This window comes from Streptomyces melanosporofaciens (assembly GCF_900105695.1).
Classification (GTDB): Bacteria; Actinomycetota; Actinomycetes; order Streptomycetales; family Streptomycetaceae; genus Streptomyces; species Streptomyces antimycoticus.
In genome coordinates this window covers 3,371,766-3,428,612 of the sequence record NZ_FNST01000002.1, presented here as the reverse complement: position 1 = coordinate 3,428,612, position 56,847 = coordinate 3,371,766, and the positions used below count along the sequence as shown (strand labels likewise).

At 71.9% G+C, this 56,847-nt stretch carries 50 protein-coding genes and 1 tRNA gene (1 of these 51 cut by a window edge); 20 read left to right on the top strand and 31 right to left on the bottom strand.

The features are described from left to right. Window positions 1-347, bottom strand: the 5' portion of a protein-coding gene (locus tag BLV72_RS17235; RefSeq protein ID WP_093470393.1) for a hypothetical protein. The gene continues 343 nt to the left of window position 1, outside the view; the window shows 347 of its 690 coding nt (coding positions 1-347); its start codon is at window positions 345-347; the stop codon falls past the left edge of the window. Between the two features lie 545 nt (window positions 348-892). Here BLV72_RS17235 and BLV72_RS17230 point away from each other — a divergent pair. Then, entirely contained in the window at window positions 893-3,346 is a 2,454-nt protein-coding gene (locus BLV72_RS17230) for an SdrD B-like domain-containing protein (protein ID WP_093470392.1), read from the top strand. Between the two features lie 93 nt (window positions 3,347-3,439). Here BLV72_RS17230 and BLV72_RS17225 read toward each other — a convergent pair whose 3' ends face one another. Next, window positions 3,440-4,411, bottom strand: coding sequence for a pirin family protein (locus tag BLV72_RS17225; RefSeq protein WP_093463289.1), 972 nt, complete (start codon window positions 4,409-4,411; stop codon window positions 3,440-3,442). Between the two features lie 110 nt (window positions 4,412-4,521). Continuing rightward, window positions 4,522-5,019 (bottom strand): SseB family protein, encoded by a 498-nt coding sequence (locus BLV72_RS17220; protein ID WP_093463288.1) that lies wholly within the window; start codon window positions 5,017-5,019, stop codon window positions 4,522-4,524. 138 nt (window positions 5,020-5,157) lie between these two features. Between BLV72_RS17220 and BLV72_RS17215 the strand changes: the two genes are divergently transcribed. After that, window positions 5,158-6,984: an acyl-CoA dehydrogenase gene (locus BLV72_RS17215; RefSeq protein ID WP_093463286.1), complete on the top strand. Its 1,827-nt coding sequence runs from the start codon at window positions 5,158-5,160 to the stop codon at window positions 6,982-6,984. 96 nt (window positions 6,985-7,080) lie between these two features. Here the strand turns inward: BLV72_RS17215 and BLV72_RS17210 are convergent, their stop codons facing one another. Then, on the bottom strand, window positions 7,081-7,449 hold the full coding sequence (locus BLV72_RS17210; protein ID WP_093463285.1) for a hypothetical protein: 369 nt from the start codon (window positions 7,447-7,449) through the stop codon (window positions 7,081-7,083). Window positions 7,450-7,466: 17 nt separating this feature from the next. After that, entirely contained in the window at window positions 7,467-8,153 is a 687-nt protein-coding gene (locus BLV72_RS17205; RefSeq protein WP_093463283.1) for a TNT domain-containing protein, read from the bottom strand. A gap of 253 nt (window positions 8,154-8,406) precedes the next feature. Between BLV72_RS17205 and BLV72_RS17200 the strand changes: the two genes are divergently transcribed. The 5 genes from BLV72_RS17200 to BLV72_RS17180 all read left to right on the top strand — a co-directional run bounded on the left by BLV72_RS17200 (window position 8,407) and on the right by BLV72_RS17180 (window position 14,786). Continuing rightward, the gene (locus BLV72_RS17200) at window positions 8,407-9,699 is read left to right on the top strand and encodes a M18 family aminopeptidase (RefSeq protein ID WP_093463281.1); all 1,293 of its coding nucleotides are present in this window, start codon (window positions 8,407-8,409) and stop codon (window positions 9,697-9,699) included. Window position 9,700: 1 nt separating this feature from the next. Then, window positions 9,701-11,656, top strand: coding sequence for an AfsR/SARP family transcriptional regulator (locus BLV72_RS17195; RefSeq protein ID WP_093463280.1), 1,956 nt, complete (start codon window positions 9,701-9,703; stop codon window positions 11,654-11,656). A 132-nt stretch (window positions 11,657-11,788) separates the two neighbouring features. Further along, on the top strand, window positions 11,789-12,484 hold the full coding sequence (locus BLV72_RS17190) for a DUF4232 domain-containing protein (RefSeq protein ID WP_093463278.1): 696 nt from the start codon (window positions 11,789-11,791) through the stop codon (window positions 12,482-12,484). A 370-nt stretch (window positions 12,485-12,854) separates the two neighbouring features. After that, window positions 12,855-13,844, top strand: a complete 990-nt coding sequence (locus tag BLV72_RS17185) for an NlpC/P60 family protein (protein WP_093463277.1) — start codon at window positions 12,855-12,857, stop codon at window positions 13,842-13,844. Window positions 13,845-14,033: 189 nt separating this feature from the next. Then, window positions 14,034-14,786, top strand: a complete 753-nt coding sequence (locus tag BLV72_RS17180; RefSeq protein WP_244320796.1) for a helix-turn-helix domain-containing protein — start codon at window positions 14,034-14,036, stop codon at window positions 14,784-14,786. A 14-nt stretch (window positions 14,787-14,800) separates the two neighbouring features. On the opposite strand, the gene BLV72_RS17175 is transcribed toward BLV72_RS17180, so the two are convergent. Continuing rightward, complete coding sequence (locus BLV72_RS17175; protein WP_093463274.1) at window positions 14,801-16,615, bottom strand: NHL domain-containing thioredoxin family protein; 1,815 nt, start codon at window positions 16,613-16,615, stop codon at window positions 14,801-14,803. 244 nt (window positions 16,616-16,859) lie between these two features. On the opposite strand from BLV72_RS17175, the gene BLV72_RS17170 reads away from it, so the two are divergent. Continuing rightward, entirely contained in the window at window positions 16,860-17,684 is an 825-nt protein-coding gene (locus tag BLV72_RS17170) for a maleylpyruvate isomerase family mycothiol-dependent enzyme (RefSeq protein WP_093463273.1), read from the top strand. A gap of 166 nt (window positions 17,685-17,850) precedes the next feature. Here the strand turns inward: BLV72_RS17170 and BLV72_RS17165 are convergent, their stop codons facing one another. The 5 genes from BLV72_RS17165 to pdhA (BLV72_RS17145) all read right to left on the bottom strand — a co-directional run bounded on the left by BLV72_RS17165 (window position 17,851) and on the right by pdhA (BLV72_RS17145) (window position 23,492). Next, window positions 17,851-19,146 carry an MFS transporter gene (locus BLV72_RS17165; RefSeq protein WP_093463271.1) on the bottom strand — a complete coding sequence of 432 codons (1,296 nt, stop codon included), beginning with the start codon at window positions 19,144-19,146 and terminating at the stop codon, window positions 17,851-17,853. After that, window positions 19,143-19,802 (bottom strand): GntR family transcriptional regulator, encoded by a 660-nt coding sequence (locus tag BLV72_RS17160; RefSeq protein WP_093470391.1) that lies wholly within the window; start codon window positions 19,800-19,802, stop codon window positions 19,143-19,145. The genes BLV72_RS17165 and BLV72_RS17160 overlap by 4 nt, the downstream gene beginning before the upstream one ends. Before the next feature lie 82 nt (window positions 19,803-19,884). Beyond that, the gene (locus tag BLV72_RS17155) at window positions 19,885-21,321 is read right to left on the bottom strand and encodes a dihydrolipoamide acetyltransferase family protein (RefSeq protein ID WP_093463270.1); all 1,437 of its coding nucleotides are present in this window, start codon (window positions 21,319-21,321) and stop codon (window positions 19,885-19,887) included. A 22-nt stretch (window positions 21,322-21,343) separates the two neighbouring features. Next, window positions 21,344-22,324, bottom strand: coding sequence for an alpha-ketoacid dehydrogenase subunit beta (locus tag BLV72_RS17150; protein ID WP_093463268.1), 981 nt, complete (start codon window positions 22,322-22,324; stop codon window positions 21,344-21,346). Between the two features lies 1 nt (window position 22,325). Beyond that, a complete protein-coding gene (gene pdhA, locus BLV72_RS17145; RefSeq protein WP_093463267.1) occupies window positions 22,326-23,492 on the bottom strand; it encodes a pyruvate dehydrogenase (acetyl-transferring) E1 component subunit alpha in 1,167 nt (388 codons plus the stop codon). 322 nt (window positions 23,493-23,814) lie between these two features. Between pdhA (BLV72_RS17145) and BLV72_RS17140 the strand changes: the two genes are divergently transcribed. Continuing rightward, window positions 23,815-24,483, top strand: coding sequence for a response regulator (locus tag BLV72_RS17140; protein WP_093463265.1), 669 nt, complete (start codon window positions 23,815-23,817; stop codon window positions 24,481-24,483). A 292-nt stretch (window positions 24,484-24,775) separates the two neighbouring features. After that, window positions 24,776-25,813 (top strand): phosphotransferase, encoded by a 1,038-nt coding sequence (locus BLV72_RS17135; RefSeq protein WP_093463264.1) that lies wholly within the window; start codon window positions 24,776-24,778, stop codon window positions 25,811-25,813. A gap of 41 nt (window positions 25,814-25,854) precedes the next feature. Here BLV72_RS17135 and BLV72_RS17130 read toward each other — a convergent pair whose 3' ends face one another. Further along, a complete protein-coding gene (locus BLV72_RS17130) occupies window positions 25,855-27,429 on the bottom strand; it encodes a protein kinase domain-containing protein (RefSeq protein ID WP_093463262.1) in 1,575 nt (524 codons plus the stop codon). A 311-nt stretch (window positions 27,430-27,740) separates the two neighbouring features. On the opposite strand from BLV72_RS17130, the gene BLV72_RS17125 reads away from it, so the two are divergent. Continuing rightward, window positions 27,741-29,387 (top strand): protein kinase domain-containing protein, encoded by a 1,647-nt coding sequence (locus BLV72_RS17125; protein ID WP_093463261.1) that lies wholly within the window; start codon window positions 27,741-27,743, stop codon window positions 29,385-29,387. Window positions 29,388-29,502: 115 nt separating this feature from the next. Here the strand turns inward: BLV72_RS17125 and BLV72_RS17120 are convergent, their stop codons facing one another. The 9 genes from BLV72_RS17120 to pdhA (BLV72_RS17080) all read right to left on the bottom strand — a co-directional run bounded on the left by BLV72_RS17120 (window position 29,503) and on the right by pdhA (BLV72_RS17080) (window position 39,411). Then, window positions 29,503-30,069, bottom strand: a complete 567-nt coding sequence (locus BLV72_RS17120; protein WP_093463259.1) for a bacterial proteasome activator family protein — start codon at window positions 30,067-30,069, stop codon at window positions 29,503-29,505. A 63-nt stretch (window positions 30,070-30,132) separates the two neighbouring features. Then, window positions 30,133-30,681 (bottom strand): hypothetical protein, encoded by a 549-nt coding sequence (locus BLV72_RS47955; RefSeq protein WP_167746266.1) that lies wholly within the window; start codon window positions 30,679-30,681, stop codon window positions 30,133-30,135. Window positions 30,682-30,980: 299 nt separating this feature from the next. After that, complete coding sequence (locus tag BLV72_RS17110) at window positions 30,981-31,958, bottom strand: NAD(P)H-quinone oxidoreductase (protein ID WP_093463256.1); 978 nt, start codon at window positions 31,956-31,958, stop codon at window positions 30,981-30,983. Window positions 31,959-31,968: 10 nt separating this feature from the next. Continuing rightward, complete coding sequence (locus BLV72_RS17105; RefSeq protein WP_093463255.1) at window positions 31,969-33,024, bottom strand: potassium channel family protein; 1,056 nt, start codon at window positions 33,022-33,024, stop codon at window positions 31,969-31,971. Beyond that, a complete protein-coding gene (locus tag BLV72_RS17100; protein WP_425288522.1) occupies window positions 33,005-34,747 on the bottom strand; it encodes a molybdopterin molybdotransferase MoeA in 1,743 nt (580 codons plus the stop codon). Before BLV72_RS17100 ends, BLV72_RS17105 begins: the two co-directional genes overlap by 20 nt. Before the next feature lie 329 nt (window positions 34,748-35,076). Then, complete coding sequence (locus tag BLV72_RS17095) at window positions 35,077-35,841, bottom strand: DUF6457 domain-containing protein (RefSeq protein WP_244321407.1); 765 nt, start codon at window positions 35,839-35,841, stop codon at window positions 35,077-35,079. Window positions 35,842-35,933: 92 nt separating this feature from the next. Then, window positions 35,934-37,220, bottom strand: coding sequence for a dihydrolipoamide acetyltransferase family protein (locus BLV72_RS17090; RefSeq protein WP_093463252.1), 1,287 nt, complete (start codon window positions 37,218-37,220; stop codon window positions 35,934-35,936). Further along, on the bottom strand, window positions 37,220-38,269 hold the full coding sequence (locus BLV72_RS17085; RefSeq protein ID WP_093463250.1) for an alpha-ketoacid dehydrogenase subunit beta: 1,050 nt from the start codon (window positions 38,267-38,269) through the stop codon (window positions 37,220-37,222). Before BLV72_RS17085 ends, BLV72_RS17090 begins: the two co-directional genes overlap by 1 nt. Next, window positions 38,269-39,411, bottom strand: a complete 1,143-nt coding sequence (gene pdhA, locus BLV72_RS17080) for a pyruvate dehydrogenase (acetyl-transferring) E1 component subunit alpha (RefSeq protein WP_093463249.1) — start codon at window positions 39,409-39,411, stop codon at window positions 38,269-38,271. Before pdhA (BLV72_RS17080) ends, BLV72_RS17085 begins: the two co-directional genes overlap by 1 nt. A gap of 183 nt (window positions 39,412-39,594) precedes the next feature. On the opposite strand from pdhA (BLV72_RS17080), the gene BLV72_RS17075 reads away from it, so the two are divergent. Continuing rightward, window positions 39,595-40,083, top strand: coding sequence for an Lrp/AsnC family transcriptional regulator (locus BLV72_RS17075; protein WP_093463247.1), 489 nt, complete (start codon window positions 39,595-39,597; stop codon window positions 40,081-40,083). A gap of 15 nt (window positions 40,084-40,098) precedes the next feature. Here BLV72_RS17075 and BLV72_RS17070 read toward each other — a convergent pair whose 3' ends face one another. Together BLV72_RS17070 and BLV72_RS17065 are read right to left on the bottom strand one after the other, a co-directional pair. Next, window positions 40,099-40,692: a TetR/AcrR family transcriptional regulator gene (locus BLV72_RS17070; protein WP_093463246.1), complete on the bottom strand. Its 594-nt coding sequence runs from the start codon at window positions 40,690-40,692 to the stop codon at window positions 40,099-40,101. Between the two features lie 2 nt (window positions 40,693-40,694). Then, entirely contained in the window at window positions 40,695-42,212 is a 1,518-nt protein-coding gene (locus BLV72_RS17065; protein ID WP_093463244.1) for a 3-hydroxyacyl-CoA dehydrogenase, read from the bottom strand. A 129-nt stretch (window positions 42,213-42,341) separates the two neighbouring features. On the opposite strand from BLV72_RS17065, the gene paaN reads away from it, so the two are divergent. Beyond that, window positions 42,342-44,066: a phenylacetic acid degradation protein PaaN gene (paaN, locus tag BLV72_RS17060; protein WP_093463243.1), complete on the top strand. Its 1,725-nt coding sequence runs from the start codon at window positions 42,342-42,344 to the stop codon at window positions 44,064-44,066. Between the two features lie 142 nt (window positions 44,067-44,208). On the opposite strand, the gene BLV72_RS17055 is transcribed toward paaN, so the two are convergent. The 3 genes from BLV72_RS17055 to BLV72_RS17045 are packed head-to-tail and all read right to left on the bottom strand — an operon-like array spanning window position 44,209 to window position 46,938. Continuing rightward, window positions 44,209-44,970, bottom strand: coding sequence for a TrmH family RNA methyltransferase (locus BLV72_RS17055; protein WP_093463242.1), 762 nt, complete (start codon window positions 44,968-44,970; stop codon window positions 44,209-44,211). Then, on the bottom strand, window positions 44,960-46,207 hold the full coding sequence (locus tag BLV72_RS17050) for an HTTM domain-containing protein (protein ID WP_093463240.1): 1,248 nt from the start codon (window positions 46,205-46,207) through the stop codon (window positions 44,960-44,962). The genes BLV72_RS17055 and BLV72_RS17050 overlap by 11 nt, the downstream gene beginning before the upstream one ends. Continuing rightward, window positions 46,204-46,938: a DUF5819 family protein gene (locus tag BLV72_RS17045; RefSeq protein ID WP_093463239.1), complete on the bottom strand. Its 735-nt coding sequence runs from the start codon at window positions 46,936-46,938 to the stop codon at window positions 46,204-46,206. The genes BLV72_RS17050 and BLV72_RS17045 overlap by 4 nt, the downstream gene beginning before the upstream one ends. A 223-nt stretch (window positions 46,939-47,161) precedes the next feature. Here BLV72_RS17045 and paaA point away from each other — a divergent pair, with 223 nt between their 5' ends. The 6 genes from paaA (at window position 47,162) to BLV72_RS17015 (ending at window position 51,988) form a co-directional block, all read left to right on the top strand. After that, a complete protein-coding gene (gene paaA, locus BLV72_RS17040) occupies window positions 47,162-48,112 on the top strand; it encodes a 1,2-phenylacetyl-CoA epoxidase subunit PaaA (protein ID WP_093463237.1) in 951 nt (316 codons plus the stop codon). Further along, window positions 48,109-48,405 carry a 1,2-phenylacetyl-CoA epoxidase subunit PaaB gene (paaB, locus tag BLV72_RS17035; RefSeq protein WP_046088802.1) on the top strand — a complete coding sequence of 99 codons (297 nt, stop codon included), beginning with the start codon at window positions 48,109-48,111 and terminating at the stop codon, window positions 48,403-48,405. Before paaA ends, paaB begins: the two co-directional genes overlap by 4 nt. After that, a complete protein-coding gene (gene paaC / locus BLV72_RS17030) occupies window positions 48,402-49,103 on the top strand; it encodes a 1,2-phenylacetyl-CoA epoxidase subunit PaaC (protein WP_093463236.1) in 702 nt (233 codons plus the stop codon). The genes paaB and paaC overlap by 4 nt, the downstream gene beginning before the upstream one ends. Beyond that, complete coding sequence (paaD, locus tag BLV72_RS17025) at window positions 49,097-49,636, top strand: 1,2-phenylacetyl-CoA epoxidase subunit PaaD (RefSeq protein ID WP_093463234.1); 540 nt, start codon at window positions 49,097-49,099, stop codon at window positions 49,634-49,636. The genes paaC and paaD overlap by 7 nt, the downstream gene beginning before the upstream one ends. Then, complete coding sequence (locus tag BLV72_RS17020; RefSeq protein WP_093463233.1) at window positions 49,636-50,745, top strand: 2Fe-2S iron-sulfur cluster-binding protein; 1,110 nt, start codon at window positions 49,636-49,638, stop codon at window positions 50,743-50,745. Before paaD ends, BLV72_RS17020 begins: the two co-directional genes overlap by 1 nt. Before the next feature lie 94 nt (window positions 50,746-50,839). Further along, complete coding sequence (locus BLV72_RS17015) at window positions 50,840-51,988, top strand: acyl-CoA dehydrogenase family protein (protein ID WP_093463231.1); 1,149 nt, start codon at window positions 50,840-50,842, stop codon at window positions 51,986-51,988. A 31-nt stretch (window positions 51,989-52,019) separates the two neighbouring features. Here the strand turns inward: BLV72_RS17015 and BLV72_RS17010 are convergent, their stop codons facing one another. From BLV72_RS17010 to BLV72_RS16995, 4 genes are all read right to left on the bottom strand, one after another. After that, on the bottom strand, window positions 52,020-52,373 hold the full coding sequence (locus BLV72_RS17010) for a rhodanese-like domain-containing protein (protein ID WP_093463230.1): 354 nt from the start codon (window positions 52,371-52,373) through the stop codon (window positions 52,020-52,022). A gap of 43 nt (window positions 52,374-52,416) precedes the next feature. Then, the gene (locus BLV72_RS17005) at window positions 52,417-53,397 is read right to left on the bottom strand and encodes a hypothetical protein (RefSeq protein ID WP_093470389.1); all 981 of its coding nucleotides are present in this window, start codon (window positions 53,395-53,397) and stop codon (window positions 52,417-52,419) included. A 97-nt stretch (window positions 53,398-53,494) separates the two neighbouring features. Beyond that, window positions 53,495-55,012 (bottom strand): DUF2252 domain-containing protein, encoded by a 1,518-nt coding sequence (locus BLV72_RS17000; RefSeq protein WP_244320792.1) that lies wholly within the window; start codon window positions 55,010-55,012, stop codon window positions 53,495-53,497. A 203-nt stretch (window positions 55,013-55,215) separates the two neighbouring features. Continuing rightward, on the bottom strand, window positions 55,216-55,593 hold the full coding sequence (locus tag BLV72_RS16995; protein WP_093463228.1) for a winged helix-turn-helix transcriptional regulator: 378 nt from the start codon (window positions 55,591-55,593) through the stop codon (window positions 55,216-55,218). 115 nt (window positions 55,594-55,708) lie between these two features. Between BLV72_RS16995 and BLV72_RS16990 the strand changes: the two genes are divergently transcribed. Further along, complete coding sequence (locus BLV72_RS16990) at window positions 55,709-56,362, top strand: FMN-dependent NADH-azoreductase (protein WP_093463227.1); 654 nt, start codon at window positions 55,709-55,711, stop codon at window positions 56,360-56,362. A gap of 188 nt (window positions 56,363-56,550) precedes the next feature. On the opposite strand, the gene BLV72_RS16985 is transcribed toward BLV72_RS16990, so the two are convergent. Continuing rightward, window positions 56,551-56,637 (bottom strand) — tRNA-Leu (locus tag BLV72_RS16985). Window positions 56,638-56,847: the final 210 nt, after the last annotated feature.

Genomic DNA, 56,847 nt, shown 5'->3' with positions numbered 1-56,847 from the left:
AGCGGACGGCTGTACCAGCCCGACTCCGGCGGCCGTGCCGGGGCCTTGGCCGGGGCCTTCCCCATCGGGTGGACGAACACGGTGGTGGCCGTCCACCGGATCAGCCCGTCGCTGGACGTATCGCGCCCGGTGCCGTGCATCGCGCCGTAACCGACCTTGCGGCGGTAGTCGATGGATCCGGTGAAGGTCAGCCCACCGGCGGTGCCCGGCACGTCGATCGTCACGGCGCGCCCGCCCGCCTGGTAGTTGAGGAACCGGGTGACCGCCAGACGGCTCGCCTGATCCGAGGTCAACGCCTTCGGACCGGCAGGGGCGGAGCCGCTGTCGACGACCAGGAACGTGGCCACCGCGACGGCCACACCGCCGATCACGGCCACCACCCAGCGTGGCCGCAGCCAGCGGCGCCGGCCGGCCGCGCACCGCGAGAGAACATGTCTGATTTTCGGACTCCGTGCACGGCGCATTGCTAACACGTTCCGCTTATTCATTCCCTACTCTGCCCCCGATCTTGGCGTCCACCCGCTACAGTATCGCTGCTGGTGGGGCGGTTAAGGATCACTATTCGGACTCTTGTGCTGTTCCGTGGGGGAAGTCGAGGACGAGTGCGACTGGCCTCGGAAAGGTACTCCCGAGTCCCCGAATTCGCTCCATCCGCCAGGACGACCAAGAACGACCGGGCCCACCGAAACAGCGGTGGGCCCTTTTCATGGCCGATGCGTCACCCGGGACCGAAAAGCCGATGCACGGCCGGCAACGGGTGGTCGGTTCACATCACGAGGGGAGAGTGATGGCTGTGCGAAGAGTGTGTAGAAGGTTACGCCGGACAGCCGGAAAGCGTACGGGGCCACTGGCACGAGTGGGCCTCTGCACTTTCGTACTGTTGGGCAGCGCCATGGGCGCGACGGCCGGGACGGCCACCGCTTCGACTGGCGACGGAACCCTGACGGTTCAGGTACTGCGGGATTTCTTCGGCACCGGCGTGATCAACGCGGCCATGGATGTGCCGCAGCGGGGCATGAAGGTTCGGGTGACCGACCCTGCCGGCCATCGGGTCAGCGGCACCACGGATGCCACCGGAAAGGTGGTGGTCTCGAAGTCGACCGAACTGACCGGCGGCCAGTACCGCGTCGATGTCACCATCCCGGCGCCGTACAACAAGCATCTTCAGGCGGCGCCGGCCTCGACGGCGGAAAACCACTTCGACAGCTTCACGACATTTGTGAACGTGTCGGACGGCAAGGACGACTCGGTGATTACCGGGGTCTGGAATCCGGCCGACTACACGCTGCCGGACACACGGTATTTCGTACCGATCCAGAACACCGCCGACGCGCGGGACACCCGGGCACTGGTGGCGTTCGGGACGGACAAACGAGGTACGTGTCCTGGTGAGACGGCGTGCCCGACCGCGCTCAACACGCAGGACCAGGTAGGCACGACGTTCGCGCTGGCCTATGACAAGCACCGGAAGCGGGTGTTCCAGGGCGCGTTCGCCCGGCGGTACACCCCGTACGGGCCGGAGGGCGGTGACGCGATCTACACCACGCCGACCGACGGTGGGGCGCCGACCCTGTTCGCGAAGGTGCCGGGCGCCGCGGTGACGCCGCACGATGCCTCCAACATGAACAAGGACGCCGGGTTCACCGATGCACCGGGCAAGGAGAGCATCGGCGGCCTGGCCCTGTCCGAGGACGGCTCGACGCTGTACGCGGTGAACCTGCAGACCCGGGCACTGGTCAGCTTCGACGCCACCGGTACCACCGCCTCCGCGCCAAAGGCGACGGTGCGCATTCCGGACCCGGGCTGCGCGAGCCCCGGAGACTGGCGGCCGTTCGGTCTTCAGGTCCACGACAACAAGCTCTACGTCGGTGGTGTGTGCAGCGCGGAGAGCACACAGAAGCGCGAAGACCTGAAAGCCGTCGTCCACACCTACGACGGCGAAAAGTTCGACACCGTACTGACCCAGCCCCTCACCGCCAAGCGCGGCTCGGTCTTCGGTTCCGACGACGTCGCCCAGGCCACCCACTGGAATCCGTGGAACACCTCCCTGGCCACGTGGGACGAACGGAAGGTGGGCAACGTCTTCATCGATCCGCAGCCGGAGCTCGCCTCCCTCGCCTTCACCCGCGACGGTTCGATGGTCCTGGGTTTCCGCGACCGGTTCATGGACGTCGTGAGCTGGGGTGGACTGGACCCGAGGCCGAACGACAACACCCCGGAAAACGGCATGGCCGGCGGCGACATCAACATGGCCTGTGCCACTCCCACCGGTGGATACGCGTGGGAAGGCACCGGAAACTGCCCCAACCACGCCACCCCCGCCACCAACGGCGGCCAGCCCAACGATGTCGTCGAATACTTCCCGGGCGACTTCTTCCGCGGCGCGCACCTGGAAACCGCGCTGGGGTCGGTGGCCTACATTCCGCAGCAGCAGTGGGTCGTCAGCACGGAGTTCGACCCGACCGTCAACGTCGCCACCTCCGGGACCGGTTACCACGACGTCGCGACCGGTCTGGGCCCGGGCAACGCTCCGACCGCCAACGCGTACCAGTTCGTCAGTCAGGAACAGAGCGGGTTCGGTAAGGCCGGTGGGCTCGGCGATATCGCCTACGAGGCGGCGAACGCGCCGATCCAGATCGGTAACCGGGTGTGGTTCGACGGCGACCACAATGGGATCCAGGATCCCGAGGGTCCGCGCGAAGTGCCGCTGCCGGACGCGACGATCAACCTGTTGGACGCCGACGGCAAGCAGGTCGCCACGACCAAGACCGATGCCGCCGGCGAGTACTACTTCGGTGGCGTCGGCGCCCCGTACGAGCTCAAGCCGGGTGCGAAGTACACGGTGCAGTTCGATGTGTGCACCGCGGACACCAGCGAGGTGCCGACTGAGCCGCCGGCCACCAAGCTGCGGTTCACGCTCCCGCGGGCCGGTGACAACCGGGCACATGACTCGAATGTGACCCCGCCGAAGACCGGGCGGCTGTGTAACGGAGACGCACCTGTCACGGCGCCGGACAAGCCGGGAGAGGTCGATCACACGATCGACGCCGGCGTGCACATCCCCAAGAAACCGCCGACTCCTACGCCGACGCCGACGCCCACTCCGTCGTCGGAGCCGCCCACCTCTGAGCCGCCCAACGAGCCAGGCCCCCAGTCTGGCGGAGGCTCCGGGACAGGCGGAGGCTCGGGGACTGGCGGAGGCTCGGGGACTGGCGGAGGCGGTGGTTCGCTGGCCAACACGGGTACGTCCGGCCTGCTGAAGATCATCTCCCTCAGTGCCCTGCTGGCCGGTGCGGGCGCGGCAGCCGCATTCGTGACCCGGAAGCGTCGCGCCGGGCAACACTGAGACAACACGGAAAGACGGGTGATCCGCCCGTAAGCGCTGACGAGCCCCGTCCATATCCGGACGGGGCTCGTTCGCGTGTGGTCCCGGCGAGCCCTACAGGCCGCCCTCGGACATCCCGTGCACGGCCGGGACCGTGCCGAGACGCCCCTTCTGGAAGTCCTCGAACGCCTGCTGGAGCTCCTTGCGGGTGTTCATGACGAACGGGCCGTAGTGGGCCATCGGCTCGCGGATGGGCTGTCCGCCCAGGAGGACGACTTCGAGCTCCGGGGTGTGGGAGTCCTGCTTCTCGTCCGCGCGGACGGTCAGCGAGCCGCCGTCGCCGAAGACCGCCGTCTGACCCACCCGAACCGGGCGGCGCTCGGTGCCGGCGGTGCCGCGGCCCGCGAGGACGTACGCGAGGCCGTTGAAGTCCTCCCGCCACGGCAGGGTGATCTCCGCACCCGGGGCCAGGGTGGCGTGGATCATCGTGATCGGGGTGTGGGTGATACCGGGCCCCTGGTGGCCGTCCAGCTCACCGGCGATGACCCGCAGCAGCGCGCCGCCGTCCGGGGTCGTCAGAAGCTGTACGTTGCCGCCGCGGATGTCCTGGTAGCGCGGCGCCATCATCTTGTCCTTGGCCGGGAGGTTCACCCACAGCTGCAGACCGTGGAAGAGCCCGCCCGACATGACCAGCGACTCCGGCGGCGCCTCTATGTGGAGCAGACCCGAGCCGGCCGTCATCCACTGGGTGTCGCCGTTGGTGATCGTGCCGCCACCGCCCTGCGAGTCCTGGTGGTCGAAGATCCCGTCGATGATGTACGTGACGGTCTCGAAGCCGCGGTGGGGATGCCAGGGCGTTCCCTTGGGCTCGCCCGGCGCGTAATCCACCTCGCCCATCTGGTCCATCATGATGAACGGGTCGAGGTGCTGGTAGTCGATGCCCGCGAAGGCCCGGCGCACCGGGAATCCCTCGCCCTCGAAACCGCTGGGTGCGGTGGTGACGGCGAGCACGGGGCGCTGTCGTGCCTCGGCGGGTGCCGCGACGCGCGGCAGGGTCAGCGGGTTCTCTACGGTCACTGCGGGCATGACGGCCTCCTCGGTCGTTCACGATTCAACTTAATTGAATGGTGAACGACTCGCAAGAGGGCCTTTATTTCCACCCGAGCGCCCCGCGAGGCGAACGGCGATATCTGGACCTATCCGTACATACGCCTCATCGCGAAGTCCACCATCTGCTCCACCGCCTTCGCGTCGAAGACGATCCGGTGCTCGCCCTCCATGTCGAGGACGAAGCCGTAGCCGGTGGGCAGCAGGTCGATCACCTCGGCGCCGGTGATCACGAAGTACTTGGACTCCTTGCCCGCATACCGCCGCAGCTCCTTGAGCGAGGTGAACATGGGGATCACCGGCTGCTGGGTGTTGTGCAGCGCCAGGAAGCCGGGATTGTCACCGCGCGGGCAGTAGACCTTCGAGCCCGCGAAGATCTGCTGGAAGTCCTCGGCCGGCATCGAACCGGTGGTGAAGGCGCGCACCGCGTCGGCGAGCGACGGCGGCGAGGGCTCCGGGTAGAGCGGCTGCTGGCCGTAGCCCGCACCCGCCTGCGTGTGATGTGACGCATGCGGCTGCTGTTGCGGCGGAGGTGGCGGAGCGGCATAACCCTGCCCTGCGCTCGCGTTCTGGTCGTAGCCGTACATGCGAAGAAGCGTACTGAGTCACAGTTACCCGGTTAAGGGTTGCCCTTTATTACCCACGGGTAGCATCATGGCGACAGCTGATCTGATACGCGTCAACGCAGAGGTCCTGGCCTCCCGATCCCTTACGGAGCCGTCGCCATGGGGCACTACAAGTCGAATCTCCGCGACATCGAGTTCAACCTCTTCGAGGTGCTCGGGCGGGACACGGTGTACGGCACCGGACCGTTCGCGGAGATGGACGTCGAGACCGCCAAGAGCGTGCTCGCGGAGATATCCCGGCTCTCCGAGCATGAGCTGGCCGAAAGCTACACCGACTCCGACCGGAACCCGCCCGTCTTCGACCCCAAGACCCACACGGCGCCGCTTCCCGAGTCGTTCAAGAAGAGCTACCGGGCCTACATGGAGGCCGAGTGGTGGCGGCTGGGCGTCCCGGAGGAGCTGGGCGGCACGGTCTGCCCCCGCTCGCTGCTGTGGGGCTCGGCCGAGACCATCCTCGGCTCCAACACCCCGATCTGGATGTACGCCTCGGGCCCGTCCTTCGCGGGGGTGCTGCACGACGAGGGCACCGAGGAGCAGCTGAAGATCGCCCAGCTGATGGTGGACAAGCAGTGGGGCTCCACCATGGTGCTGACCGAGCCGGATGCCGGCTCCGACGTCGGCGCGGGCCGCACCAAGGCCGCCCAGCAGGAGGACGGAAGCTGGCACATCGAGGGTGTGAAGCGGTTCATCACCTCCGGCGAGCACGACCTCTCCGACAACATCATCCACTTCGTGCTGGCCCGGCCCGAGGGCGCGGGGCCCGGCACCAAGGGGCTGTCGCTGTTCATCGTCCCCAAGTACGACTTCGACTGGGAGACCGGCGAGCTCGGCGAGCGCAACGGCGTCTACGCCACCAATGTCGAGCACAAGATGGGTCTGCGGGTCTCCAACACCTGTGAGCTGACCTTCGGCGCCGACCACCCGGCCAAGGGCTGGCTGCTGGGCGACAAGCACGACGGCATCCGCCAGATGTTCAAGATCATCGAGTTCGCCCGGATGATGGTCGGCACGAAGGCCATGGCCACCCTCTCCACCGGCTACCTCAACGCCCTGGAGTACGCCAAGGAGCGGGTGCAGGGCCCGGACCTGGCGGCCTTCACCGACAAGACCGCCCCGCGCGTCACCATCACCCACCACCCGGATGTGCGTCGCTCGCTGATGACGCAGAAGGCGTACGCGGAGGGCCTGCGCGCACTGGTCCTCTACACCGCCTCCGTCCAGGACGAGATCCTGGTCAAGGAGGCCGCGGGCGAGGACGCCTCCGCCCTGAGCCGCCTCAACGACCTGTTGCTCCCCATCGTCAAGGGCTACGGCTCGGAGAAGGCGTACGAGCAGCTGGCGCAGTCCCTGCAGACCATCGGCGGCTCCGGCTACCTCCAGGAGTACCCGCTGGAGCAGTACATCCGGGACGCCAAGATCGACACGCTCTACGAGGGCACCACCGCCATCCAGGGCCAGGACTACTTCTTCCGCAAGATCGTCCGGGACCAGGGCCAGGCCCTGACCGTCGTCTCGGAGGAGATCAAGAAGTTCCTGGCCGAGGCCGCCGGGGGCGAGGAGCTGGAAGCCGCCCGCGACCAGCTGGCCCAGGCCGCGGTGGACCTGGAGGCGATCGTCGGCGCGATGCTCACCGACCTGGCCGCCACCGAGCAGGACGTCAGCTCGATCTACAAGGTCGGTCTCAACTCCACCCGGCTGCTGCTGGCCTCCGGCGACGTGATCATCGGCTATCTGCTCCTCAAGGGCGCGGCCGTCGCCGCCGAGAAGGTGGGCACCGCCTCCACGAAGGACCGGTCCTTCTACGCGGGCAAGATCGCCGCGGCGAAGTTCTTCGCCCACGAGGTGCTGCCGGGCGTCTCGGTGCAGCGCTCGCTGGCCGAGTCGGTCGACAAGGGGCTCATGGACCTGGACGAGTCCGCGTTCTAAGGGCTCTCTTCCCTCGTCCAGGGGGCCGGCCGTCCCATCCTCCAGCGGGGCGGCCGGCCCCCTGGCCTGTGCCCGCGGGCGTCTGGTCGGTGCCCGTCACCGCTCCTCGTCGTCGGGCGGCCGCTCCCGCAGGGCCCGTTCGACCTCCTCCCGGGCCCACCGCCGGAGCTCCTCGCCCTGTGCGAGGAGCTCGTCGACCGACTCGCCCCCGCCCTCCGGCGGGCGCGGGCGGGCCCTCAGCTTCTCCAGCAGATCCCGGCACGCCTCGTCCTCGGTGGCGAACCGGCTGGTGTCCCGGTCCAGGGAGCGCTCCCTCAGCCCGGTCTCCCAGCCACCGTCCGGTGCCGGGCGCAGGTAGTAGTAGGCGTCCGGCTGGACCGGGATGTCCTGCACTCCCGGGATGTCGTACAGCGCGTCCGGCACCTGCTCGTCGCGCAGGGTTGAGACGAGTTCCGTTCTGTCCACCGGTTCAGGATCCGCCCTCAGTTGAGTGCGCGCAGATTACCCGCCGCGACCAACTGGGGGATCGAAGGACCGGTCAGATACTGCAGCCCGAAGCCGGGTTGTCCGAACCAGGGCCGGATGGGACCGGCCTCGACCAGGAAGGGCTCGGTGACCTCATAGAGGTGATAGCCGTTCGGATACGCCGGGTCGATGGTGTTGAGGTTGCTGGGCGGCAGCGCGCGCTCCGCGTAGGGCGTGCCCGCCGGGGCGAGGAAGTGGCCGAAACCGCTCCCGAAGAGATCGACCTTCTGACCGACCTTCAGCCTGATCGTGGTGTGCAGCGGCGTTCCGTTGAGCAGCACCCAGCCGTCGGGGTACGGGAACCACCAGCCGCTGGTCTGCTCGTTCCAGTAGCAGTCGAGGAACGCGGAGGAGGTGGGGAAGTGGTCGAGCCGTTCGTAGCCTTCGAGCATCCGCCCGATCGCGCCGTACCGGGGGAGCTGCGCGGGGCCGAGCCGCCAGTCACCCTGGTAGTAGCGCTCGCGCGGCGGGTTGGGTGCGATGCTGGTCCCCCCGATGCGGTCCCTGCTCGGACAGGGAGGGTGGCCCTTGCCCTCACCGTCCCCGCCGTTCCCCGGACGCGGGCCGGGCGAGGGCGCGGCTGCCGGCTCCGGGGCGGCCACGGGTGACAGCCCCGCGGCGAAATCCGTGACGGGCTTGGCCATGGCAGGTCCGCCTGCGCACAGCAGTAGCAGCGACCCCAGAACGACAAGCAGGTGGCGAAGAACGCGCATCCGGTATCCCCTTGAGTTACGACTCAGTGCGGCGTTGCTCGGTACACGGGGAATATCGACCGATTCTCCCGAATTCTCGCCTTACCTGACGTGCTTTCATCAGATTGGATCAACGTGGCCCCACAGATGGATGCCACGACCCGCACCAGGGCGAGCCGCCCCCCGGCGAATCTATGCTGAGCACATGAGCGCACAACCCGGCATCGACCGCGGCCACACCGATGACCTGATGTCCTTCCTCCGCGCCAGCCCATCGCCGTACCACGCTGTGGCGAGCGCCGCTGAGCGGCTGGAGAAGGCCGGGTTCCAGCGGATCGAGGAGACGGCGTCCTGGGACGGCGCGGCCGGTGGTCGGTTCGTACTGCGGGGCGGTGCGATCATCGCCTGGTACGTACCGGAGGGGGCGGACCCCGCCACTCCGTACCGCATTGTCGGCGCTCATACCGACTCTCCCAATTTGCGAGTCAAGCCCATTCCCGACACCGGTGCGCACGGCTGGAGACAGATCGCCGTCGAGGTCTACGGCGGGGTGCTGCTCAACACCTGGCTCGACCGCGACCTCGGGCTCTCCGGCCGGATCTCCCTCCGGGACGGCTCACACCAACTCGTCACCATCGACCGGCCGCTGCTGAGAGTGCCCCAGCTCGCCGTCCACCTCGACCGGTCCGTCAACACCGAGGGCCTCAAGCTGGACAAGCAGCGCCATATGACGCCCATCTGGGGGCTCGGCGGCGTCGAGGAGGGCGACCTGATCCGCTTCGTCGCCGAGGAGACCGGTGTCGCGGCCGAGGAGATCGCCGGCTGGGACCTGATGACGCACAGCGTCGAGCCGCCCGCCTACCTCGGCCGGGACCGCGAGCTGCTCGCCGGTCCCCGGATGGACAACCTTGTCTCCGTGCACGCCGGTACGGCCGCGCTCATCGCCGCCGCCTCCCGTCAGGACCTGCCGTACATCCCCGTACTGGCCGCCTTCGACCACGAGGAGAACGGCAGCCAGTCCGACACCGGCGCCGACGGCCCGCTGCTCGGCACGGTGCTGGAGCGCTCGGTCTTCGCCCGTGGCGGCGCGTACGAGGACCGGGCCCGCGCCTTCGCGGGCACCGTCTGCCTGTCCTCCGACACCGGCCACGCCGTCCACCCCAACTACGCCGAGCGCCATGAGCCGGGCCACCACCCACGGCCCAACGGCGGCCCGATCCTGAAGGTGAACGTCAACCAGAGATACGCCACCGACGGCGCCGGGCGGGCCGTCTTCGCCGCCGCCTGCGAGCGCGCCGGGGTGCCCTGGCAGAGCTTCGTCTCCCATAACTCGATGCCGTGCGGCACCACGATCGGGCCGATCACCGCCGCCCGGCACGGCATCGCCACCGTCGACATCGGCATCGCGATCCTGTCCATGCACTCGGCACGGGAACTGTGCGGAGCGCAGGACCCGCGGCTGCTGGCCAAGGCACTGCATGCCTTTCTGGAGGGCTGAGTTGGACTTCTCCGTGCTGGGACCGGTGACCGTCACCGCGGGACCGCCGGCAGCGCCCGTCGAGCTACCGCTGGGGCCCGCCAAACGGCGCAGCGTGCTCGCGATGCTGCTGCTGCGGCCCAACGCGACGGTGTCCGTGGAGCAGTTGATAACCAGCCTGTGGGAGGACGAGCCGCCAGCCCACGCCCGGACCGTCATCCAGGGCCATGTCTCCCGGCTCCGCGCCGCGCTGGCCGAGGGCGGCGCCGAGGAGCACGGCGTCGAGCTGGCCACCCACAGCTCCGCCTATCTGCTGCGCATACCCGAGTCCCTGATCGACACCCAGCGCTTCGACCAGCTGACCGCCCAGGCCAGCCCGGAGTCCGCCCCCGGTGAGGCCGTCCGGCTGCTCCGCCAGGCGCTCGGCCTGTGGCGCGGCCCGGCGCTCACCGGGACCGTGGCCAGCCCGCCGTTCGCGGCCGCCGCGCACGCCCTGGAGGAGCGCCGGCTGAGCGCCGTGGAGGCCCTGGCCCGGGCGCACAAGGCGCTGGGCGAGCATGAGGAGGCGGTGCGCGCCCTGCACCCCGCCGCCGTCGCCAACCCGCTGCGCGAGGGGCTGATCGCCGCCCTGATGCTGGCGCTGTACCGCTCCGGGCGGCAGTCCGACGCGATCGCCTGGTTCCACCGCACCCGGCAGCTGCTCGACGACGACCTGGGGGTCGACCCGGGCCAGCGGCTGACCGCCGCGTACCAGGAGATCCTGCGCGCGGCCCCCGAGGCGGACGGGCCGCAGGCCGGCGCCCAGAGCGCCGCGGCGCCGGGCCCCTCCGGGCAGCCGGTGGCCTCGACCCCGTCGCATCCGCAGTCCGTGGCCGCCGCATCGGCCGCCGCGCCCGTACCCGAGCTGCTCCCCCGGCCCCCGGCGGGCTTCCACGGCCGGGGCGCGGAGCTGGCCGAGCTGACCCGGCTGACCCAGGGCGGCGCCGAACCGGCCCAGGGCGGCTCCGGCTACCCCCAGGAGGGCGGGATCGCGCTGCTCACCGGGCCCGCCGGGGTCGGCAAGACCGGCCTGGCGGTCCACTGGGGCCATGCTCAGGCCGCCGCCTTCCCCGACGGACGGCTCTTCGCGGATCTGCGCGGCTTCAGCGGCGGCGAGGCGACGGTGCCCGCCGAGGTGCTGCGCGAATTCCTGCTCGCCCTGGGCACCCCGGCCGAGCAGATCCCCACCTCGACCGAGGCGGCGTCCGCGCTGTACCGCTCGCTGGCGGCCCGCCGCCGACTGCTGGTGGTGCTGGACAACGCGGGCAGCTCCGCCCAGGTGCGTCCGCTGCTGCCCGGTGGGCCCCACTGCGCCACGCTGGTCACCAGCCGCAGCAGGCTGGACGGGCTGATCGCCACCGACGCCGCCCGCCCCGTACGACTGCACGCCCTCGGCACCGAGGACGGGGCGGCCCTGCTGGGCGCGCTGCTGGGCCCCGCCCGGGTCGCCGAGGACCCGGAGGCCGCACGGGAGCTGGTGGCCCTGTGCGACGGGCTGCCGCTGGCGCTGCGCGCCGCCTCCGCCCAGCTGATGGCCCGGCCCCGCTGGCGGCTGGCCCGGCTGGCCACCGCGCTGCGCGACGAGCGCCGCCGGCTCGCGCTGCTGTCGGCGGAGGACACCGGGGTGGCCGCCGCGCTGCGCAACTCCGTGGCCCGGCTCTCGGCGGACGACGCACAGCTGCTGCGGGCCCTGGGCACCGGTTTCGCGCGGGAGGTCAACACCGCCGAGGCGGCCGCGCTGTCGGGGGCGGACCCCGAGCTGATCCAGGACTCCCTGGAGCGGCTGGCGGAGATGCATCTGCTGGACGAGGAGGCCACCAACCGCTACGTCATGAGCGACCTGGTGAAGCTCTTCGCCCAGGGCGACGGGAGCGGACGCGGCGAGACCCCCGGCGAGGGGTCCGGCGGGGGCTCCGGCGAACCGTCACAGGGGGCCTGAGCAGGAGTGAACAGCGGGGCGTTAGCGGGACGTTAGCGGGCGGCAGCCGTTCACCAGCCGAACGGCAGCGGGTCCGGACAGGCTTATGCCGTACCGGAAAACGCCCGAACGCCCGCTGAGGGGAGACCCGCCATGCCGCTCACCACCGCCCGCCTCGCCCACCGCGCCGGCACCCTGCGCTCGGTCGCGGCCGGCCTGACCGTCGTCGCCGCGGGCATCACCCTCGCGGCGTGCGGCACCGCCGACGCGTCGGGCGTGAAGACGGCCGGCAAGGCCGAGAGCATGGCCTCGGCCGTCCCCACCGCCAACGAGGAAGGCCTCCAGGGCGGCGCCCAGCAGGCCGCGCGGGAGACGGTGGCGGGCGGGGCCGACGCCGGGGCCCAGGGCGGTCTGCGGGCCGACAGCGGCGTCGAGGGCGAGACCGGCGTCTGCCGGCTCGACACGATGTCGGTGAGCGTCACCTCCGTCCCCCGGCCGGCCAACCATCTGCTGCTGGAGATCACCAATCAGTCCGGGGTGACCTGCCGTCTCATCGGCTCCCCCGTGGTGCGGTTCGACGACGGGCGGGCGGCCGTGCCACAGGACGAGAACACCCAGCCGCAGGCGGTCGTCACGCTGCCGCCCGGCGAGAGCGGTTACGCGGGCCTGACCACCTCCGCGGCGGGCGCCCCGGCCGCCGACGGCCGCAAGGCCACCGGGTTGACCGTCTCCCTCCCCGGCGAGGACGGCCGCCGCGCCGTCGACCTCCCCGGCGACTCGGTGGAGGTCGAGGACGGGACGGCGGTCGGCTACTGGCAGAGCGACGCGTCCGACGCCCTCCTCTGGTGACCGCCCGGCGCTCCCACCGGTGACCGCGTGACCTTCCCTCCGGTGACCGCTCGATTCCGAGCCACTTAGCTGGACAGGTAGCCGCCTCCCCCCGGCTACCTGCCCCGGACGGCCCCCGCCTCGGCGGGGGCCGTCTCGTCATGTCCCACGGCACCGTCCTCCGTGTCCCGCTCCTGGCTCTTCCGCTAGGCGTCTTGGCAGGTCATCAGGGGCGCGCCCGGATGGGACGTCCCAAAGGACGGCTCGGCCCCGGAAAGGCCCCGCCCCGCGGCCCACAGTGGTTCCCGTCGCCGCGGCGAACGGCCCGGCGGCCTCGACCGAGCCGTGCCGACGCCCGCCGTCGGCGCTCTCACCAAGGGGGAATCCAGACATGACGCACTCCATCAGCGGCGGCCGACGCCGGATCTTCCTGCGCAGGGTGGTCCCCGCGATCGCCGCGGCGGGCATCGGCGCCATCGGACTCGTGGGCTGCTCGGGCTCGGGCGACACCGCGGGCCATGACGCCAAGCCGGCGAAGGCCGGAAAGGTCGCCGAGAAGGGCGTGACGAGCCGCGACACCACCTCGGCCCGGGGCGGGGCCGCCGCGCTCGAGCTGAAGACGACCACGGGGGAGTTCGGCACCAAGGCCGCGGCCACCGCCGACTTCCCCACCTGGGGCACCCGCTGGGTGGTCCACCAGAGCGCCGACACCGGCTCCCCGTCCGTCGGCATGCTCAACAAGGACGCCCCGGGCCAGGACCGCATCACCGCCGACTACCAGGTCGACACCGGCAAGAAGGTCTGCGAGGACGGGGCCTGCTCCACCTACATGGCCCATATCACCGGGCCGGTCAGCGGCTTTGTGACCGTCGTCGCGGTGGACATCCCGCAGGACTCGCTGCCCGGGGTCCCGGTGCAGAACGGCGGTGGCCAGCCGCCGAAGCCGCCGCAGACCGGCGGCACCCGCGCCGAGGCGCTGCAGCGGGCCGCCACCTGGCTGACCGCCAACAACGGCGGCCGGGTGCCCTACAGCCAGGCCCAGGTCTGGAAGGACGGCTACCGCCAGGACTGCTCGGGCTATGTCTCCATGGCGCTGGGTCTGCGGGCGCCCGGCACCAACACCGTGGGGCTCGCCGGCTCGGGCATCACCAAGCCGATCGCCCTGAACGATCTGCGGCCCGGGGATCTGCTGATCGACGCCTCCGGGAACAACAACACCCGCCATGTCGTGATGTTCGAGAAGTGGAACGACGCCGCCCACACCTCGTACACCTCCTACGAGCAGCGCGGCGACTTCGGGACGGATCACACGACCCGTCGCTACGGACTGGAGCCGGGCAGCGAGTACAAGCCCTACCGGCCGCTGAAGTTCACGGACTGACGCGTTCCTCACCCGGTTCCTGTAACGAGCGGCACGTCCACCTCGGGGGTGTGGACGTGCCGCTCGGCATGTTCATGATCCCGTGCTGCAATGGTGTACGTGCCAGCGCATCCGAATCGCCCAGAGAACCCGCGACGCAAGCCGCTTGCCCCGCTTCCCGAGGAACTCTCCGGCCCGGTACGGGAATTCGTGACCGCACTGCGCCGGATGCACGGCGAACTGGGACTCAGCCTGAAGGAACTGGAGGGGCGGCTGCCCGCCAGCCGGTCCTCCCTCTCCCGCTATCTGCGCGGCCAGAGCCTTCCCGACGAGCGGCTCCTGGTCCAGTGGGGCAAGCTCTCCTTCACCGCCGAGGACCGGCTGCCCGAACTGGTGACCCTGCTGCACCGGGCCACCGAGGCCGAGGCCGCCGTGCAGGCCGCCGAGGGGACCGGGCCGGAGCCCGGCGCGTCCGCGCCGCCCCCGGGACAGCCTCCGGAGGACCGGCCGTCCCGGCGCCGGCTGCGGCTCACGCTCGCGGCGGTGGGCGCCGTCGTCATCATCGCCGGGGGCACCGCCGGGATCATCGCCCTCCGGTCGTCCGACGACGGCGGGTCCCCGGGCGGCGCGGCGGGCTCCTCCCCCCTGGGCGACGCCCGGATCACCGTCTACAACGCCGAGAAGGACTGCCGGCACCAGCGGGTCCGCGCCTGCTCCCTGGGCCTGGCCGAGGATCCGTACGTGGCCTACCGCCCGTCGAACATCGTGGGCCGGGCCTGGCACGGCGACGTACTGCGCGCCGACTGCCGCATCGCCAACGGCGTCACGGTGACCGACGAGGCGGGCGGGCACAGCAGCATGTGGTTCCGCGTCTTACAGGACGGCAAGCGGATGTGGGTGCCGGGCATCCGCATCCGCCAGGACCAGGTGCAGTACTCCACGCTGCCCAACTGCCCCGACTGACCGCCGGTCGGGGCTCAGCCGTCCATCCCGGCGAGCACCAGCGGCAGCCGGGTGGCGCCGCCCTCGGTGATCCGCACCGGAACGCCCCAGTCCTGCTGGTGCACATGGCAGGCCGGGTACTCGTTGCTCGGGTCGTCGTCACAGGAGGCGGCCATGGCCGAGACGTGCAGCACGCCCTCGGTCACGCCCTCCGCGAGGACGAGCTCACGGTTCAGATCCGTGCCCGCGCCGTCTCCTTCGGCCAGCAGCCCGGGCGGGGTGGAGCTGACCAGCAGCCGGGTGGAGGGGCCGTAGCGGGTGTCCAGCTTCTGCCCCTCGGGCGCCTGGAAGACCACGTCCAGCCGGAGCGTCCCCGGGGCGATGTCGGTCGCGGCGCGCTGGGTGCGGTGGGCCACCGCGTCGACCCTTACGGCCTCCTCCGGCAGCCGCAGCCGGGTCAGCCGGTGCCGGGCGGACTCCACCACGACGATGTCCCCGTCGGCCAGGACCGCGCCGGAGGGCTCGCGCAGATCCGTGGCGAGCGTGGAGACCTCGCCGGTGGCCGGGTCGAAGCGGCGCAGCGCGTGGTTGTAGGTGTCCGAGATGGCCACCGAGCCGTCGGGCAGCGCGGTGACGCCCAGCGGATGCTGGAGCAGCGCCTGTTCGGCGGCGCCGTCCCGGTGGCCGAAGTCGAAGAGCCCGGTGCCGACGGCCGTACGGACGGCGAAGCCGTCGCCGTCGCGCTCGACGTACCGCACCGCGGACGTCTCGGAGTCCGCGATCCACAGCCGGTCCTCGGTGGCGGCGAGCCCGGAGGGCTGGGCGAACCACGCCTCCTCGGCGGGGCCGTCGACCAGACCCTCGTTGGTGGTCCCGGCGGCGGCCCGTACGGCCCGGGCCTGCGGGTCGTAGGTCCATAGCTGGTGGACGCCCGCCATGGCGATCCACAGCCGGCCGGCGAACCAGGCGACGTCCCAGGGGGAGGACAGGTCCACGTCCCGGGCGGGCCCCTCGGTGGGCGACCCCTGCCACCACTGGCGGCCGGTCCCGGCGAGCGTGGTGACCTCGCCGGTGGCCGGGTCGAAGCGGCGCAGCGCATGGTTCACGGTGTCGGCGACGGCCACGGCGCCGTCGGGGAGCAGGGCGAGCCCCTGGGGCTCGCTGAAGCGGGCCCGCTCGCCCGTGCCATCCGTAAGGCCGCGCTCGCCGGCGCCGATCCGCCGCACCACGCTCTCGCCGTCCGCCGCGAGCTCCACCAGCTGATGGCGGGTGGTGTCCGAGACGAGGAAGGTGCCGCCGGGCAGCAGCAGCGCCTTACCGGGGAAGCGCAGCTCGGTGGGGACCGGCTCCGGGGGCACGTACGGCCCGTCGCCGCGCCGCAGGGTGCCCTTGGCGGCGTGCTCGGCCTCGAGCTGTCCCACGAGGGTCTCCAGGGCGTGCGCATGGCCCTCGCCCGCGTGCTGGGCGACCACATAGCCCTCGGGGTCGATGACGACGAGGGTGGGCCAGGCCCGTACCGCGTACTGCTTCCAGGTGGCCAGCTCGGGGTCGTCGAGGACCGGGTGGTGCACCTCGTAGCGCTCGACCGCGTCCACGACCGCCTGGTGCTCCGCCTCGTGGACGAACTTCGGCGAGTGCACCCCGACGATCACCACGGTGTCGCGGTGCTTCTCCTCCAGCTCGCGCAGCTCGTCCAGGACATGCAGGCAGTTCACACAGCAGAAGGTCCAGAAGTCGAGGATGACAATGCGCCCTCGAAGGTCGGTGAGGGTGAGGTCGTTGTCGCCGGTATTGAGCCAGCCGCCCCGGCCGATCAGTTCGGGGGCGCGGACGCGTGCACGTGGAGCCATATCCCCATGAAACAGCAGCCCCACCCGTGTCATTCCCCCGCCCCCCGACGGCTTTCGACCGATGTGCCGGGGTCTGTCCGGAGTTAGGGCGGAGGCGGGCGCACACTACCATCGCGAGCAGGCCGCCAGCCGCCGATCCGGGCCTACGATCAGAGCCGAAAGCACTGCCCGTGCACTCGTGGGCAGCGTAACTTGAACGCACACACCAGCACCCAGCCCGCGCACCAACCGCCCGAGGGGTCCCGTGACCGTCCATCCCAGCCTTCAGACCTCCATCGACGCCTGGACGCACTCCATCGACGCGATATCGGAGTTGGTGAATCCGCTCGCGGAGCGCGAGTGGAACCTCGCCACCGAGTGCCCGGGATGGTCGGTGCGGGACGTCGTCTCGCATGTGATCGGACTCGAATGCGAGATGCTCGGCGATCCCCGCCCCATCCACTCACTGCCGCGCGACCTCTTCCACGTCACCAACGAGCTGTCGCGGTACATGGAGGTCCAGGTCGACGTCCGGCGCTGTCACACCGCGCCCGAGATGACCTCGGAGCTGGAGTACACCGTCATCCGGCGGGGCCGCCAGCTCCGGAACGAGAAGCGCGCCGCGGACGCCATGGTGCGCTGGCCCGGCGGCTCCGAGGTGACGCTGGGGGAGGCGCTGATGAGGCGGGTCTTCGACGTGTGGGTGCATGAGCAGGATCTGCGCCGGGCCCTGAACAAGCCCGGCAATCTGGACTCGCCGGGCGCCGCGATCACCCGTGATCTGCTGCTGTCGGCGCTGCCGAAGGTGGTCGCCAAGGACGCGGGCGCGGCGCCCCAGTCGGCCGTCGTCTTCGATGTGAACGGCCCGATGGAGTTCATGCGGACGGTGCGGGTCGACGCGGACGGCCGGGGCAGCATCGACGGCAGCGTCTCGCTCGGGCCGACGGCCACGTTCTCCCTGGACTGGGAGACCTACGTGCGGCTGGCGTGTGGGCGGGTGCGGCCCGAGGCGGTCTCGGAGCGGCTGAAGATCGAGGGCGACCAGCAGCTGGCCGAGGCGATCCTCGGGCACTTCGCGATCACGCCGTAGGGCTGCCGGGGCGCACAGCGCCCGGGACCACGCCGTAGCGCCGCCCGCGGGGTCAGCCGTACAACCCCTGGGATCGCGCCGTAAGCCCCCTGGGGATCACGCCGTGAGCCGCCTCCAGGAGCACGCCGTGACGCCCCTGGGGGTCACGCCGGTACGTGCACCGCGGTCACGCCGGTACGTGCACGGCCTCGACACGGCTCGCGACCACGCGCTCGCGCTCCCGGCGGCGCGCCCGTCCGCGCAGCCGCAGGATCTGGCTGATGCCGAGCGCCTGCAGCACGAACACCGAGGCGAACGCGATCCGGTAGTTCTGGCCGGTCAGGTCCAGCAGCACGCCGACGGCCAGCAGGGTGGTCATCGAGGCCGTGAAGCCGCCCATGTTGACGATTCCCGACGCGGTGCCGATCCGCTCGGGCGGATTGGCGGGCCGGGCGAAGTCGAAGCCGATCATCGACGCGGGCCCGCAGGCGCCGAGCACCACGCACAGGACCACCAGCAGCCACATGGGCGCGTGGGCGGACGGCCAGACCAGCACGGTGCCCCACAGCAGCGCGGTGGCACCGACCGTGCCGAGGGCCAGCGGGGCGCGGGCGGCGTGGTGCCGGGCGATGACCTGCCCGTAGACCAGGCCGACCGCCATGTTGGAGAGCACCACGAGGGTCAGCAGCTGACCCGCGGTCGCCCGGGACAGCCCCTCCGCCTCGACCAGGAACGGCATCCCCCACAGCAGCAGGAAGACCATCGCCGGGAACTGGGTGGTGAAGTGCACCCACATGCCGAGCCGGGTGCCGGGCTCGCGCCAGGCGTCCGCGATCTGCCGGCGGACGTAGTCGGCGCCCAGGTGCGTGGCGGGCGCGGGCTCGAAGCCCTTGGGGTGGTCCTTGAGGAAGAACAGCACCAGGACGAAGACGGCCAGGCCGCCGAGCGCACTGCCCGCGAAGGTCGTGGTCCAGCCGACGCCGTGCAGCGACCGGGCGATCACCAGCGTGGAGACCAGGTTGCCCGCCATGCCGAAGAGCGCGGCGATCTGGGCGATGAGCGGCCCGCGGCGGGCCGGGAACCAGCGCGAGCCGAGCCGCAGCACGCTGATGAAGGTCATCGCGTCACCGCAGCCGAGCAGCGCCCGGGAGCCCAGCGCCATCGCGTAGGAGTGGGAGAACGCGAAGCCGAACTGCCCCAGGGTGAAGAGCACCACCCCGAGCATGAGCACCTTACGGGTGCCGAGACGGTCGACCATGAGCCCGACCGGTATCTGCATCCCGGCGTAGACCAGCACCTGGAGAATGGAGAAGGTCGACAGCGCCGAGGCGTTGATGTGGAAGCGCTCGGCGGCGTCGATACCGGCGACGCCGAGGCTGGTGCGATAGGTGATGGCGACGAAGTAGACGGCGACGCCCAGACCCCACACGGCGACGGCACGACGGCCGCCGGGCGGATCCCCGGGCAACTGGGCCGAGGTCATCGCGCCTCACCCCGGGCGAGGTAGTTCACCCAGCTGATGTGGCGCTGCACCAGCCCGGACGCGAAGCCGGCGTCACCGGCACGCAGGGCCCGGAGGATCTCCGTGTGCTCGGTGATGTTCTTGGCGATGCGGCCGGGCTCGGCGTGCATGGTGGCCACGCCCATCCGGAGCTGGCGGTCCCTCAACTGGTCGTAGAGCTGCGCCAGGATGGCGTTTCCCGCCGCCCTGACGATCGCCGCGTGGAAGCAGCGGTCGGCGGCCGCGAAGGCGGCCAGATCCCCGGCCGCCGCGTGCACCTTCTGCTCCTCCAGCAACTCCTCGAGCCGCCCCAGCAGCTGCTCCCCGGCCGGGACGACCTTGGCGACCGCGTGCTGCTCCACCAGCAGCCGGGTCTCGACCACATCCGCGATCTCCTGGGAGGAGACGGGCAGCACCAGGGCGCCCTTCTTCGGATAGAGCTTGAGAAGCCCCTCGGCCTCCAGGCGCAGCAGCGCCTCCCGGACGGGTGTGCGGGAGACCCCGACGGCCTCCGCGAGCTCGCCCTCGCTCAGCAGCGTGCCGCCCTCGTAGCGGCGGTCGAGGACGGCTTGTTTGACGTGGTGGTAGACGCGTTCTGCGGCAGGCGGCGGCTTGGTGGCCGTATCGGCGGGACTCATGATGCGCACATCATAGATACAAGATGCATGCGCACTCATCCCCCGTCCGCGATGCGGACGGGGGATGGGGTCTGCCGCTACCTCACGCCCAGGTGATCAGGCGCTTCGGGCGTTCCAGGACGGCCGCGACATCCGCGAGCACCTTGGAGCCCAGCTCGCCGTCGACCAGCCGGTGGTCGAAGGAGAGCGCGAGCGTGGTCACCTGGCGGGGCTTGACCTCGCCCTTGTGGACCCACGGCTGGAGCTTGACGGCGCCGAAGGCGAGGATCGCGGACTCACCGGGGTTGAGGATCGGCGTGCCCGCGTCGATGCCGAAGACGCCGACGTTGGTGATGGTGACCGTGCCACCGGACATCGCGGCCGGGGTGGTCTTGCCCTCACGGGCGGTGGTGACCAGCTCACCCAGGGCGGATGCCAGTTCGGGCAGGGTCTTGGCGTGGGCGTCCTTGATGTTGGGGACGATCAGCCCGCGCGGCGTGGCCGCCGCGATGCCCAGATTGACGTAGTCCTTGTAGACGATCTCCTGGTTGTCCTCGTCCCAGGTGGCGTTGACGTCCGGGTTGCGCCGGATGGCCACCAGCAGGGCCTTGGCGACCAGCAGCAGCGGGTTGACCCGCAGCCCGGCCATCGCCGGGTCCTGCTTGAGGTCGGCGACGAGCTTCATCGTCCGGGTCACGTCGACCGTCACGAACTCGGTCACATGCGGGGCGGTGAAGGCGCTGTTGACCATCGCCTGCGCGGTGGCCTTCCGTACGCCCTTCACGGGCACCCGGCGCTCCCGGCCCTCCACGGCCCTGGACGGGGCCGTCACGGGCGTCTCCCGGGCCGTCTGGACGGCCTCGGCGGCCGCGTGGACGTCCTCGCGGGTGATGATCCCGTCCGGCCCGCTCGGGGTGACCGCCTCCAGGTCGATGCCCAGGTCCTTGGCCAGCTTGCGGACCGGGGGCTTGGCCAGCGGCCGGGCCGTCCGGCCGCTGCCGTTCAGCTCGGGCGCGGGTGAGGGCGAGGGCACGGCCTCGGGGGGCGCGGGCGCCGGGGCGGGCTCCTGGGGCGCGGGCGCCCCGGCGGAGGGGGCGGGCGCGGAGCGCTGGGAGCCCGGCAGCGGCTTGCGCGGACGGCGCTTGGTGGAGGCGGGCGCCGCCCCGTAGCCGACCAGATTGGCCTGGCGGCCCTCCTTCTCGGCGGGCTCGGCCTCGGCGGCGGGCGCCTCGGCGGGCTTCCCGGCGGCGGGAGCGGCCTGGGGCGCCGCCTCCCCCGCACCGGGGTCGGTGTCCACCGAGATGATCGGCGTGCCCACGTCCACGGTGGTGCCCTCGTCGAAGCGCACCTCGTGCACCACCCCGTCGAAGGGGATGGGCAGCTCGACGGCGGCCTTGGCGGTCTCGACCTCGCACACCACCTGACCGTCGGTCACGGTGTCGCCCGGCGCCACGAACCACTTGAGGATCTCGGCCTCGGTCAGTCCCTCGCCCACATCGGGCATCTTGAACTCACGGAAGCGCTGTTCGACTGCGGTCATCGTCACGATCTCCTCAAGCCCTTCAGTACGCCAACGCGCGGTCTACGGCGTCGAGCACCCGGTCCAGCCCCGGAAGGTACTCGTCCTCGAGCCGTGACGGCGGGTACGGCGAGTGGAAGCCGCCGACCCGCAGCACCGGAGCCTCGAGGTGATAGAAGCACCTCTCGGTGATGCGCGCGGCGATCTCCGACCCAGTGCCCAGGAATACCGGAGCCTCGTGGACGACGACCAGCCGCCCCGTCCGCTCCACGGAACGCTGGATGGTGTCGAAGTCGATCGGCGACATCGACCGCAGGTCCACGACCTCGATCGACTTGCCCTCCTCGGCGGCGGCCGCGGCGGCGTCCAGGGCGACCTTCACCATCGGGCCGTAGGCCGCCAGCGTCACGTCCGCCCCCGGCCGCACCACCCGGGCGGCGTGCAGCGGACCGGGGATCGCGGCGGTGTCGACCTCGGACTTGTCGTGGTAGCGGCGCTTGGGCTCGAAGTAGATCACCGGGTCGTCGCTGCCGATGGCCTGCTGCAGCATCCAGTAGGCGTCGGAGGCGTTGGCGGGCGAGATCACCTTCAGCCCGGCCACATGCGCGAACAGCGCCTCGGGCGACTCGCTGTGGTGCTCCACCGCGCCGATGCCGCCGCCGTACGGAATCCGGACGACGACCGGCAGCTTCACCTTGCCGAGCGAGCGTGCGTGCATCTTGGCGAGCTGGGTGACGATCTGGTCGTAGGCGGGGAAGACGAAACCGTCGAACTGGATCTCCACCACCGGGCGGTAGCCGCGCAGCGCGAGCCCGATCGCGGTGCCCACGATGCCGGACTCGGCGAGCGGGGTGTCGATGACCCGGTCCTCGCCGAAGTCCTTCTGCAGCCCGTCGGTGACGCGGAAGACGCCTCCCAGCTTGCCGACGTCCTCGCCCATGATCAGGACCTTGGGGTCGGACTCGAGGGCCGTGCGCAGTGACGCGTTGATCGCCTTGGAGAGCGACATCTTCTCGGCGGCCATGTCAGATGCCCTCCTCAGCGGTGACGAACGAAGCCTGGTACTCGGCGAACTGCGCCCGCTCCTCGTCGACGAGCGCGTGCCCGTCGGCGTAGGTGTGCTCGAACAGCGCCATGTCATCGGGGTCGGGCATGGCCCGCACCGCGTCCCGTACACGCTTGGCCAGCGCGTCGCTCTCCCGCTCCAGCTCGGCGAAGAACGCGTCGTCGGCCAGGCCCTCGCGGGTCAGCAGGGTGCGCAGCCGCAGGATCGGGTCCTTGGTCTCCCACAGCTCCCGCTCCTCGGGGGAGCGGTAGCGCGTCGGGTCGTCGGAGGTGGTGTGGGCGCCCATGCGGTAGGTGAACGCCTCGATGAGCATCGGGCCCTGCCCGGTGCGCGCCCGCTCCAGGGCGGCCTTGGTGACGGCCAGGCAGGCGAGGACGTCATTGCCGTCCACCCGCACGCCGGGGAAGCCGTAGCCCTGGGCGCGCTGGTAGAGCGGGACCCGGGTCTGCTTCTCGGTGGGCTCGGAGATGGCCCACTGGTTGTTCTGGCAGAAGAAGACCACCGGCGCGTTGTACACCGCGGAGAAGGTGAACGACTCGGCGACATCGCCCTGGCTGGAGGCGCCGTCACCGAAGTAGGCCAGGACCGCGGCGTCGGCGCCGTCCTTGGCGATGCCCATCGCGTAGCCGGTCGCGTGCAGCGTCTGCGAGCCGATCACGATGGTGTACAGGTGGAAGTTGTTGCTGTTCGGGTCCCAGCCGCCGTGGTTCACCCCGCGGAACATCCCGAGCAGATTGGTCGGGTCGACGCCACGGCACCAGGCCACACCGTGCTCGCGGTAGGTCGGGAAGACGTAGTCGTCGTCGTGCAGCGCCCGGCCGGAGCCGATCTGCGCCGCCTCCTGGCCGAGCAGCGACGCCCACAGGCCCAGTTCGCCCTGGCGCTGCAGGGTGGTCGCCTCGGCGTCGAACCGCCGTGTCAGCACCATGTCCCGGTACAGACCGCGCAGCTCCTCCGGGGTCGGGTCGATGGCGTATTCGGGGTGCTCGACACGCTCGCCCTCGGGGGTCAGCAGCTGTACGAGTTCGGTCTGGCCCTCCGGCTGCTTCTTGGCGTCCCGCGCGGTGGTGCTGCGCTTGGCTCCGCTGCGGCGCGGCTTGCGCGCGGCAGTGCTCTCCACGGTCACGTGTGCTCCTCCGTCTGTCCGGCCCCCGGGATCCGCCGGCGGCCAGTTGCGGCTCGCCCGTTCCGTCTCGGCACACGGGGTGGGTGCGCCGAGGCATGGCCGGGCGTGACAGGTTCCCGGCGGCTGGCCCTGCACAAGGCACGTTACCCAGTGCGTCGCATGTCTGCGAAACCCCACCTGACCTGCAATTTTGCTTGGATTTCCAAGTAAATCGCGCGAGGGGGGAAACATCCACTGGTCACAGCCCCGCAGGCCGCCGGACAAGCGCACGTTATCCCGCTGGACAAGGGCACGGGAAGACATGGTGTGTGAGACTGGATCCGTGCGCGAAGAAGGAAAAATAGGGATTTTCCTGGTTGACGACCATGAAGTCGTCCGACGCGGCGTACGGGATCTGCTCGCGAGCGCGCCGGACATGGCGGTGGTCGGCGAGGCGGGCACCGCGGCAGACGCCCTGGCGCGGATCCCGGCCGCCCGTCCGGATGTCGCCGTCCTGGACATCCGGCTGCCCGATCGCAGCGGGGTCGAGGTCTGCCGGGAGATCCGCGCCCGCGACGAGAGCATCCGCTGCATGATGCTCACCTCCTTCGCCGACGACGAGGCCCTCTTCGACGCCATCATCGCGGGTGCCTCCGGCTATGTCCTGAAAGACATTCGCGGCGAGGAACTGCTCTCCGCCGTCCGGGACGTGGCCGCGGGCCGGTCGCTGCTCGACCCGGTGGCCACCGCGCGGGTGCTGGAGCGGCTGCGCGGCCAGACGGCCGCCAAACCGGACGACCGGCTCGCCGCCCTCACCGAACAGGAGCGCCGCATTCTGCTGCTGATCGGGGAGGGGCTCACCAATCGGGCGATCGGCGAGCGGCTCCATCTCGCCGAGAAGACGATCAAGAACTATGTCTCCAGCCTGCTCGCCAAGCTGGGCATGGAGCGCCGGTCGCAGGCGGCGGCCTATGTCGCCCGGATGCAGGCGACCCAGCCCCAGAAGCACTAGCCCTGACGGGGGCGGCGCGAGCCCGGAAGCGCTACGGGGGTGTCCGCCGCGTGGCAGGGGCCTCGCCCCCAGGCCCCGGGGTCTGGGGCGGAGCCCCAGTTGAGGGAAGGGGCGGGGAGGGGAAACGGCCCGCCGCAGGCGCCAGGACCCGTCGGACAGCCCAGCCCCGGGCGGGCGACACGGGCCGAGACGCACCGGCCCCGTCCCGGTCAACGGGCCGTACCCCGGTGTGCCGTGCGTCGTCGTCCTCGCGCGCCATGGCGGTGATCCCCGGTGATCTAACATCTGGCAGGTGCCGCGCTCACATGTACACTCCGCCGAGGCCGCTCCCGACGGGGAAACCCTGGGCGCCCTGCTCCGCCGCTACGACAGCGCCGGTGAGGCCGTCTCCTGCGAACCCCTCACCCAGGGGCTGCTCAACCGGGGCTACCGCCTCGCCACCACCCGCGGCCGGTTCTTCCTCAAACACCACCTCGACGGCGACCGCACCGCCATCGCCCGCCAGCACCGGGTCACCCAGCGGCTGGACGCGCTCGGGGTGCCCGTCGCCCCGCCGGTCCCCGACGCCGACGGCCGTACGGTCGCCGTCATCGGCGGCCGCTGCTACGCGTTACACCCCTGGATCGACGGACAGCACCGCGCCGGCGGTGAGCTGACCACCCCCCAGTGCTGGCGGCTGGGCGGCCTGCTCGGGCTTGTCCACACCTGTCTGGAGCGCGTCATGCGGGCCCGTACGGGCGACCGCCGGCCGCCCGAGGAGGCGGCCGACCCCGAGGACACCTTCGACGTCATCGACGAGCTGCTCACGCTGATCCGGGGGCGCCGGGACCGCGACAGCTTCGACGAGCTCGCCGAGCACCGCCTGGTCGAGCGGCGGACGCTGCTGGAGCGGCACGCCCACCGCCGCCCGGAGGCCCACGCCGTCCCCGTCGCCGGCTGGGTGCACGGCGACTTCCACCCGCTGAACCTGCTCTACCGCGACACGGAACCGGCCGCCATCGTCGACTGGGACCGGCTCGGGGTGCAGCCGCGCGCCGAGGAGGCGGTCCGGGCCGCCGCGATCTTCTTCGTACGGCCCGACGGCACCCTGGAGCTCACCAAGGTGCGCTCCTACGCACGGGCGTACCGCTGCACGGCGGGGGCCGGGGTCTCCGAGATGGCCGCGGCCGTGCACCGGGTGTGGTGGGAGCGGCTCAATGACTTCTGGATGCTGCGCTGGCGCTACCAGCGCGGGGACCGGCGCGCCGATCCGCAGTTCCCGGCGGCCGCGGCGCTGGTGGTGTGGTGGACCCGGGAGTACGACGCGGTCCGCGACGCCTTCTGCGGGTGACCCCTACGGCCGCAGGCGGCGCCGGGGGCGCCCCCGGGCCGTTACGGAATGCCGCCGTCCGTGGCGCCCGCCGTACCGGTGGGGTCGGCGGTGGGCTCGGTCGGCCCGTCGTCGGTGGGCTCGGTGGTCGGCTCATTGCCGCCCGGGGTGGTCGGCTCCCCGGTGGGCACGTTGGTACCCGGGTCCGTCTCCGAGTCCGTCGGCTCGTCCGTGGGGTCTTCGGAGTACGAAGGCGTCGGGTCCTCGGACGGGGTGTAGTCGTCGCCCGTGTTCCCGGCGGTGGAGTCATCGGTCGGGACCGAGTCGTCGCCCGTGTCGTCGGTCGGCTCGTCGCTGGGCTTGGTGGTCTTGTCCTGGGTGACCGACGTCTTGGGCTTGGTCGGCTGCTTGTCGTCGTCCTTCTTGCCGGCCTGCAGGGCGAAGGCGACCCCCGCCGCGACCGCGATCACCGCGAGCACCGCGATCAGCCACACCTTGCCGCGGCCCTTACGGCGCCCGGAGCCGCCGTGGTAGCCGCCGTCACCGCCCCCGGGGCCGGTGACGATCGGCTGCTGTGAGGTCTCGCCGTGGCCGGGGTGCGGCAGCGCGGTGGTGGCACCGGGAACGCCCGGCATGCCCATGGCGGGGGTGGCGGCGCCCAGGTGCTGGGTGACCGGACCGGTGTTCCAGACGCCGGTGTGGCCGCCCGCCTCATGGAGCATCTGCAGCGCGTACTGGACCATGCCGCGCATTTCCTCGGCGCTCTGGAACCGGTCGTCCGGGTCCTTGGCGAGGGAGCGCATGACCAGGCCGTCCAGCTCCGGCGGCACGGTGCCGGAGGTCTCCGAGGGCGGCACCGGGGTGTCCTGGACGTGCTGGTAGACCACCGACAGCGGGGTCTCCCCGGTGAACGGGGGGCGCAGCGCCAGCAGCTCGTAGAGCAGACATCCGGTGGCGTACAGGTCGGAGCGGTGGTCCACGGCCTTGCCGAGGGCCTGCTCCGGCGAGAGGTACTGGGGTGTGCCCATGACCATGCCGGTCTGGGTCATCGTCGACTGCGCGCCGTGCAGGGCGCGGGCGATGCCGAAGTCCATCACCTTGACCGCGCCGCTGTGCGTGATGATCACGTTGGCGGGCTTGATGTCACGGTGCACGATGCCGTGCTGATGGCTGTAGGCGAGCGCCTCCAGCACCCCGGAGACGATGATCAGCGCCTGATCCGGCGGCGGTGCCTCGGCGTTGAGCAGCAGATCGCGGATGGTCCGGCCCTCGACCAGCTCCATGACGATGTACGGCACGGTGTTCTGGCCGACGGTGTCCTCGCCGGAGTCGTAGACCGCCACCACGGCGTGGTGGTTCAGCCCCGCGACGGACTGTGCCTCGCGGGTGAAGCGGGCCTTGGACACCGGGTCCTCGGCCAGATCGGCGCGGAGCAGCTTGACCGCGACCGTCCGGCCGAGCCGGAGGTCCTCGGCGGCGAAGACTTCCGCCATACCGCCGCGGCCGAGACGACCGGTAAGCCGATATCGACCATCGCCGACAAGTCCTCCGTTACCCCACGCTTCAGGCAAGTCCGGCATGCCGGACCCACTGGCGTCAGGTTCGGAGGGCCCCTGGGCGCTCTGGGTCTGTGCCATCGGTCCTCGCCGTCTCGTTCTCGGTGGGGGTCTGGTCGAGATCGCCCCGCCCGCGGGCGGTACGGTTCCTGCTAGGCACGCTACAGCCTTCGCGCCGTACATCGGTTGGTGATGGACCGGCCATCAAACCTGTTGACGCCAAAGCGATGCAAATCGCGTGACGGGTTCTTGCTCATCCGGTCACGGAACGGGCACGCGGCTTGACGTGTCCGTGGCCTGGGGCAGACTTGGCCACGATATCCAGAACATCAAGATCAATGCGTCGAAACGTGCGCGTCAGAGTAGTGAGTGCGCCGAGGGGGAAGTACGAAATGAGCCAGTACGGCGCATCAGGCAGGTATCACGGCCACTCTCTGGCGAACGGCCGCTATCAACTGCGCGACCTGCTGGGCGAGGGCGGAATGGCTTCCGTTCACCTGGCCTATGACTCCGTACTGGACCGCCAGGTCGCGATCAAGACGCTCCACACCGAACTGGGTCGCGAGCAGTCCTTCCGCGAGCGGTTCCGCCGCGAGGCCCAGGCTGTAGCCAAACTCACGCACACCAATATCGTCTCGGTCTTCGACACCGGCGAGGATTCGGTCGACGGCTCCCTGATGCCGTACATCGTCATGGAGTACGTCGAGGGCCAGCCGCTGCGCGCGGTTCTGGACACCGATGTCCGGCAATACGGCGCGATGCCGACCGAAAAGGCGCTGAAGATCACCGGCGATGTGCTGGCGGCGCTGGAAATCAGCCATGAGATGGGGCTGGTCCACCGCGACATCAAGCCCGGTAACGTGATGATGACCAAGCGCAATGTGGTCAAAGTCATGGACTTCGGCATCGCCCGCGCCATGCAGTCCGGGGTCACCTCCATGACCCAGACCGGCATGGTCGTCGGCACCCCGCAGTACCTCTCCCCCGAGCAGGCGCTGGGCCGCGGCGTCGACGCCCGCAGCGATCTGTACTCGGTCGGCATCATGCTCTTCGAGCTGCTGACCGGCCGACTGCCCTTCGACGCGGACTCGCCGCTGGCCATCGCGTACGCGCACGTCCAGGAGGAGCCCGTCGCGCCCTCCACGATCAACCAGTCCATTCCCCCGGCGGTGGACGCGCTGGTCGCCCGCGCCCTGAAGAAGAACCCGAACGAGCGCTTCCCGACCGCCGAGGCCATGCGCGACGAATGCGCCCGGGTCACCCGTACCGGGCAGACCGGCGCCTCCCCGATCATCATCAGCGGCGGTCCGCCGGCCCGCAGCGGCGTCGGTGTCGGCTCGGCGGTCTTCCCGCCGATCGACCAGCAGACCCCCGCCCCCGGCCCCGGCAGCGTCCAGACGCCGTACCAGCCGCAGCCCTCCGCCGGGCAGTACGGCGCCTTCGGCCCGTCCACCCCGGCCCCGGCCACCCCGCCGATGGGGCAGCACGGCTACCAGACCCCGACGCCCTCCTACCAGGGCCCCAGCACCCCGCCGCCGTACAGCATCTCGCCCTCGGCGCCGTCCGGAGGCGGCGGCAACGGCAACAAGCGCGTGATCATAGGCTCGGCCGTCGTCGCGGCGGTCGCGGTCATCGCCGTGGTCCTGGCCATCGCGTTCAGCGGTGACGGCGGCTCCAAGGACGAGAGCAAGGGGGGCGGGGGTGGCGGCGGCAAGCCGTCGAAGCCGTCGGCCTCCGACACCGCCTCGGGCTTCCGCATGGGCGACAAGACCAAGACGATCGAAACGTCGAAGTGCACCGACGCCTATGAGGACTCCGACGAGAAGGGCACGTACTCGGTGCCCGACTTCCAGAACCTCTACATCGACTCGGTGAAGAAGTGCATCCGGGCCGCGGGCTGGAAGTACCGCGTGGTGACCCAGGACGAGAATCTGTGGGGCAAGGGCACCGTCCTCAATTACACGTACCGGAACTACGAGCCGTACAACCCCAAGACGGACACCATCGAGCTGACCGTCTCCACGGGTAACCCGGGGTAGCCACGGCTCCGCGCCGACCACGCATCCGGCGTACCCCGCCCGACTCCGCACACGACGCCGCGGGCCGCACCTTCCGGTGCGGCCCGCGGCGTCGTTTCGTCGTGCGGTGCGTGGCTCAGAGATACGGCCCCGAGCGGGCGCCGCCCGGCTTGGGCGCGTCCTCGTCCTCCTCGCCCCCGCCGAGCCCGGGCGGCAGCGCCCGGCGCATCTGCTCCAGCTGGGCACGCGCCGCCATCTGCTGCGCGAACAGGGTGGTCTGGATGCCGTGGAACAGCCCCTCCAGCCAGCCGACCAACTGGGCCTGGGCGATCCGCAGTTCCGCCTCGGTGGGCACCGCCTCGTCCGTGAAGGGCAGCGACAGCCGCTCCAGCTCCCCGATCAGCTCGGGTGCGAGCCCGTCCTCCAGCTCCTTCACCGAGCTGGAGTGGATCTCCTTGAGCCGGACCCGGCTGGCCTCGTCGAGGGGTGCGGCGCGCACCTCCTCCAGCAGCTGCTTGATCATGCTGCCGATCCGCATGACCTTCGCCGGCTGCTCGACCATGTCTGTCACGGGAATCTCGCGCGACTCGTCGTCACCACTGCCCTCGCCAGAAGCAGGACCGCCGCCGAGTGCCATGCCGTCCGGACCGACGACCAGGACGTGCGGGCTCTCCTGCGCTCGTTCGTTCATCGGCTGGTTCATACCCCTATTGTTCCGCACCGGCATCCGGTCCGGCGGTCGAGGGTCCAGGATTCGGCGCCGATGTCAGCGGCGGCGCAGCCGCAGACCGAAGAACGCCAGGCCGAGGCCGAGACCGGTGAGCGCGAGACCGGTGCCCAGCGGCAGCACCCGCATCGCCCGCTCGCTGGGCTCGGTGGCGGTCCGCTGAGCACCGTAAGGCTGCCCGGAGGGGAGCGGCTCGCGCGCCTGGTGGCGGTCCGGGCGCTGTGGCATGGGGAGGGAGGACGGCGTCCACTCGGGCACCAGCGAGAACCGTCCGGCCCCCTCGTCGCTCTCGGTCCCGCTCTCGTTCCCGTCTCCGTCCCCGTCCCCGTCCCGTGTCCCGGCCGAGGGGTCCTCGTCCGGCGGTGAGGAGGCGGGGGGCCGGGTGCGGCCGGGGTGCGTACGGCCCTCGCCCGCCCGGGTGCCCGCCAGCCCACCGCCGTCATCGTCGTCGGCGCGGGCGGCGGGGGTGGTCGAGGCGGCGGAGGTGGCGGACGCGGCGTGGGCGGCCTGGGCCGCCTGGGTGGCGGTCAGGGCGGTGCCCGCCAGCAGGGCCGCCGCGGGGAGCGTGCGGAGTGTCGCAGGGTTCACGGTGGTCACCCTCCCGTGCCGAACCGTTGCGTAACGGGATCAGCGTCACATGAGGGTACGCACCGGGCACTCTGGGCGCCGCCGTACGGACCGCGACGCCGCAGTGGCTACCGCGACGCCGCCGTGGCTGCGACGCCGCCGTCCGTACGGGTCGCGGCCGGGCCGGGGCCGGGCGGTTCCGCGGCAGAGCCGGGGCGGCCCGGCGGGTCCGGCGTGCGGACCGCCGGACCGCCCCGTACGAACGCTCCTTACGGCTTCCATCAGCGCCCCGGGCCTGTCTGTCCGTGCCGCTCAGCCGATCAGGTCGTCAGCAGGATCTTCCCCACATGCTCGCTGGACTCCAGCAGCCGGTGGGCCTCCGGGGCATCCCGCATCGGGACGGTGCGGTAGACGATCGGGCGGACCCGGCCGCCCGCGATCAGCGGCCAGACATGCTCCCGCACCGCCGCGATGATCGCCGCCTTCTGCGCCAGTGAGCGGCCCCGCAGTCCGGTGGCCGTCACGGCGGCGCTCTTGGAGAGCAGACCGGCCAGGTTCAGCTCGGCCTTCGCCCCGCCCTGCAGCCCGATGATCGCCAGTCGGCCGTTGGTGGCGAGCGTCTGTACATTCCGGGCGAGGTACTTCGCGCCGACGATGTCCAGGATGACGTCGGCCCCCACGCCGTCGGTGGCCCGGCGGATCTCCTCGACGAAGTCCTGCTCGCGGTAGTCGATCAGGATGTCGGCGCCCAGCTCCCGGCAGGCCGCCAGCTTCTCCGGGCCGCCCGCGGTCACCGCGACCCGCGCCCCGACCGCCTTGGCGAGCTGGATCGCCATGGTGCCGATACCGCTCGATCCGCCGTGCGCCAACAGTGTCTCGCCCGGCCGGAGATGGGAGATCATGAAGACGTTGGACCATACGGTCGCGGTCACTTCGGGCAGCGCGGCGGCTGTGACCAGGTCCACGCCCTCGGGGAGGGGCAGCAGCTGCCCCGAGGGAACCACCACCTTCTCGGCATATCCACCGCCCGCGAGCAGGGCGCACACCTCATCGCCCACGGCCCAGCCGGTGACGCCGGGGCCCAGCGCCGAGATCCGGCCCGAGCACTCCAGTCCGGCGTAGGGCGCGGCTCCGGGGGGTGGCGGATAGACGCCCTGGCGCTGCAGCACATCCGCGCGGTTGACGCCGGCGGCGGCCACGTCGACCAGGACCTCGCCCTCACCGGGTACGGGATCGGGGACCTCGGCCCATACCAGGGCTTCGGGGCCACCGGGTTCGGGAATCGTGATCGCATGCATGGCCGCGAGGCTACTCCTGGACCATCGGCGCGCGAACGATCGTGATCAGCCGGTCGGCCGCCTGCAGCGGGCTGGCGTCGGGGTCGTCGTAGGCGAGCAGACGGTGGCCGCGCAGCACCGACACCACGAGGTCGTCGGTGTCCCGCACCGACTTGCCCACCTCCGCCTTCACCACCGTGCGCTCCACCAGGTCCAGGCCCGAGCCCTGCTGGATCAGATCCTCGATCACCGCCCCGGCCGTCGGGCTCTGCACGCTCATGCCCAGCAGCCGGCCGGCCGCGCTGGCGCTGGTGATCACCGCGTCGGCTCCGGACTGGCGCAGCAGCGGCGCGTTCTCCTCCTCGCGCACCGCCGCCACGATGTTGGCGCCCCGGTTGAGCTGCCGGGCCGTCAGCGTGACCAGGACGGCGGTGTCATCGCGCTGGGTGGCAATCACGAACTGGCGGGCGCGCTGCGCCTCCGCGCGCAACAGCACATCGCTACGGGTCGCGTCGCCCACCACCCCCGCGAACCCGTCCGCGTTCGCCGCCTCGATCACCTTGTGGTTGGGGTCGACCACGACCACCCGGTTCTTGGCCAGTCCCGTCGCGCAGAGGGTCTGCACCGCGGACCGCCCCTTCGTGCCGAAGCCGACGACGACGGTGTGATCACGCAACGCTGACCTCCAGCGGTTCAGGCGGTACTGCTCGCGGGTCCGTTCGGCCAGGACTTCCAGGGTGGTGCCGACCAGGATGATCAGAAAGAGCACGCGCAACGGCGTGACCAGCAGGATGTTACTGAGCCGCGCGCTGTCGCTGTACGGCACGATGTCGCCGTATCCGGTCGTCGACAGCGTGACGGTCGAGTAGTAGACGGCGTCGAGGAAGTCGACGTTTTCGTCGGAGTTGTCGTGGTAGCCGGTGCGGTCGACGTACACGATGACCACGGTCAGCACCAGCACCAGCAGCGCCAGCAGCAGTCGGCTGGCGACCTGGCGCAGCGGGCCCGCGCGGAAGCGGGGCAGATGGACGCGGTGGCCGCCGTCCTCGGGAGTGCGGGCGGCCGCGTCATGGCTGGGCAGCTTCACGCCGGGCCCTCCTCGGGGGATATGTCCTCGCCGTCCCCGTGGCCCGCTGGTTTGTCCTTGCGGGGGCTCGCTTGGGGTGTGCGGTGGCCGGCTTGGGGGTGCGGAGGGCTCGGTCCGCGTGGCGCGTTTGGTCCGCATGGCGCGCTTGGTCCGCATGGCGCGTTTGGTCCGCGTAGCTCAGTTGCTCGGTCGCGATCGCCGACCACGGGAGATCCAGCACCTCGACCTCGGTGCCCCGCTCCGCCCCACCCGGCGGGATCACGGCGAGGCCGTCGGCCACCGCGATTCCCCGCAGCATCGCCGGGCCGTTGAAGCGCAGCGGCACCGCCGCGTCCTGCCGGAAGGCCACGGGGACCAGCCGGGTGTCCCGCGGATGTCCCTGTACGGCCTCGGCCAGCGGGGCCGGGCCGGGGGCGGGGGCCGGGCGGCCCGTCAGCGTCCGCAGCAGCGGCTCCGCGAGGGTCAGCAGACCGGACACCGCCGCGAGCGGATTGCCCGGGAGCCCCACCAGGTGGCGGGCGGGGCGGCTTTGGGGTCCGGGGGTTTCGGACTCTTCGGAGTTACCGGGGCCTTCGGGGTTTTGGGGGCTTTCGGGATTCTCGCGGCTCTCGCGGTTCTCCCGGTTCGGGCGGTTCTCGCGGTTCTCGCGGTTCTCGCGGTTCTCGCGGTTCTCGCGGTTCTCGCGGTTCTCGGGCGCGAGCCGGGCGAGCAGCATCGGGTGGCCGGGGCGCACCGCCACCCCGTCCACCAGCAGCTCGGCGCCCAGGCGGCGCAGGGTGGGGTGGACATGGTCCACGGGACCCGCGGCCGTGCCACCGGTCGTCACGACGACATCGGCGGACGACCCGGCCACCGCCGCACACACCACGTCCGCCTCGTCGGCCAGCCGCCGGGTGCCCGTGACCTCGGCACCGAGCGCCCGCAGCCACGGCCCGACCATCGGCCCCAGCGCGTCCCGGATCCGGCCGTCGTGCGGCAGCCCCTCGGTGAGCAGCTCATCACCGAGGACCAGCACCTCGACGCGCGGCCTGCGCACCGTCGGCAGTTCGTCGTACCCGGCCGCGGCGGCCAGGCCCAGTACGGCCGGGGTGACCAGGGTCCCGGCGGGGAGCAGCTGATCGCCGCTGCGGCACTCCTGGCCGCGGGTGCGGATGTCCTGGCCGAGGACGACGGGGTGGGCGGCGGACGCGTGGAGCCAGCCGTCGCCCGCGGCGGTGCCGTACTCGCTGCGCAGCACGGCGGTGGCGCCGGGCGGGACGCGGGCGCCGGTGGCGATGCGGACGGCGTGGCCGTCGGGCAGGGCGGCCGCCTCGCCGTGTCCGGCGAGGATGCCGTGGTCCTGGTCCTTTTCATCAGTGGGCAGTCGCCAGGGGCCGGGGCCCGCGAGCGCCCAGCCGTCCATGGCGGAGGTGTCGAAGGGCGGCAGATCGGTGAGTGCGGCGAGCGGCGCGGCCAGGACCTGCCCGAGCGCCTCGGACAGCGGCCGCATCACCGGGGCGGCGTGGGCGGCCTCCTTGACGGCGGCCCGGGCGGCGATGGCGCGCGCGTCGGGCCAGGAGGTGGGGCTGTGGTGCGGTTCGTCCATAAGGGGGTGCGGGTGGGAGGTGGGGGCGGCTGGGGTGCGTTTCGGGTGCGGGGCCGGGGTCTGCGGGGCGGGGGCCCTGGACCGCGTGTTTTCGCTGCCAGTGCCCTCTGACGAGTTACCCAGAAATTGGCGCCACACGTGTACGTCAGCGTCCAGAATCCCCTCCCCGCCCGCCCCGTCCCCTCCCGTCTCCTCGCGGCTCTCCCGCCGTTTCCCCGGCCGCTCATGGGCCAGGTCGAGCGCGGTCTCGGCCCAGTCCGTGCCGGTCGAGTCGGCGCTGTCGCCGCGGCCTCGTTCCGGGGCGGGCCGGTCCGGGCGGCCGTTGGCCAGGTTGAGGGCCGCGTCCGCCCAGTCCTCCTCGTCGGAGTACCCGGGGCCCTCCGGTGCGGGCTCCGCCTCGTTGGCCAGCGCCAGCGCCTCGTCGACCTCTCGATCGAGCGGGTCCCCGTCCCGGGGGTTGCGTGGTGTCACTGCTCCTCGGCCCAACGCGCGGCCAGCGCCGCGGCCTTCTCGGTCGCGGCGGCCAGTGCCTCCGGGCCGCCGCCCTTCTGTGCCGCGGCGTAGCCGACGAGGAAGGTGGTCAGTGGGGCTGCGGGCCGGGCGACGCCATGTGCGGCGTCACGGGCCAGATCGAGTAGCGCCGCGGTGTCGACATCCAGGTCGATCCCGAGCTCGGCCTTGACTGCGGTAATCCATTCGTCCAACACGCGTCCATGCTCCCTGATCCGCGCTCGAGCCGTGGTGATGTCCTCCCAGGTGTCGCAGTCGAACGACGCCGTGGGGTGCTGGAGGCGGGCCAGGGCCAGCTCGGAGACGAGGAGGCGCAGGGGCAGCCCGCCGAGGCCGCCGTGTTCGGTGGCGAGGAGGGCGATCTCGCGGCGCAGCGGCTCGGCGCGGTAGGCGGCGACGAGGGGCTGCTCGCGGCCGTCGGAGTCGATGAGGACGGCGCCTTCGGTGCCCTGGATGCCGTTGAGGAGGGTCTCCACCGTCTCGGGGGTGAGGAAGGGCAGATCGGCGGAGAGGACGAGGACGACCGGGGCGGTGGTCTGGCGGACGCCCGCGTCGACGGCCGCGACCGGGCCGCCACCGGGGGGCTCCTCCCGGGCCCACCGCACGGGCCGCACCGTGGGCCTGCGCGGGCCGACCACGACGGTCCGCCCGGCGCCGCGGCAGGCGTCCAGCACCCGGTCGAGCAGGGCTCGCCCGCCCACCCGCAGTGCGGGCTTGTCCATCCCACCGAGCCGCCGGGCGGCGCCCCCGGCCAGGATCACCGCGTCATACGCACCTGGAGTCACCCCATGAGTATGGCGCCGCCGGGCATCCGCTACAGCCGTCGCAACAACACCAGGGGCTGCTCCACGCAGTCGGCCACGTACCGCAGGAATCCGCCGGCGGTGCCCCCGTCGCACACCCGGTGGTCGAAGGTGAACGAGAGCTGCACCACCTGGCGCACCGCCAGCTCCCCCTGGTGCACCCAGGGCTTCGGGGCGATCCGGCCGACCCCGAGCATCGCCGCCTCGGGGTGGTTGATGATCGGGGTCGAGCCGTCGACCCCGAAGACCCCGTAGTTGTTCAGGGTGAAGGTGCCGCCGGTGAGCTGCGCGGGGGCGAGGGTCCCGGTCCGCGCGGCCTCGGTCAGCCGGGCGATCTCCTCGGACAGCCCCTCCATGGTCCGCGTCTGCGCGCCGCGCACCACGGGGACCACCAGGCCCCGGTCGGTCTGCGCCGCGAAGCCGAGGTGGACGTCGGGGAGCCGGATGATCTCCCGGCCTTCCATGTCCACCGTGGCGTTGAGCTCGGGGAAGCGCGCCAGGGCCGCCGTGCAGATACGGGCCAGGAGGGCGAGCACGGAGACCTTGGGCCCGCCCGCGGCGTTCATCGCCGCGCGGGCGGCGAGCAGTTCGGTCGCGTCGGCGTCCACCCAGCAGGTCGCGTCGGGGATCTCGCGCCGGCTGCGGGCGAGCTTGTCGGCCACGGCGCCCCGCACCCCGCGCAGCGGAATCCGCTCCCCCTCCGAGGCGGCCTCGGGTGCGGGGGCGGGTGCTGAGGATGGCGCGGCCGCGGGTGCGGGAGCCGCCACCGCTCGCTCCACGTCCGCCCGCAGAATCAGCCCCTCGGGGCCCGATCCCTTGAGCCGGCGCAGATCCACGTCATGCTCCCGGGCCAGCCGCCGTACCAGGGGCGAGATCACCGGCAGGGGCCCGGCGGGGGCCACCGCCACCGTCTCGCGCAGCGGCCCGGGGGAGAGCTGAACGCGGCGGCGCCGCGCGGCGGGACCGGCCGTGCCATAGCCGACCAGCACATTGCCCGATCCGCCGTCGGCCGCGCTCTCGGTGACCGGTGGAGCGGATCCGTCGTCCGAGCCCTCCGGCACGGCGACGGTGATCAGCGGTGCCCCGACCGGCACCTCCGCGCCCTCCTCGCCGTAACGGGCCGTCACCACGCCGCCGTAGGGGCACGGCACATCCACCATCGCCTTGGCCGTCTCGACCTCGACCACCGGCTGGTCGACCGCGACCACATCACCGACCTGGACCAGCCAGCGCACGATCTCGGCGCCGGTCAGCCCCTCGCCCAGATCGGGCAGGGTGAACTCCCGTACGACAGCCATCAGACGGCGCTCCCCTCGGTCCACTCCGACTCCCACTGCAGCCGGGCGACGGCGTCCAGCACCCGGTCCACACCGGGCAGATGGTGCCGCTCCAGCATGGGCGGCGGGTAGGGGATGTCGAATCCGGCGACCCGCAGCACGGGCGCCTCCAGATGGTGGAAGCAGCGCTCGGTGACCCGGGCCGCGATCTCCCCGCCGGGCCCGCCGAAGCCGGTGGCCTCGTGGACGACGGCCGCGCGGCCGGTGCGGCGCACGGAGGCGCACACCGTGTCGTCGTCGAAGGGGACGAGCGAGCGCAGATCGACGACCTCCAGATCCCAGCCCTCGGCCCGGGCCGCCTCGGCGGCTTCGAGGCACACCGGCACGGAGGGGCCGTAGGAGATCAGGGTGGCGCTGCGCCGGCCACCGGTGGCGGGCCTGCGCACCACCGCACGCCCGATCGGCGGCACCTGCTCGGGGGCGTCGGCCGACCAGTCGGCCTTGGACCAGTACAGCCGCTTGGGCTCAAGAAAGATCACGGGGTCGTCGGAGGCGATGGCGGCGCGCAGCAGCCCGTAGGCGTCGGCGACGGTCGCGGGGGCGACGACATGGAGGCCGGGGGTGGCCATGTAGTAGATCTCGGAGGAGTCGCTGTGGTGCTCGACACCGCCGATGCCGCCCCCGTAGGGCACCCGGACGGTGATCGGCATCGGCATCGCGCCCCGGGTGCGGTTGCGCATCCGCGAGACATGGCTGATGAGCTGCTCGAAGGACGGGTACGCGAAGGCGTCGAACTGCATCTCGACCACCGGCCGCAGCCCGTACATGGCCATGCCCACGGCGGTGCCGAGGATGCCCGCCTCGGCGAGCGGCGTATCCGTACAGCGGTCCTCGCCGAACTCCTTGGCGAGCCCGTCGGTGATCCGGAAGACGCCGCCCAGGGTGCCCACGTCCTCCCCGAGGACATGGACGGACGGGTCGGCGGCCATGGCGTCGCGCAGCGCGCGGCCGAGGGCCTGGGCCATGGTGGCGGGCTTACGGGCGGTGTCGGCCCCGATGGCGGTGGTCATCACTCCCCCTTCCCGGAGTCGCCGGCCTCGGCGTCGAGCTCCGCGCGAAGCTGGGCCGCCTGCTCGCGCAGCTGGCTGGTCCGGTCGGCGTAGACGTGCTCGAAGAGCTCCATGGGGTCGAGGACCGCGTCCTGGTGCATGCGCGTGCGCAGATCGGCGGCGAGCCGCTCCGCGGACTCCCGGGCGGCCCGGACTCCCTCGTCGTCCAGCAGACGGCGATCCCGCATGGCGTCCTCCAGGAGCGCTATCGGGTCGTGTGCCTGCCACGCCTCGACCTCGGAGTCGGGGCGGTAGCGGGTGGCGTCGTCGGCGTTGGTGTGGGCCTCGATGCGGTAGGTGACCGCCTCGACCAGGGTGGGGCCACCTCCGCCGCGGGCCCGGCGCACCGCCTCCGCCAGGACCTGGTGGACGGCGGCCACGTCATTGCCGTCGACGAGACGGCCGGGCATCCCGTACCCGACCGCCTTGTGGGCCAGGGAGGGCGCGGCGGTCTGCTTGGCGAGCGGGACGGAGATCGCGAAGCCGTTGTTCTGGACCAGGAAGACCACCGGGGCGTGCCAGACGGCCGCGAAGTTGAGGGCCTCGTGGAAGTCGCCCTCGCTGGTGCCGCCGTCGCCGACCAGGGCGAGGGCCACGACATCGTCGCCCTTGAGGCGGGCGGCGTGGGCGAGGCCGACGGCGTGCGGCAGCTGGGTGGCCAGCGGGGTGCACAGCGGGGCCACGCGGTGTTCGTGGGGGTCGTAGCCGGAGTGCCAGTCGCCGCGCAGCAGGGTCAGGGCGTCGACGGGGTCGAGCCCGCGGGCCACGGCGGCCAGGGTGTCGCGGTAGCTGGGAAAGAGCCAGTCGCGGTCCTCCAGCACCAGCCCGGCCGCGACCTGGCAGGCCTCCTGCCCGGTGGAGGAGGGATAGACGGCCAGCCGGCCCTGCCGGGTGAGGGCGGTGGCCTGGGCGTTGTACCGGCGGCCGCGCACCAGCTCGCGGTGGAGCCGGGTCAGCAGATCGGGGGAGATGTCGGCGGCAGCGGCGGTGCCCAGCAGGCGGTACGGCTCCGCGTCGGGCAGCAGCGGCGCGGCCTCGACGCGGGGCTGCCAGCCGGGCGGGGGAGTGGGCCGGTAGGCACCGGGCTGCTCAAGGACCGTCATGTCGCGACCTCCTGGGCGTGGCGTACGGCGGGAGGGCGGGACGTGCCGTGCGGCATCGCCCTCCCCCTACCGATTGTTCGGTCGTTGACGCATTTTGGCTACAGGCGACCCAAGCCTGTGGACAAACGGTTCTGCAGCGCCTGTGATGAAGACAGGACGTCCATGAAGGGGAGGCGGGACGATATGCGGGGCGAACAGATGGCCAATCCGGACGGCAAACCCCCGGCACGCCCTCTGGACGCCATCGATCACGACATCCTGCGTCTGCTCCGAACGGATGGCCGTGCCTCCATACGCTCCGTGGCCGAGCAGGTGCACGTCTCGCGCGCCAACGCCTACGCCCGGATCAACCGCCTGATCGACGACGGGGTGATCCGGGGCTTCAGCGCCCGGGTGGACCAGGAACGGGCCGGGCAGGGCGCGTCCGCATACATCACGCTGAAGATCGTCCAGAACTCCTGGCGCACCGTGCGCGAGCAGCTCCGCCGGCTCCCCGGTGCCGCCCACATCGCCCTGGTCAGCGGGGACTTCGATGTACTGCTCCTGGTGCACACCGAGGACAACCGCTCGCTGCGCGAGCTGGTCCTCACCCGGATCCAGGCCATACCGGAAGTGCTGAGCACCCGGACGCTGCTGGTCTTCGAGGAGACGGAGCTGGACTCGGAGCCGTAGTGGGGGCTGGAGCGCTCAGCGCTCCGTGCGCAGGCCCGCGAAGGCCGTACGGACCACGGCCTCGGCCACTTCCTGGGAGGTCGCGGCCCCGCCGCGGCCCGGCCGGTACCACTCCACAATGGAGTTGATCATGCCGAAGAGCAGCCGGGTCGCCAGCCGGGCGTCCACATCGGACCGCAGGTCGCCATCGGCCGCCGCCTGCTTGAGCAGCTCCGCGACCTGGTGGTCGAACTCCCGGCGCCGCTCCATGGCCCACCGCTCGGTGTCCGTGTTGCCCCGGACCCGCAGCAGCAGGGTGACGTAGGGCAGCTCCTCCATCAGCACCTCGCTGGTGCGCCGGGTCACATGCTCCAGCCGCTCGATCGCCCGCCCGTCGCGTGCGGCGGGCTCCTGGAGAATGCCGAACAGCCCGTCCAGCGCACGGCTTATGGCGAGCCGGAGCAGCTCCTCCTTGCCCTTCACATGGTGGTAGATGGAGGACTTGGAGATCCCGGCGGCTCGGGAGAGGTGCTCCATGGAGGTGCCGTCGTAGCCACGCTCGTTGAACACCTCCACGGCGACCGCGAGCAGCGATTCGGGCGTGTAGGTGTCGCGCTTGGCCATGGTCATGATTAGAGCAGCCTCTCATCGGCGGCGGCACGCCGGATCAGCGCCTGGGAGGGCGCGTAGCGGCCGGTCGGACAGGCTTGGTGGAGGTTGCGCAGCGTGTCGCGCACCCAGCGGGCGCCGAGCGCGCGCCCCCAGGCCAGCGGTCCGCGCGGGTAGTTGACCCCCGTCACCATGGCCATGTCCACGTCCTCGGGGCTCGCCACGCCGCGTGCGACGGCGTCCTCGGCGAAGTCCACGAGCATCGCGACCGTGCGGGCCACGACCATGCCGGGGACGTCCTGGACCACGCTGACCGCCTTACCGAGCGCCTGGAACAGGCCGATCGCGGACCGCAGGGACTCCTCGGTGGCGGCCGGGGACGGGGCGAGGGCGACACGGGCGGCGGTGCGGTAGTCCAGCGCCAGGTCGAAGCGGACCGTCGCGGCGAAGGGATCGTCGGTGGCGGTCGTGCCGTCGGTCAGGGACAGGCGGGTGCCATCGGGCAGGGCGAGATGTCCCCCGACGGGCTCGCGGGTCACCGGGATGCCCGCCTCCTCGATGAGGCCCACCAGCCCTTGCGCCGGCCCCAGGTCGCCGTGGAGGGCTACCTTCGCGGGCGGCTCGCACGGCTCGGCGGTGTGCGGGGCGGGCCGCCCGGCGCCCTCGGAGTGGTCGAACCAGCCGTGCCCCGTCTTGCGGCCGAGCCGTCCGGCGGCCACGAGCTGCCGCTGGGCGAGCGACGGCGTGAATTTCGGATCGTGGAACAGCGCTTCCCACACGGATCGGGTGACGGCCTCGTTCACGTCCTGGCCGATCAGGTCGGTGAGCTCGAAGGGGCCCATCCGGAAGCCGCCGGACTCCCGCAGCACGGCGTCCAGGGTGGCGGGGCCGGCGGCTCGCTCCTCGTACGCCCGGAACGCCTCGGCGTAGAAGGGACGGGCGATCCGGTTGACGATGAATCCGGGGGTGTCGGCGCAGCGCACCGGGGTCTTTCCCCAGGCCGCGACGGTCGCGTGGGCACGGTCGGCGGCGGCCGCGTCCGTGGCGGCGCCGCGCACCACCTCCACCAGCGGCATCAGCGGGGCCGGATTGAAGAAGTGCAGACCGACGAGGCGGCCGGGACGGCGCAGGACGCCCGCGACGGCCGTGACGGAGAGGGAGGAGGTGTTGGTGGCGAGCAGACAGCCGTCGGAGACCACCGATTCCAGCGCGGTGAACAGCTGCTGCTTGGCGCCGAGTTCCTCGAGGATCGCCTCGACCACCAGCTCCGCCTCGGCCAGGTCCGCGAGGTCGGCGACCGGGGCGAGCCGGCCGAGGGCCGCGTCACGGTCGGCGGCCGTGAGCCGTTCCTTGGCGACCAGCCGGCCGAGCCGGGCCGCGATGGCGTCGGCGGCCTGGGAGGCACGGCCGGGCGCCGCGTCGTAGAGCCGCACGGGATGGCCCGCGGCCAGCGCCACCTGGGCGATCCCCTGGCCCATCGTGCCGGTGCCGATGACGGCGACGACGCCGGCGCGGTCGATCCCACGGTCGCTCGCAGTCATGCCGCAGATCCTTTTCGACGAAGTTATCCACAGGTTCGCCAGGCCCTCTTGTCCCGACCGATCGTTCGGTTACTCTAACTCTGTCGCCCATTCCAGCCCAGCCCCAGCTCGACGAGGAGTTGGTCAGTCGTGACCGCCGCACTCACCACCGCGCAGTTGACGCAAGAGCACCGCCCCACCCTCGACCAGGCCCTGGAGGCGATTCGTACCCGCGCCTATTGGTCCCCGCACCCCGAGCACCCGAAGGCTTACGGCGGCGAGGGCGAGAGCGGGCGCCCGAGCCTGAGCGTCGCCGAGGGCCAGGCCGCGTTCGAGGCGCTGCGCGGCCGGCGCATCGAGCTGGACCAGCCGGGCACCGACGGCTGGACGGGCTCCGAAGTCTCGCCGTTCGGCGTCGAGATGGGCATGGAGTATCCGCATCCGGACCTCGATGTGCTCCTCCCGGCGATGCGGGCGGGGATGTCCGCCTGGCGGGAGGCCGGCCCGGAGACGCGGGCCATGGTGTGTCTGGAGATCCTGGCCCGGATCGGCGCCCGGTCGCATGAGTTCGCCCAGGCCGTCATGCACACCAGTGGTCAGGCGTACATGATGGCCTTCCAGGCCGGCGGCCCCCACGCCCAGGACCGCGGCCTCGAGGCGGTGGCGTACGCGTTCGCCGAGCAGACCCGCACCCCCGGCGCCGCGGACTGGTCCAAGCCGCAGGGCAAGCGCGACCCGCTGCGCCTGCGCAAGACGTTCACGGCCGTCCCGCGCGGTATCGCGCTGCTGATCGGCTGCAACACCTTCCCGACGTGGAACGGCTATCCGGGGCTCTTCGCCTCGCTCGCCACCGGCAATCCGGTGCTGGTCAAGCCCCACCCCCAGGCCGTGCTGCCGCTGGCGCTGACCGTCCAGGTGGCGCGCGAGGTGCTGAAGGAGGCGGGGTTCAGCCCCGATCTGGTGGCGCTGGCCGCCGAGCGGCCGGACGAGGGGATCGCCAAGGTCCTGGCCGTCCGCCCCGAGATCCGCATCATCGACTACACGGGCTCGACCGCCTTCGGCGACTGGCTGGAGACCCATGCCCGCCAGGCCCAGGTCTTCACCGAGAAGGCGGGGGTCAACACGGTGGTGATCGACTCCACCGACGACTACCGGGGCATGCTGGCCAACCTGGCGTTCTCCCTGTCCCTCTACAGCGGCCAGATGTGCACCACCCCGCAGAATCTGCTGATCCCCCGCGACGGCATCACCACCGACGCCGGTCCCAAGACCTACGACGAGGTGGTGGCCGACCTGGCGGCGGCGGTGGACGGGCTGCTGGGCGACGACGCCCGGGCGAGCGCGCTGCTGGGCGCGATCGTGGGCCCGCGGGTCCAGGAGCGGCTGGAGGCCGCGCCCGGCCTGGGCGCGGTTGCCCTGGCCTCGCGCACGGTGACCCACCCCGACTTCCCGGGCGCCACGGTCCGTACGCCGCTGATGGTCAAGGCGGACGGCGCCCGGAAGTTCTGGGAGGGGGCCGACGCGGACGCGCCCTATCTGTCCGAGTGCTTCGGCCCGGTCTCCTTCGCCGTCGCCGTCGACTCCACACAGGACGCGGTCGCGCTGCTGCGCCGGACCACCCGGGACAAGGGCGCGATGACGGTCGGCGCGTACACCGCCTCACCGGAGGCGGAGCGGCTGATCGAGGAGGCGTGCCTGGAGGAGTGTGCCCAGCTGTCGCTCAATCTGACCGGCGGGGTGTATGTGAACCAGACCGCGGCCTTCTCGGACTTCCACGGCTCGGGCGGCAACCCGTCGGCCAACGCCACCCTGTGCGACGGGGCGTTCGTGGCCGGCCGCTTCCGGATGATCGAGGTCCGCCGCCCGGCGGAGTAACGGCCCGGGGCGCGGTACGCGGGGCGTGTCACCGCACACGCCCCGCCCGCCCCGCCTGGAACCCGCCCGCCCCGCGCGGACACGGCCTCGGGGGGCGGGGGGCCGGGGGGGCGGGTCGAGCCTTGGGCCTTGGCGTCGGGGCCTAGGCCGGGTGATCGGGGCCGCCCCAGTGGAAGAGGGCCATGGCCACACTGGTGGCCAGGTTGTAGCTGGACACCTGCGGCCGCATGGGGAGGGCCACCAGCCTGGTGGCCCGCTTCCGCAGCTCCGGCGAGATCCCGTGCCGCTCGGAGCCGAAGGCGAGCAGCGCGTCATCGGGGATGGTCACGGACCGGATGTCCTCCCCCTCCGCGTCCAGCACATACAGCGGCCCCTCCGGAAGGGCGTCGCCCGGCAGCCGCTCGACCGCGGTGGCGAAGTGGAGCCCGGCGCCGGACCGCACCGCGTTCGGATGCCAGGGATCGATATCGCCGGTGGTGACCACGCCGGTGGCCCCGAAGCCCGCGGCGAGCCGGACCACGGCGCCGACGTTCCCCAGGTTGCGGGGGTTGTCCAGGACGACCACCGGGGCAGTCCGGGGCCGCTTGGACAGCTCGTCCAGATTGCCCTGCCGGCCGCGCCGTACCGCCAGCGCGGCGACCCGTGTGGGGTGCGCCCTGGGCACCAGATCGCGCAGGGTCCCGGCCTCCACCTCCACCAGGAGATCCGCGATCGTCTCGGTGAGATCGTCGGCAAGGCCCTCGGCGAGTTCCACGGCGGCCGCCTTGTCGCTGGTGACCGCGGCGCGCACGTCCGCGCCGAAGCGCAGCGCGTGTTTCAGCGCGTGGAAGCCGTCGAGCAGGACGGTCTCGGGGGCCGTCGCGCGCCAGTGCCGTACGGCCTGCGCGGCCTCGTCATCGATCATTCCCCCAGCGTACGAGGGTGTCGGCCGCGGGTTTCCCGTCGCTCTCCCGCACCCGCTGCCCCGGCAGCCACACCGCACGCGCCGTCAGCCGGTCCCGGGCCCGGCCCAGCCGCCCCTCGGCCCAGCGCAGGAAGTTCGTCGGCAGGAAGACCGAGTCCGCCGCGATCACGGCGAGCGAGAAGAAGGGCAGCCCCAGCATCACGGCGATGCCGAGGTGCTCCAGCATCAGCAGGACCAGCATCACGTTCTTGGCCCGCCGGTTGAGCAGGGTGAACGGGAAGGCCACCTGGACGATGACCGTGCCGTAGGTCAGCACCATCACCAGGGTGCCACTGGACGCCATGAGGTCGGTCAGCCCCGGCCAGGGCGAGAAGTAGTCCAGATGCAGCGGGTAGTAGAGGGCGGTGCCGTCCTGCCAGCGCGAGCCCTGGATCTTGTACCAGCCGGCCGTGGCGTACAGCAGACACACCTCGGCCATGATCACCACCAGGGCCCCGTTGTGCGCCACATTGGCGAGCGCGTCCAGAACGGTGCGCGGCTCCCCCGGTGCGTAACGCTGGACGAGCCACCAGCCGGCCTGGACGATCCACAGCCCCCACAGGACGGTGGCCCAGCCCAGTCCGGGCAGTGGGCCGTCGGAGGTCAGGGAGAGCCGGGCGTCGGTGAGCAGCTGTACCCAGAGCAGGGCGGTCCCGGTGACGGCCCACAGCACGATGCCGGTGGTGTCGCGCGACGGCCCCTCGCGGTCCGCCTGCCGGGCCGCCCGGCGCGCGTCCAGCGACCACACCCGACCGCACCGGGTCAGCACCAGGTACATCGACATCAGATGGATGAGATTGTCGCCGCCGTCCCCCACGAAGATGGAGCGGTTCTGCAGCGACAGCACCCCGATCATGAACAGCACGGACATGGTGCGGGTGCGCCAGCCCACCAGCAGCAGCGCGCTGGAGACGAGGGCGAGGGCGTAGACGACCTCGAACCACACCCCGCCGTCGGACCACATGAGCGCGCTGAAGGCGCGGTTGCCATCGATCAGCCGCGCGGCCATGTCCCAGTTCCACGGACCGTCCGGCCCGTACAGCTCCCGGCGGTGCGGCCATTCGCGCACCAGGAAGAGCAGCCAGGTGAAGGAGAAGCCGATGCGCACCACGGCGCTCTGCCGGGGGCCGAGCGCGGCTCCGGTGACGCGGGCGTAGCCCTGCGCCACGGCGGTCTGGAGGCGGGCGGAGGGGGTCACCGGCTCTTCGCCTCCGGGATGTCATCGGTGGTCACCGTCCACCACGGCAGCGTCCGGTAGATCGTCTTGGTGTCGATCTTCTCGTCGCTCCAGGACGGCGGGGCCACCGGAGTGGTCGCGGAGCGCACCTGTATTCGCTCCACGGCACCGCCGTCCTCCTCGCCGCCGAAGCGGAGCATCACGATCCGGCGGATGTACTGCTCGGAGAGGCTGCCGCGCATGCCCTGCGGCCGCTCCTGCGCGTCATGCGAGCCGACGTAGAACTCCCAGGCGCGGCGCAACTCGTTCTGCTGGGTGTGGCTGGGCAGCGGGTTGTGGCGGATGGCCGCCCCGTCCTGGGCCGAGAGGTCGCGCCAGCCGGTGGTCGCGGTGCCTCCCTCGCGGGTGCGGATCTCGGCGCGGGCCTGGACGGCGATGTTCTGCTGGAGCGGGTTGGGGGCGAAGAGCTTCCAGACCCGTTCGAACTCCGGATAGATGTAGTCGTCGATCGCCGCGCCGTGCCGCTTGGTGAGGGTGTTGGGCGGTGAGACGGCCAGAAAGGCCGCCGAGAGGTGGATCGCGGCGGCGACGGCGGCGACCGCGATGCCCACCGCGATGATCAGCTGGGCGGGCAGGGAGAGCGCGGTGAGCGGTTCCGCCGCGTCGTGGTCCGGCTTCGGCTCCGTCGATTCCGGTCCCGCTTCCGTCGGTCCCGGTTCCGGCTCCGTCCCGGCCATACCCAGCCCCGCCATACCCCGCCCCGCTCCCGATGGTCCAGGTCTTCGCGCACGCCGGTCGACCGCGCGCCCCGTGGCCCCCACGTCCCCGGCACCGTACCCATGCGGAACCACTCGGCACAGCGTCCTCAGCGTTATCCACAGGGTTGACACCCTACGTTCCTCAGCACACCATTGAACCGAACGATCGGTCGGTCGGCTGGCCGGTCGGCGGAGACGATGGGCGGAGGGGCTTCGCATGACGACGATGGCGGCGGACGCGGGGGCGTACGAGGCGGTGTTCGACGCCGCCCTGGCCGCGGACGAGCGCATCGAGCCGCGCGACTGGATGCCCGATGACTACCGGGCCACGCTGGTGCGGCAGATGGCGCAGCACGCCCACTCCGAGATCATCGGCATGCAGCCGGAGGCCAACTGGATCACCCGCGCCCCCTCGCTGCGGCGCAAGGCGATCCTGATGGCCAAGGTCCAGGACGAGGCGGGCCACGGCCTGTATCTCTACAGCGCGGCCGAAACCCTGGGCACCAGCCGGGAGGAGCTGCTAGACAAGCTCCACAGCGGCCGCCAGAAGTACTCCTCGATCTTCAACTACCCCACGCTGACCTGGGCCGACGTCGGAGCCATCGGCTGGCTGGTGGACGGCGCCGCGATCACCAACCAGGTCCCGCTGTGCCGCTGCTCCTACGGGCCCTACGCACGGGCGATGGTCCGCATCTGCAAGGAGGAGTCCTTCCACCAGCGCCAGGGGTATGAGCTGCTGCTGGCCCTGAGCCAGGGCACCGAGGCCCAGCACGCCATGGCGCAGGACGCGGTGGACCGCTGGTGGTGGCCGTCGCTGATGATGTTCGGCCCGCCGGACGACGCCTCGGCCCACTCCGCGCAGTCGATGGCCTGGAAGATCAAGCGCCACTCCAATGACGAGCTGCGCCAGCGCTTCGTCGACATCTGCGTCCCCCAGGCCGAATCCCTCGGCCTCACCCTCCCCGACCCCGAGCTGCGGTGGAGCGAGGAGCGGGGGCATTACGACTTCGGGCCGATCGACTGGGACGAGTTCCGCGAGATCCTGCGGGGAAACGGCCCGTGCAACACCCAGCGCATCACCCAGCGGCGCCGGGCCCATGAGGAAGGCGCCTGGGTGCGCGAGGCGGCCGCGGCACACGCGGCCAAGCACGGGAAGGCACAGGCATGAGCGGCAGCCCGAGCGCCGAGTGGCCGCTGTGGGAGGTGTTCGTCCGCAGCAGGCGCGGACTGTCGCACACCCACGCCGGATCCCTCCACGCCCCGGACGCGGAGATGGCCTTGCGAAACGCACGGGATCTGTACACCCGGCGCTCGGAGGGCGTCTCGATCTGGGTGGTGCCGTCCGCCGAGATCACCGCCTCCTCCCCGGACGAGCGAGATCCCTTCTTCGAGCCGTCCGCCGACAAGCCCTACCGCCACCCCACCTTCTACGCGATCCCGGAGGGGGTGCGGCATCTATGACCGCGGCCCTCGCCCTGGGCGACGACGCGCTGGTGCTCTCCCACCGGCTGGGGGAGTGGGCCGGGCACGCCCCCGTGCTGGAAGAGGAGGTCGCGCTCGCCAATATCGCCCTCGACCTGCTCGGCCAGGCCCGGGTGCTGCTCTCCCTCGCCGGCGACGAGGACGAGCTGGCGTATCTGCGCGAGGAGCGGGCGTTCCGGAACGTGCAACTGGTCGAGCAGCCAGGCGGTGACTTCGCCCAGACCATCGCCCGCCAGCTCTACTTCTCCACCTACCAGGAGCTGTTGTACGAGCGGCTGGCGCGCGGCACCGGCCCCTTCGCCCCGCTCGCCGCCAAGGCGGTCAAGGAAGTGGCCTACCACCGCGACCACGCCGAGCAGTGGACCCTGCGGCTCGGCGACGGCACGGAGGAGAGCCATGAGCGGATGCGGCGGGGGCTGGACGCGCTCTGGCGGTTCACCGGTGAGCTCTTCGAGCCGGTCGAGGGGTGCGAGGTGGAGTGGCACACGCTGCACGACGCCTGGCTGACCCGGATCACCTCGGTCCTGGAGCGCGCCACCCTGGCGGTGCCCGAGGGGCCGCGGCGCGGCGGCTGGGCGGCCGGGGCGGGGCGCCAGGGCCTGCACACCGAGCCGTTCGGCCGGATGCTCGCCGAGATGCAGCATCTGCACCGCAGCCACCCGGGGGCGACATGGTGACGCCCACGCCCTCCGCGGCGGCCACGCCTCCCGCGTCCGGCACCACTCCGCTCGAGGAGGAGCTGCTGCGGCTGGCCGGATCCGTACCGGACCCCGAGCTGCCGATGGTGTCCCTGGCCGAGCTGGGCGTGATGCGCGGGCTGCGGCTGCTGGGGCCGGGCCGGGTGGAGGTCGAGCTGACCCCCACGTACACCGGCTGCCCGGCGCTGGAGTCGATGGCCACCGATATCGAGCGGGTGCTCCATGACCACGGCGTCCCCGAGGTCGCCGTGCGCACGGTCCTCTCCCCGCCCTGGACGACGGACGCGATCAGCGCCGAGGGCCGCCGCAAGCTGGCGGAGTCCGGCATAGCGCCGCCCGCGCCGCGCCGTGCGGCGGCGGACGGCCCGGTCCCGGTGGCCCTGGCGGTGCGCTGCCCGCACTGCGGCTCGACCGAGACCGAGCTGCTGAGCCGCTTCTCCTCCACCGCCTGCAAGGCGCTGCGCCGCTGCACGGCCTGCGGTGAACCGTTCGACCACTTCAAGGAGTTGTGATGGCCGCGGAGGCGGTGCAGCGGGCCACGCCCCGCCACGGCGCGTTCCACCCGCTGCGGGTGGCGGCGGTCGACCGGCTCACCGATGACGCGGTGCTGGTCACCCTTCTGGTGCCGCCCGCGCTGCGGGAGACGTTCCGCTTCACGGCGGGGCAGCACATCGCGGTGCGCCGGTTCGCGGACGGCGCGGAGATCCGCCGGACGTATTCGCTGTGCACCCCGGCCCCGGGTGCGGAGGGCCCGGAGTTCCTGCGGATCGGGGTGCGGCTGGTCGAGGGCGGTGAGTTCTCGGCCTATGTCCTCAAGGAGCTGGCGGTCGGGGAGGTCATGGAGGTGATGGCCCCGGCCGGCCGTTTCGTCCTGGAGCCCCGGCCCGGCCACTTCGCGGCGGTCGTCGGCGGCAGCGGCATCACCCCCGTGCTGTCCATCGCGGCCACGCTGCTCAGCCGGCAGCCCGAGGCGCGCTTCTGTCTGATCCGCAGCGACCGCACCGCGGCCTCGACGATGTTCCTGGAGGAGGTCGCCGACCTCAAGGACCGCTGGCCCGACCGGTTCCAGCTGGTGTGCGCGCTCTCCCGGGAGGAGCAGCAGGCCGGGCTGGTGTCCGGGCGGCTCGACGAGGAGCGGCTGACCGCGCTGCTGCCGGCGCTGCTGCCGGTCGCCTCGGTGGACGGCTGGTTCCTGTGCGGGCCCTATGGTCTGGTGCGCGCCGCCGAGCGGGCGCTGCGCGGCCTCGGGGTCTCCCGCGGCCGGGTCCATCAGGAGATCTTCCATGTGGAGGCGGCGCCCGCCGAGGACGTCTCCCCCGTGCCGGATCCGGCCCGGACCGCGGCGCGGAGCTCGGTCACGGCGACCCTGGACGGCCGGTCGGGCACCTGGCCGGTCCAGGCCGGGGAGCCGCTGCTGGAGACCGTGCTGCGCAACCGGGCCGACGCGCCGTATGCGTGCAAGGGCGGGGTCTGCGGGACCTGCCGGGCCTTCCTGGTCTCGGGCGAGGTGCGGATGGACCGTAACTTCGCGCTGGAGCCGGACGAGGTGGAGGCGGGCTATGTGCTGGCCTGTCAGTCCCATCCGGTGGGCGAGCGGGTGGAGCTGGACTTCGACCGCTGACGCCCTCGGGCGCGGCACCGGCGTTCCCTTCTTGTAGAACCTGTTCTATCTTGACGGGCCGTCAGGTAAAGCCGCGGCGCGGGAGGTACGGACAGTGGACTTCACCTTCACCGAGGAGCAGCAGGCGGCCGTCGAAGCGGCGAAGGCCGTCTTCTCCTCCGTCACACCGGACAGCGTGCCCAGCCCCGCGCTGACCGCCGGCGCCGTCGCCGAGGACTTCGACCGCGCGCTGTGGCGCAAGCTCGCCGAGAGCGATCTGCTGGGCCTGAGCCTCGACCCCCAGTACGGGGGCTCGGGCCTCGACCCGCTCGCCCTGTGCCTGGTGCTGCGGGAATGCGGCCGGGTGCTGGCCCGGGTGCCGCTGCTGGAGTCCAGCGCCGCGGCACTGACCGTGCAGCGGTACGGCGGGGCCGAGTTGCGCACCGCCGTACTGCCCCGGGCAGTCGGCGGTGAGCTGGTCCTCACCACGGCCTCCAGCGGCCGCACCGGCCATGGACCGGCCGAACTCGCCGTCCAGGCGCGGCGGAGCGGGGACGGCTGGGTGCTGGACGGCGCCCAGACCGCGGTCCCCTGGGCCCATGGCGCCGATCAGGTGCTGATCCCGGCCCACACCGGGGAGGGCCGGACGATCCTCGCCCTGGTCCCCCGCGACCATGAGGGCGTCGCCCTCGATGAGCAGATCTCCACCAGCGGTGAGCGCCTGGCCGAGATCCGGCTGGACGGAGTGCGGCTCACCGACCGCGAGGTGCTGGAGGCGGACGGCGCCTGGGAATGGCTGCGTGATCTGCTCACCACCGGCACCTGTGCGCTCGCACTGGGCCTCGGCTCGGCGGTGCTGGACCTCACCAGCTCCTATGTGAGCGAGCGCGAGCAGTTCGGCTTCCCGCTCGCCAGCTTCCAGGCGGTCGCCGTGCAGACCGCCGACCGCTATATCGATCTGCGGGCCATGGAGGCCACGCTGTGGCAGGCGGCCTGGCGGCTGTCCCTGGCCGAGGAGCGGCCGACGGCGAGCGGGGCACTGCCCATCGCGGGGGATGTCGCCGTCGCCAAGATCTCGGCCGCCGAGGGCGTGCGCCGCATCGTGCAGACCGCACAGCATCTGCACGGCGGCTTCGGCGCGGTCACCGACTACCCCCTGCACCGCTACCACGCCTGGGGCAAGCAGCTGGAGCTCTCGCTGGGCTCCGCCGCCGCCCATGAGGAGGCACTGGGCGAGCTCCTCGCCGCCCACCCCCTCGGCTGATCGGCGGGTCCCGCCGATCGTAGGGAAACTCCTAGAGCACAAAGGCCCCTGCGGCGGTGCCGTCGGGGCCGCTCACCATCGGCCGGCCCGCCGCGTCCCAGGCGAGCATCCCGCCGTCCACATTCACCGCGTCCAGGCCCTGCGCGACCAGGTACTGCGTCACCTGCGCGGAGCGGCCGCCGACCCGGCACATCACATGCACCCGCTGCCCCTCGCCGACCTTCGCGGTCAGCTCATCGAACCGCGCCACGACCTGGCCCATCGGGATGTGCAGCGCGCCCTCGACATGCCCGGCCGTCCACTCGTCGTCCTCCCGGACATCCAGCAGAAGGCCATCGGCCGGTACCGCCGCCGCCTCCATCTGGGGAAGCTGGGCAAAATGCATCAGACACACCTCTCACATGACATCGGCAGCTCCGGCAAACCTACTACCGCATCAGCTCCGCGAGCCGGGTCTCCTTCTCCGCGGCCTGGGCCAGCAGCTGCTCGGCGATCTCGTCCAGCAGCCGGTCGGGGTCCTCCGGCGCCATCTTGATCATCGCGCCGATCGCGCTCGACTCCAGCTCCGCGGCGACCGCGGCCAGCATCTCCTTGCGCTCGGCCAGCCACTCCAGCCGGGCGTACAGCTCCTCGCTGCGGCTCGCCCGCCGCTCCGGCGGCGGCGGACCGGCCTCCCACTCCTCGGCCAGCGCCCGCAGCGCCTCCTCGTCCCCGGCCGCGTACGCCGCGTTGACCCGCACGATGAAGGCACCGCGCCGCTCCCGCTCGGCCTCCTCCTCGGCCAGATCCGGATGGGCCTTACGGGCCAGCTCCCGGTAGATCCGGCGGGCCTCCTCGCTCGGCCGCACCCGCGGCGGCGGCTGCACGGGCCGCTCGGTGAGCATCGCGGCCGCCTCCGGAGAGAGCCCCTCCGAGTCGATCCAGCCGTGGAACAGCTCCTCCACGCCCGGCATCGGCTGCACCAGTCCCCGCGCCTCCTGGGCCTTGCGGATGTCCTCCGGATCGCCGGTGCGCGCCGCGACCGCCTCGGCGATCAGCGCGTCCAACTCGTCGAGGCGCGAGTACATCGGCCCGAGCCGCTGGTGGTGCAGCCGGGAGAAGTTCTCCACCTCCACCCGGAAGGTCTCCACCGCGATCTCGAACTCGATCAGCGCCTGCTCGGCCGCGCGCACCGCCCGCTCCAGACGCTCGGCGGCCTGAGCCTCCTCCTGGGCACGGGCATCCCCGGCGTCCGCGGCGTCCCCGGAACCGGCGTCCCCGGATGACCCCGCGTCCCTGGGCCCGGCATCACCGGACCGGGAGTCCTCGGGCCAGGGCCCCTGGGACCGCGTCTCCCCGGACCATGCCTCCCCGGATCGCGTCTCCCCGGACCGGTCGTGCGACTCCGCCTGGGGCTCCGCGTCCGACACCGACTGCCGTGCCTGCTGCTGCGCTTCCGGATTCGTCACCCGCTCAGACTACGTCCGGCGGTGATCGGCGACCGAGCGCGCACCCCCGCCCCGCGCCTCACACCCCCAACTCGGCCGCTATCCGGCCGTTGCGCACCGCCACGACCAGCGCGGAGTGATCCGCTTCCGTGCGATCCGCGTACGCCACCGCGAAGGTGGCCACCGCCTCGTCCAGCTCCTCCCCCTTGCCGCAGTAACCGGCCAGCAGCCGAGGGTCCGCGCTGTGGGCATGCGCCCGCGCCAGCAGCGCGCCGGTCATCCGCCCGTAGTCGTCCATCTGGTCCGCCGCGAGCGCCGCCGGGTCCACGCTTCCCTTGCGGTTGCGGAACTGGCGCACCTGGTAATGCCGCCCCCGCACCGTCGTCCACCCCAGCAAAATGTCGCTGACCACCTGCATCCGCTTCTGGCCGAGCACCACCCGCCGCCCCTCATGTGTGACGTCCGGCACCTCGAAACCGGCCTTCGCCACATACGGCAGCAGCGCGGAGGGGCGCGACTCCTTCACCTGGAGCACCATCGGCTCGCCGCGGTGGTCGAGCAGGAGCACCACGTAGGAGCGGGTGCCCACACTGCCCGTGCCGACCACCCGGAACGCCACATCGTGCACCTCGTACCGCGAGAGCAGCGGCAGCCGGTCCTCCGGCAGCGTGCCCAGATACTCGGCGAGCGAGGAGGCCACCGCCGCCGCCTCCTCGTCCGGCACCCTCCGCAGCACCGGCGGCGCGTCCACGAAGCGCCGGGCCTCCGGCCGGGCGGAGGAGCCCTCCTCGCCCGGCACGGGCTCGGTGGACCGGGCCGCGTACCGCGCGCTGGTGTTCCGCCGGGCCTTCTCGGAGATCCGCTCCAGCGTCCCGACCAGGTCCTTGGCGTCCGTGTGGGAGACCAGCTCCTCGTCCGCGATCGCGTTCCACGCGTCCGCCGCCGGCAGCTTGGCCAGCAGCCGCACCGTGCGCCGATAGGCGCCCACGGCGTCCTGAGCCGCCGCCCGGCAGGTGTCCTCGTCGGCGCCCGCCTCCCGGCCGGCCAGCACCAGCGAGACCGCGAGCCGCTTCACATCCCACTCCCACGGGCCGTGGACGGTCTCGTCGAAGTCGTTCAGATCGATGACCAGGCCACCGCGCGCATCTCCGTAGATCCCGAAGTTGGCGGCGTGGGCATCGCCACACAGCTGTGCCCCGATGCCGGTCACCGGCGTGTTCGCAAGGTCGTGCCCCATCAGCCCGGCGGCCCCGCGCAGAAAGGAGAAGGGGCCAGCGGCCATCCGCCCCACCCGGATCGGGGTGAGCTCCGGCAGCCGCCCGGCATTCGACCGCTCGACCGCCGCCACCGGATCCGGCCGCCCGTCGGCCCTCGGCGGCTCGGCATGCGCCGAGCGCGGCACCCGCTTGCGCAGCGCCTTGCCCCTCTGCCGGGGAGACGGCCCCTCACCGCGCCAGACGGCGAAGCCCGGAACCGGCGGCAGCCGCCGGGCCGCCCCGCCCGCGGCGCCCTCGCCGCCCGGCCCCCGCTCGCCACTCTCTCCGCCCCGGCCGCCCTCGCCGCTTCCGCCGCCCTGACCGCTCCGGCCGTCCGTCATCGCGCCCCCGCCTTCCTTGCACACGACATCGACTGAGCAGACCGTACCCCCTGTCAGCCCACCCCGTCAGAGCCTGTGGAAAACCTCGGCGATCATGGTGAAACCCCTGATCAGACGCGACTGATCCCGGCCCGGCCCAACCTCGACCCGAGCCCCGCCCCAAGGCTCGGTCACGGAGCCGGCGCCCCGGCCCAGCCCCAGCCTCAGCCCCGGAACTGCTTCGGGCAGCTGTCGCCGCCCGAGGGCAGATTGGTCTCCGCCCACCGCGACAGCTCCTTCAGCGCGGGCTCCAGCGCCTTCCCCGCGTCGGTCAGCCGATAGGCCACCCGCAGCGGCGGCCCGGCGTCGACCTCTCGCACCACCAGACCCGCCGCGGCGAGCTCGGTGAGCCGGTCCGACAACATCCGCTCACTGATCCCCGGGATGGCTCGCCGCAGATCGGCGAAGTACGCCGCCTGCTCCGTCAGCACGGCCACGATGAGCCCCGTCCAGCGCTTGCCGAACAGCTCGAAGAACCGCGTCATCTCGCCGTCGACCTGCTTGCAGGCCTGCTCGTTGTGCTCCCCACGATCCTTCGCCATGGAATACAGACTACTGCGTTCTGGTTCGGGACTGCAGAAAAGTAAGCTACTGTGCCATCTGTAGGTACGTAGGTATTACGGGCTCCTTACCGAGCCCTCTTTCCTGGAGGCATCCATGCCGACTCTTCTGCACATCGACACGTCCGTCTTCCCCGGTGAGGCCTCCGCTTCCCGCTCGGTCACGGCCACCTTCCGCAAGGAATGGGAGGCCCAGCACCCGAACGGCACGGTGATCTATCGCGACCTGGCCGCCGAGCCGCTGCCGCACCTGGACGGTCTCGCCGCCGCGGCCGGTTTCGCCGCTCCCGACCAGCGCTCGCCCGAGCAGCACGCTGCCTTCGCCCTGCGGGAGACCCTTGCCAGCGAGCTCGAGCAGGCGGACACGGTCCTGATCGCCGCCCCGATGTACAACTTCACGATCCCCTCCACCCTCAAGGCGTGGCTGGACCACGTGATCATCATGGGCCGCACCTCGGGCGCCGAGCAGACCACCACCTCGGGCACCCCGACTGTCGTCGTCGCCAGCCGTGGCGGCGGCTACGGCCCCGGCACCCCCCGGGAGAGCTTCGAGTTCGTCACGAACTACCTGGGGAAGGCGCTGGGCGACGGGCTCGGCCTCGACGTCACCTTCGTTGTGCCCGAACTCACGCTGGCCCGCAGCAATCCGGCCATGGCCGAGCTGGTCGAGGCCTCGGACGCCTCCAAGGCGAAGGCCCACGAGGAGGCCGCGGCCAAGGCCAAGGAGCTCGCCACCCGCTTCGCCGCCTAAAACCCTCTGATCAGCCTGACCCACCCGGACATCAGGCCACAGGGGCCTCCCCTCCCCCGGGGAGGCCCCTGGCCATTTCCCTGGGAAGGCAAGGCTCCGGCAAAGCCCCGGCACGGCCCGCCCCTGCCACAACGCGAAACGGGCCTCCCAAAAGCGACTTTCGTCACTTCTGAGAGGCCCGCTCCGACTGGTGCGCGAGGGGGGAGTTGAACCCCCACGCCCTTTCGGGCACTGGAACCTGAATCCAGCGCGTCTGCCTATTCCGCCACCCGCGCATGGGTGCTGCCGTCCGGCCACTCGTTCCGCTCCCCGGTTGATCCTCTGGATCCGTCCGGTTCGTGTGGAGCGCCTTTCGACATCCAGAACATTAGCACGCCCTCCGGGGTGCAATCACACCCGTTACCGGCGCCCCCGCCCCCACCCGTCCGTGGAGCGTCACGGTTGCGGGACACTGTCGTCAGGGCACCTCTACGATCCCTGTGAGA

Bases quoted from the DNA above. Each gene is read 5' to 3' on its own strand.
- BLV72_RS17085 (WP_093463250.1), bottom strand. From the start codon at position 38,269: ATGACCACCGCCATCGGGGCCGACACCGCCCGTAAGCCCGCCACCATG.
- paaB (WP_046088802.1), top strand. From the start codon at position 48,109: ATGAGCGGCAGCCCGAGCGCCGAGTGGCCGCTGTGGGAGGTGTTCGTC.
- BLV72_RS16995 (WP_093463228.1), bottom strand. From the start codon at position 55,593: ATGGCGAAGGATCGTGGGGAGCACAACGAGCAGGCCTGCAAGCAGGTC.
- BLV72_RS17045 (WP_093463239.1), bottom strand. From the start codon at position 46,938: ATGGCGGGGCTGGGTATGGCCGGGACGGAGCCGGAACCGGGACCGACG.
- pdhA (WP_093463249.1), bottom strand. From the start codon at position 39,411: ATGACGGTCCTTGAGCAGCCCGGTGCCTACCGGCCCACTCCCCCGCCC.
- BLV72_RS17230 (WP_093470392.1), top strand. From the start codon at position 893: ATGGGCGCGACGGCCGGGACGGCCACCGCTTCGACTGGCGACGGAACC.
- BLV72_RS17215 (WP_093463286.1), top strand. From the start codon at position 5,158: ATGGGGCACTACAAGTCGAATCTCCGCGACATCGAGTTCAACCTCTTC.
- BLV72_RS17110 (WP_093463256.1), bottom strand. From the start codon at position 31,958: ATGCATGCGATCACGATTCCCGAACCCGGTGGCCCCGAAGCCCTGGTA.
- BLV72_RS17160 (WP_093470391.1), bottom strand. From the start codon at position 19,802: ATGAGTCCCGCCGATACGGCCACCAAGCCGCCGCCTGCCGCAGAACGC.
- BLV72_RS17020 (WP_093463233.1), top strand. From the start codon at position 49,636: ATGGCCGCGGAGGCGGTGCAGCGGGCCACGCCCCGCCACGGCGCGTTC.
- paaC (WP_093463236.1), top strand. From the start codon at position 48,402: ATGACCGCGGCCCTCGCCCTGGGCGACGACGCGCTGGTGCTCTCCCAC.
- BLV72_RS17150 (WP_093463268.1), bottom strand. From the start codon at position 22,324: ATGGCCGCCGAGAAGATGTCGCTCTCCAAGGCGATCAACGCGTCACTG.
- BLV72_RS17000 (WP_244320792.1), bottom strand. From the start codon at position 55,012: ATGACGGACGGCCGGAGCGGTCAGGGCGGCGGAAGCGGCGAGGGCGGC.
- BLV72_RS17120 (WP_093463259.1), bottom strand. From the start codon at position 30,069: ATGAACCAGCCGATGAACGAACGAGCGCAGGAGAGCCCGCACGTCCTG.
- BLV72_RS17125 (WP_093463261.1), top strand. From the start codon at position 27,741: ATGAGCCAGTACGGCGCATCAGGCAGGTATCACGGCCACTCTCTGGCG.
- BLV72_RS17010 (WP_093463230.1), bottom strand. From the start codon at position 52,373: ATGCATTTTGCCCAGCTTCCCCAGATGGAGGCGGCGGCGGTACCGGCC.
- paaD (WP_093463234.1), top strand. From the start codon at position 49,097: ATGGTGACGCCCACGCCCTCCGCGGCGGCCACGCCTCCCGCGTCCGGC.
- BLV72_RS17070 (WP_093463246.1), bottom strand. From the start codon at position 40,692: ATGACCATGGCCAAGCGCGACACCTACACGCCCGAATCGCTGCTCGCG.
- paaA (WP_093463237.1), top strand. From the start codon at position 47,162: ATGACGACGATGGCGGCGGACGCGGGGGCGTACGAGGCGGTGTTCGAC.
- BLV72_RS17175 (WP_093463274.1), bottom strand. From the start codon at position 16,615: ATGGCTCCACGTGCACGCGTCCGCGCCCCCGAACTGATCGGCCGGGGC.
- BLV72_RS17190 (WP_093463278.1), top strand. From the start codon at position 11,789: ATGCCGCTCACCACCGCCCGCCTCGCCCACCGCGCCGGCACCCTGCGC.
- BLV72_RS17095 (WP_244321407.1), bottom strand. From the start codon at position 35,841: ATGGACAAGCCCGCACTGCGGGTGGGCGGGCGAGCCCTGCTCGACCGG.
- BLV72_RS16990 (WP_093463227.1), top strand. From the start codon at position 55,709: ATGCCGACTCTTCTGCACATCGACACGTCCGTCTTCCCCGGTGAGGCC.
- BLV72_RS17130 (WP_093463262.1), bottom strand. From the start codon at position 27,429: ATGGCACAGACCCAGAGCGCCCAGGGGCCCTCCGAACCTGACGCCAGT.
- BLV72_RS17225 (WP_093463289.1), bottom strand. From the start codon at position 4,411: ATGCCCGCAGTGACCGTAGAGAACCCGCTGACCCTGCCGCGCGTCGCG.
- BLV72_RS17200 (WP_093463281.1), top strand. From the start codon at position 8,407: ATGAGCGCACAACCCGGCATCGACCGCGGCCACACCGATGACCTGATG.
- BLV72_RS17055 (WP_093463242.1), bottom strand. From the start codon at position 44,970: ATGATCGATGACGAGGCCGCGCAGGCCGTACGGCACTGGCGCGCGACG.
- BLV72_RS17075 (WP_093463247.1), top strand. From the start codon at position 39,595: ATGCGGGGCGAACAGATGGCCAATCCGGACGGCAAACCCCCGGCACGC.
- BLV72_RS17220 (WP_093463288.1), bottom strand. From the start codon at position 5,019: ATGTACGGCTACGACCAGAACGCGAGCGCAGGGCAGGGTTATGCCGCT.
- BLV72_RS17165 (WP_093463271.1), bottom strand. From the start codon at position 19,146: ATGACCTCGGCCCAGTTGCCCGGGGATCCGCCCGGCGGCCGTCGTGCC.
- BLV72_RS17065 (WP_093463244.1), bottom strand. From the start codon at position 42,212: ATGACTGCGAGCGACCGTGGGATCGACCGCGCCGGCGTCGTCGCCGTC.
- BLV72_RS17205 (WP_093463283.1), bottom strand. From the start codon at position 8,153: ATGGCCAAGCCCGTCACGGATTTCGCCGCGGGGCTGTCACCCGTGGCC.
- BLV72_RS17185 (WP_093463277.1), top strand. From the start codon at position 12,855: ATGACGCACTCCATCAGCGGCGGCCGACGCCGGATCTTCCTGCGCAGG.
- BLV72_RS17090 (WP_093463252.1), bottom strand. From the start codon at position 37,220: ATGGCTGTCGTACGGGAGTTCACCCTGCCCGATCTGGGCGAGGGGCTG.
- BLV72_RS17155 (WP_093463270.1), bottom strand. From the start codon at position 21,321: ATGACCGCAGTCGAACAGCGCTTCCGTGAGTTCAAGATGCCCGATGTG.